Annotated in this window: 43 protein-coding genes (1 of these 43 running past the window's edge); 27 read left to right on the forward strand and 16 right to left on the reverse strand. The window is 63.2% G+C overall.

What is annotated here, in order from left to right:
• The 8 genes from F6X62_RS22720 to F6X62_RS22755 all read left to right on the forward strand — a co-directional run.
• Window positions 1-859: AI-2E family transporter (locus F6X62_RS22720; protein WP_153774773.1), on the forward strand; the 859-nt coding region annotated here is incomplete at its 5' end.
• A gap of 264 nt (window positions 860-1,123) precedes the next feature.
• Window positions 1,124-1,213 carry a K(+)-transporting ATPase subunit F gene (gene kdpF / locus F6X62_RS22725; RefSeq protein ID WP_082421007.1) on the forward strand — a complete coding sequence of 30 codons (90 nt, stop codon included), beginning with the start codon at window positions 1,124-1,126 and terminating at the stop codon, window positions 1,211-1,213.
• A 9-nt stretch (window positions 1,214-1,222) separates the two neighbouring features.
• Window positions 1,223-2,917 (forward strand): potassium-transporting ATPase subunit KdpA, encoded by a 1,695-nt coding sequence (gene kdpA, locus F6X62_RS22730; RefSeq protein WP_153774774.1) that lies wholly within the window; start codon window positions 1,223-1,225, stop codon window positions 2,915-2,917.
• Window positions 2,918-2,927: 10 nt separating this feature from the next.
• Window positions 2,928-4,979: a potassium-transporting ATPase subunit KdpB gene (gene kdpB / locus F6X62_RS22735; protein ID WP_153774775.1), complete on the forward strand. Its 2,052-nt coding sequence runs from the start codon at window positions 2,928-2,930 to the stop codon at window positions 4,977-4,979.
• 13 nt (window positions 4,980-4,992) lie between these two features.
• Window positions 4,993-5,556, forward strand: coding sequence for a potassium-transporting ATPase subunit KdpC (kdpC, locus tag F6X62_RS22740; protein WP_153774776.1), 564 nt, complete (start codon window positions 4,993-4,995; stop codon window positions 5,554-5,556).
• A gap of 143 nt (window positions 5,557-5,699) precedes the next feature.
• Window positions 5,700-8,354, forward strand: a complete 2,655-nt coding sequence (locus F6X62_RS22745; protein WP_153774777.1) for a sensor histidine kinase KdpD — start codon at window positions 5,700-5,702, stop codon at window positions 8,352-8,354.
• Entirely contained in the window at window positions 8,351-9,052 is a 702-nt protein-coding gene (locus F6X62_RS22750) for a response regulator (RefSeq protein ID WP_054894352.1), read from the forward strand. The genes F6X62_RS22745 and F6X62_RS22750 overlap by 4 nt, the downstream gene beginning before the upstream one ends.
• Window positions 9,053-9,191: 139 nt before the next feature.
• A complete protein-coding gene (locus F6X62_RS22755; RefSeq protein WP_153774778.1) occupies window positions 9,192-10,544 on the forward strand; it encodes an MFS transporter in 1,353 nt (450 codons plus the stop codon).
• Window positions 10,545-10,639: 95 nt separating this feature from the next.
• Here the strand turns inward: F6X62_RS22755 and F6X62_RS22760 are convergent, their stop codons facing one another.
• From F6X62_RS22760 to gloB, 7 genes are all read right to left on the reverse strand, one after another.
• A complete protein-coding gene (locus tag F6X62_RS22760; protein ID WP_151925663.1) occupies window positions 10,640-12,247 on the reverse strand; it encodes an ABC transporter ATP-binding protein in 1,608 nt (535 codons plus the stop codon).
• A gap of 1 nt (window position 12,248) precedes the next feature.
• On the reverse strand, window positions 12,249-13,268 hold the full coding sequence (locus F6X62_RS22765) for an ABC transporter permease (RefSeq protein WP_153774779.1): 1,020 nt from the start codon (window positions 13,266-13,268) through the stop codon (window positions 12,249-12,251).
• A 1-nt stretch (window position 13,269) separates the two neighbouring features.
• A complete protein-coding gene (locus tag F6X62_RS22770; RefSeq protein WP_054894348.1) occupies window positions 13,270-14,343 on the reverse strand; it encodes a microcin C ABC transporter permease YejB in 1,074 nt (357 codons plus the stop codon).
• Between the two features lies 1 nt (window position 14,344).
• Window positions 14,345-16,186, reverse strand: a complete 1,842-nt coding sequence (locus tag F6X62_RS22775) for an extracellular solute-binding protein (RefSeq protein ID WP_153774780.1) — start codon at window positions 16,184-16,186, stop codon at window positions 14,345-14,347.
• On the reverse strand, window positions 16,183-18,012 hold the full coding sequence (locus F6X62_RS22780; RefSeq protein WP_112898738.1) for an extracellular solute-binding protein: 1,830 nt from the start codon (window positions 18,010-18,012) through the stop codon (window positions 16,183-16,185). Before F6X62_RS22780 ends, F6X62_RS22775 begins: the two co-directional genes overlap by 4 nt.
• 171 nt (window positions 18,013-18,183) lie before the next feature.
• Entirely contained in the window at window positions 18,184-19,617 is a 1,434-nt protein-coding gene (locus F6X62_RS22785; RefSeq protein ID WP_054894346.1) for a lytic transglycosylase domain-containing protein, read from the reverse strand.
• 100 nt (window positions 19,618-19,717) lie between these two features.
• Window positions 19,718-20,497, reverse strand: a complete 780-nt coding sequence (gene gloB / locus F6X62_RS22790) for a hydroxyacylglutathione hydrolase (RefSeq protein WP_063545564.1) — start codon at window positions 20,495-20,497, stop codon at window positions 19,718-19,720.
• Window positions 20,498-20,583: 86 nt separating this feature from the next.
• On the opposite strand from gloB, the gene F6X62_RS22795 reads away from it, so the two are divergent.
• The 4 genes from F6X62_RS22795 (at window position 20,584) to F6X62_RS22810 (ending at window position 24,985) form a co-directional block, all read left to right on the forward strand.
• Window positions 20,584-21,342, forward strand: a complete 759-nt coding sequence (locus F6X62_RS22795; protein ID WP_153774781.1) for an SAM-dependent methyltransferase — start codon at window positions 20,584-20,586, stop codon at window positions 21,340-21,342.
• Between the two features lie 46 nt (window positions 21,343-21,388).
• Entirely contained in the window at window positions 21,389-21,835 is a 447-nt protein-coding gene (gene rnhA / locus F6X62_RS22800; protein ID WP_054894343.1) for a ribonuclease HI, read from the forward strand.
• Window positions 21,836-21,907: 72 nt separating this feature from the next.
• Window positions 21,908-22,660: a DNA polymerase III subunit epsilon gene (gene dnaQ, locus F6X62_RS22805; protein ID WP_256093694.1), complete on the forward strand. Its 753-nt coding sequence runs from the start codon at window positions 21,908-21,910 to the stop codon at window positions 22,658-22,660.
• Window positions 22,661-22,732: 72 nt separating this feature from the next.
• Window positions 22,733-24,985 carry an Orn/Lys/Arg decarboxylase N-terminal domain-containing protein gene (locus tag F6X62_RS22810; RefSeq protein WP_153774782.1) on the forward strand — a complete coding sequence of 751 codons (2,253 nt, stop codon included), beginning with the start codon at window positions 22,733-22,735 and terminating at the stop codon, window positions 24,983-24,985.
• Here F6X62_RS22810 and F6X62_RS22815 read toward each other — a convergent pair.
• On the reverse strand, window positions 24,969-25,187 hold the full coding sequence (locus tag F6X62_RS22815) for a hypothetical protein (protein WP_054894341.1): 219 nt from the start codon (window positions 25,185-25,187) through the stop codon (window positions 24,969-24,971). The genes F6X62_RS22810 and F6X62_RS22815 overlap by 17 nt on opposite strands.
• A gap of 156 nt (window positions 25,188-25,343) precedes the next feature.
• Here F6X62_RS22815 and F6X62_RS22820 point away from each other — a divergent pair, with 156 nt between their 5' ends.
• Window positions 25,344-25,904 carry an NADPH-dependent FMN reductase gene (locus F6X62_RS22820; RefSeq protein ID WP_153774783.1) on the forward strand — a complete coding sequence of 187 codons (561 nt, stop codon included), beginning with the start codon at window positions 25,344-25,346 and terminating at the stop codon, window positions 25,902-25,904.
• 81 nt (window positions 25,905-25,985) lie between these two features.
• Here the strand turns inward: F6X62_RS22820 and phnX are convergent, their stop codons facing one another.
• Window positions 25,986-26,813: a phosphonoacetaldehyde hydrolase gene (gene phnX / locus F6X62_RS22825; RefSeq protein ID WP_153774784.1), complete on the reverse strand. Its 828-nt coding sequence runs from the start codon at window positions 26,811-26,813 to the stop codon at window positions 25,986-25,988.
• 35 nt (window positions 26,814-26,848) lie between these two features.
• Window positions 26,849-27,955, reverse strand: a complete 1,107-nt coding sequence (locus tag F6X62_RS22830; RefSeq protein ID WP_153774785.1) for a 2-aminoethylphosphonate--pyruvate transaminase — start codon at window positions 27,953-27,955, stop codon at window positions 26,849-26,851.
• Window positions 27,956-28,065: 110 nt separating this feature from the next.
• Here F6X62_RS22830 and F6X62_RS22835 point away from each other — a divergent pair, with 110 nt between their 5' ends.
• The 10 genes from F6X62_RS22835 (at window position 28,066) to F6X62_RS22880 (ending at window position 49,353) form a co-directional block, all read left to right on the forward strand.
• Window positions 28,066-28,968 carry a LysR substrate-binding domain-containing protein gene (locus F6X62_RS22835; protein ID WP_153774786.1) on the forward strand — a complete coding sequence of 301 codons (903 nt, stop codon included), beginning with the start codon at window positions 28,066-28,068 and terminating at the stop codon, window positions 28,966-28,968.
• A gap of 39 nt (window positions 28,969-29,007) precedes the next feature.
• On the forward strand, window positions 29,008-33,459 hold the full coding sequence (locus F6X62_RS22840) for an NEL-type E3 ubiquitin ligase domain-containing protein (protein ID WP_153774787.1): 4,452 nt from the start codon (window positions 29,008-29,010) through the stop codon (window positions 33,457-33,459).
• A gap of 92 nt (window positions 33,460-33,551) precedes the next feature.
• On the forward strand, window positions 33,552-34,589 hold the full coding sequence (locus tag F6X62_RS22845; RefSeq protein WP_153774788.1) for an AraC family transcriptional regulator: 1,038 nt from the start codon (window positions 33,552-33,554) through the stop codon (window positions 34,587-34,589).
• A 53-nt stretch (window positions 34,590-34,642) separates the two neighbouring features.
• Window positions 34,643-39,103 (forward strand): NEL-type E3 ubiquitin ligase domain-containing protein, encoded by a 4,461-nt coding sequence (locus F6X62_RS22850; protein ID WP_153774789.1) that lies wholly within the window; start codon window positions 34,643-34,645, stop codon window positions 39,101-39,103.
• A gap of 100 nt (window positions 39,104-39,203) precedes the next feature.
• A complete protein-coding gene (locus F6X62_RS22855) occupies window positions 39,204-43,658 on the forward strand; it encodes an NEL-type E3 ubiquitin ligase domain-containing protein (RefSeq protein WP_178117586.1) in 4,455 nt (1,484 codons plus the stop codon).
• A gap of 139 nt (window positions 43,659-43,797) precedes the next feature.
• Window positions 43,798-45,444 carry an acyl-CoA synthetase gene (locus F6X62_RS22860; protein ID WP_153774791.1) on the forward strand — a complete coding sequence of 549 codons (1,647 nt, stop codon included), beginning with the start codon at window positions 43,798-43,800 and terminating at the stop codon, window positions 45,442-45,444.
• Between the two features lie 12 nt (window positions 45,445-45,456).
• The gene (locus F6X62_RS22865; protein ID WP_153774792.1) at window positions 45,457-46,224 is read left to right on the forward strand and encodes an SDR family NAD(P)-dependent oxidoreductase; all 768 of its coding nucleotides are present in this window, start codon (window positions 45,457-45,459) and stop codon (window positions 46,222-46,224) included.
• A gap of 12 nt (window positions 46,225-46,236) precedes the next feature.
• Entirely contained in the window at window positions 46,237-47,430 is a 1,194-nt protein-coding gene (locus tag F6X62_RS22870; RefSeq protein ID WP_153774793.1) for an acetyl-CoA C-acyltransferase, read from the forward strand.
• Between the two features lie 8 nt (window positions 47,431-47,438).
• Entirely contained in the window at window positions 47,439-48,566 is a 1,128-nt protein-coding gene (locus F6X62_RS22875) for an acyl-CoA dehydrogenase (protein ID WP_153774794.1), read from the forward strand.
• Window positions 48,567-48,579: 13 nt separating this feature from the next.
• Window positions 48,580-49,353 (forward strand): enoyl-CoA hydratase, encoded by a 774-nt coding sequence (locus F6X62_RS22880; protein WP_153774795.1) that lies wholly within the window; start codon window positions 48,580-48,582, stop codon window positions 49,351-49,353.
• A 36-nt stretch (window positions 49,354-49,389) separates the two neighbouring features.
• Here F6X62_RS22880 and F6X62_RS22885 read toward each other — a convergent pair whose 3' ends face one another.
• Window positions 49,390-53,916 (reverse strand): DUF6543 domain-containing protein, encoded by a 4,527-nt coding sequence (locus tag F6X62_RS22885; protein ID WP_153774796.1) that lies wholly within the window; start codon window positions 53,914-53,916, stop codon window positions 49,390-49,392.
• Between the two features lie 373 nt (window positions 53,917-54,289).
• Here F6X62_RS22885 and F6X62_RS22890 point away from each other — a divergent pair, with 373 nt between their 5' ends.
• Together F6X62_RS22890 and F6X62_RS25480 are read left to right on the forward strand one after the other, a co-directional pair.
• A complete protein-coding gene (locus F6X62_RS22890; RefSeq protein WP_054894328.1) occupies window positions 54,290-54,694 on the forward strand; it encodes a TraR/DksA C4-type zinc finger protein in 405 nt (134 codons plus the stop codon).
• Window positions 54,695-54,880: 186 nt separating this feature from the next.
• Window positions 54,881-55,066: a hypothetical protein gene (locus F6X62_RS25480; protein ID WP_153774797.1), complete on the forward strand. Its 186-nt coding sequence runs from the start codon at window positions 54,881-54,883 to the stop codon at window positions 55,064-55,066.
• Between the two features lie 5 nt (window positions 55,067-55,071).
• On the opposite strand, the gene F6X62_RS22900 is transcribed toward F6X62_RS25480, so the two are convergent.
• On the reverse strand, window positions 55,072-55,269 hold the full coding sequence (locus tag F6X62_RS22900) for a hypothetical protein (protein ID WP_063545549.1): 198 nt from the start codon (window positions 55,267-55,269) through the stop codon (window positions 55,072-55,074).
• A 315-nt stretch (window positions 55,270-55,584) separates the two neighbouring features.
• Between F6X62_RS22900 and F6X62_RS22905 the strand changes: the two genes are divergently transcribed.
• On the forward strand, window positions 55,585-56,055 hold the full coding sequence (locus tag F6X62_RS22905; RefSeq protein WP_153774798.1) for a hypothetical protein: 471 nt from the start codon (window positions 55,585-55,587) through the stop codon (window positions 56,053-56,055).
• Window positions 56,052-56,264, forward strand: a complete 213-nt coding sequence (locus tag F6X62_RS22910) for a hypothetical protein (RefSeq protein WP_153774799.1) — start codon at window positions 56,052-56,054, stop codon at window positions 56,262-56,264. The genes F6X62_RS22905 and F6X62_RS22910 overlap by 4 nt, the downstream gene beginning before the upstream one ends.
• 30 nt (window positions 56,265-56,294) lie before the next feature.
• Here the strand turns inward: F6X62_RS22910 and F6X62_RS22915 are convergent, their stop codons facing one another.
• The 4 genes in view from F6X62_RS22915 to F6X62_RS22930 are tightly spaced (each overlapping or abutting the next) and all read right to left on the reverse strand, a layout consistent with a single transcriptional unit that may run on beyond the window.
• On the reverse strand, window positions 56,295-56,660 hold the full coding sequence (locus tag F6X62_RS22915; protein ID WP_063545547.1) for a Na+/H+ antiporter subunit G: 366 nt from the start codon (window positions 56,658-56,660) through the stop codon (window positions 56,295-56,297).
• Window positions 56,657-56,935 carry a K+/H+ antiporter subunit F gene (locus tag F6X62_RS22920; RefSeq protein ID WP_054894322.1) on the reverse strand — a complete coding sequence of 93 codons (279 nt, stop codon included), beginning with the start codon at window positions 56,933-56,935 and terminating at the stop codon, window positions 56,657-56,659. Before F6X62_RS22920 ends, F6X62_RS22915 begins: the two co-directional genes overlap by 4 nt.
• The gene (locus tag F6X62_RS22925; RefSeq protein WP_054894321.1) at window positions 56,932-57,420 is read right to left on the reverse strand and encodes a Na+/H+ antiporter subunit E; all 489 of its coding nucleotides are present in this window, start codon (window positions 57,418-57,420) and stop codon (window positions 56,932-56,934) included. Before F6X62_RS22925 ends, F6X62_RS22920 begins: the two co-directional genes overlap by 4 nt.
• A protein-coding gene (locus F6X62_RS22930; protein WP_153774800.1) for a monovalent cation/H+ antiporter subunit D crosses the window boundary here: on the reverse strand, window positions 57,417-57,671 show its 3' portion. It continues 1,422 nt past the right edge of the window; 255 of the gene's 1,677 nt are visible here — the last part of the coding sequence; its start codon lies off the right edge, out of view; its stop codon occupies window positions 57,417-57,419. The genes F6X62_RS22925 and F6X62_RS22930 overlap by 4 nt, the downstream gene beginning before the upstream one ends.

The following is a 57,671-nucleotide window of genomic DNA, read 5'->3' on the forward strand; positions in this document are numbered from 1 at the left end:
CACGACGGTGTGGATCCTGGTGGTCGCGTTGCCGCTGGTGTGGCTGGGCTTCAACCTGGCCGATCATGTGCGTGACGCCACCAACTTCGTGCGTGACGTGCAGTTGGAGGGTTTGCCGGATGCGCCGGAGTGGGTGCGTGGTATTCCCTTCATCGGCGAGCGCCTGGTCAACTGGTGGGAGTCCCTCGACCAGCAGGGTGCGGCCCTGATTGCCTCGGCCAAACCGTACCTCGGCCAGGTCGGTAATTGGTTCCTGGCGCGTAGCGCCCAGATCGGCAGCGGCGTGCTGGAGCTTACGCTCAGTATCGTCTTCGTGTTCTTCTTCTACCGCGACGGCCCACGCCTGGCCGCGTTCGTGCAACGCTTGCTGCAGCGCCTGGTGGGCGAGCGCGCCGAGTACTACATCGACCTGGTGGCCGGTACCGTACAGCGCGTGGTCAACGGTGTGATCGGTACCGCCGCAGCGCAAGGGCTGCTGGCGTTGATCGGCTTCATGATCGCCGGCGTGCCCGGGGCAATCGTGCTGGGCCTGGTGACCTTCATGCTCAGCCTGATCCCGATGGGGCCGCCACTGGCCTGGATTCCTGCCACCGGCTGGCTAGTGTGGAAGGGCGAGTATGGGATGGCGGTGTTCCTCGGGATATGGGGCACCTTCATCATCAGCGGCGTGGATAACGTGCTCAAGCCGTATCTGATCAGCCGAGGCGGCAACCTGCCGCTGGTGATCGTGCTGCTCGGCGTGTTTGGCGGGTTGATCGCGTTTGGCTTCATCGGCCTGTTCATCGGGCCGACCCTGCTGGCCGTCGGCTACAGCCTGCTGCTGGACTGGAGCCGGCATTCGGGGCAGGTTCAGCGCTGACCTGCAGCGTTCTCTTCGCGGGCAAGCCCGCTCCTACAGGCACCGCGATCTGCTGTAGGAGATTCTGTCTTGCTCAAAATTTAAAGACCAGCCCAATCCCTGTGGGAGCGGGCTTGCCCGCGAAGAGGCCGGTATTGATGATCCAGAAGCTAAACTTTACGCATTCTTTATTCCCATCCCGCCCCCCCGATCTCGTCCCTTTACGCCCCCCGCCCCGACAATTTCCCCAAAGCGGCCGACGCCGCGAGACGGGGAGATCCACCGATGAACATGCTCGACGGAGTGTCACTGCTGCTGGCAGTGGCGTTGTCCATTTACCTGCTGGTGGCGCTGCTGCGCGCCGATCGCAGCTAGGGAGCGGCCATGCACAGCTACGACTTCGCATTGCTGCTGGCGTTTCTGGCCCTTGTGCTGCTACCAGCACCCTGGCTTGGGCGGTTCTACTACAAGGTCATGGAGGGTCAGCGTACCTGGCTGTCGCCGATCCTCGGCCCGGTAGAGCAGGGTTGTTACCGGTTGTCCGGGGTGTGCGCCGAGCAGGAGCAGAACTGGAAGCAATACACCCTGGCGCTGCTGGCCTTCAACCTGGTGGGCTTCCTGGTGCTGTTCGCCGTGCTCCTGCTGCAGGGCTCGCTGCCGCTCAACCCGCAGCACCTGCCGGGCCAGGAATGGTCGCTGGCATTCAACACTGCTGTCAGCTTCATGACCAACACCAACTGGCAGGCCTACAGCGGTGAGGCCTCGCTCAGCTACCTGAGCCAGATGATCGGCCTGACCGTGCAGAACTTCGTCAGCGCTGCCACCGGCCTTGCCGTGCTGGTCGCACTGTGCCGTGGTATCGGCCGGCGCTCCACCCACAGCCTGGGTAACTTCTGGGTCGACATGACCCGTGCCACCCTCTATGGCCTGCTGCCACTGTGCATTGTGCTGGCGCTGCTGCTGGTGTGGCAGGGAGTGCCACAGACCTTCGCCGACTACGCCCATGCCGTCACCCTGCAAGGTGCCGACCAGAGCATCCCGCTGGGCCCTGCCGCCAGCCAGATCGCGATCAAGCAACTGGGCACCAACGGCGGCGGCTTCTTCGGCGTCAACTCGGCGCATCCGTTCGAGAACCCGACAGCCTGGAGCAACCTGTTCGAGGTGGCTTCGATCATTCTGATTCCGGTGGCACTGGTGTTCACCTTCGGCCACTACGTCAAGGACCTGCGTCAGAGCCGGGCGATCCTGGCCTGCATGTTGGGCCTGTTCCTGATCGGCGGTGCGGTCGGCCTGTGGGCCGAGTACCAGCCCAACCCGGCCCTGGACAGCGCTCAGGTGCAGCAAAGCGCGCCGATGGAAGGCAAGGAAAGCCGCTTCGGCACCACCGCGAGCGTGTTGTGGGCCGTGACGACGACCTCCGCCTCCAACGGCTCGGTCAACGCCATGCACGACAGCCTCAATCCGCTGACTGGCATGGTGGCGATGGTCAACATGATGGTCGGCGAGGTGATCTTCGGCGGCGTCGGTGCAGGCCTCTACGGCATGCTGCTGTTCGTGCTGATCGCGGTATTCCTGGCCGGGTTGATGATCGGTCGCACGCCGGAATACCTGGGCAAGAAGTTGCAGGCCCGCGAAGTGCAATTGTTGGTGGCGACACTGCTGGTGATGCCGGTTGGCGTGCTGGTGCTCGGCGCCATCGCCGCCAGCCTGCCGGGGCCGGCAGGTGCGGTGAGCAATCCGGGGCCGCATGGTTTCAGCCAGTTGCTGTATGCCTACACCTCCGGCACCGCCAACAACGGCTCGGCTTTCGGCGGCTTTGGTGCCAACACGGTGTTCCACAACCTGATGATCGGCCTGGCCATGCTGATCGGGCGCTTCGGCTACATCCTGCCAGTGCTGGCCCTTGCAGGCAGCCTGGCCGCCAAGAAAAGCGCGCCGCAGGGCCAGAACAGCTTCCCCACCCATGGCCCGCTGTTCGCCGGCCTGCTGTTGGTGACCATCCTGCTGGTCGGCGGGCTGACCTTCCTGCCGACCCTGGCCCTGGGGCCGATCGCCGAACAGCTGAGCCTGGGTTTCTGAGGATCCGAACATGAACATGCCCATTTCTGAAGTGAAAGCTCCCCGCGCCGTCGACCAGACCCGCTTCGCCGCGCTCTGGCGCCCGGCCCTGGTGCAGGCCTTCGTCAAGCTCGATCCGCGCCAGCTCAAGCGCTCGCCGGTGATGCTGGTGGTCGCCCTGACGGCTGTGCTGACCACGGTCCTGTGCCTGGTGCCCGGCAGCGGTGTGAGCACCGGCGTGGCGGTGCAGATCGCCCTGTGGCTGTGGTTCACCGTACTCTTTGCCAACTTTGCCGAAGCCTTGGCGGAAGGCCGGGGCAAGGCCCGTGCCGATAGCCTCAAGGCCGGCAGCCAGGGCCTGACCGCTCAGCGCCGTCTGGCCAATGGCAGCTTCGAAACCGTCGCTGCCACCGCATTGCGCAAGGACGATGTGGTGCGCGTGGTGGCCGGTGAGCTGATCCCGGGTGATGGCGAGGTGCTCGAAGGCATCGCCGCCGTCAACGAGGCGGCGATCACCGGCGAGTCTGCGCCGGTGATCCGCGAATCCGGTGGTGATCGTTCGGCCGTGACCGGCAATACCCGGCTGGTTTCCGACTGGTTGCTGATACGCATCACCAGCAACCCCGGTGAGTCGACCCTGGACCGCATGATCGCCCTGGTCGAAGGCGCTAAGCGCCAGAAGACCCCCAACGAGATTGCCCTGGATATCCTGCTGATCGGCCTGACCCTGATTTTCCTGATCGTGGTGGTGACCTTGCAGCCGTTCGCCCATTTCGTGGGCGGCAGCCTGCCGCTGATCTTCCTCGCCGCGTTGCTGGTGACGCTGATCCCGACGACCATTGGTGGCCTGCTGTCGGCCATCGGTATCGCGGGTATGGATCGCCTGGTGCGCCTTAACGTCATCGCCCGCTCCGGGCGTGCGGTGGAGGCTGCGGGCGACGTGCACACGTTGATGCTCGACAAGACCGGCACCATCACCTTCGGCAACCGCCGCTGCAGTGCCCTGCACGCAGCGCCCGGTGTTACCCCCAAGGAGCTGGGGGAGGGCGCCTTGCTTGCCTCGCTGGCCGACGACACGGCCGAGGGCAAGTCCATCGTCGACTACCTGCGCCAGTTGCACGACTTCGACGAGCCGGCTGCCGCGCAGTACAGCGCCATCGCCTTCAGCGCCGAGACGCGCCTTTCGGGTATCGACTTCGGGCAGCGCCGCTACCGCAAGGGCGCGGTGGACGCGGTGCTGGCGTTCGTCGGCCTGCAACGCCTGGAAATGCCGGCTTCGTTGGCCCGTGAAGTCGAGCGCATCGCCCAGAGCGGCGGCACCCCCTTGCTGGTATGTGTCGACCGCCACCTGCTGGGGGTGATTCACCTCAAGGACGTGGTCAAGCCCGGCATCCGCGAGCGTTTCGCCGAGTTGCGCAAACTGGGTATCCGCACTGTGATGGTGACCGGCGACAACCCGCTGACCGCCGCGGCCATCGCCGCCGAGGCCGGTGTCGATGACGTGCTTGCCGAGGCCACCCCCGAGAAGAAGCTGGCGCGCATTCGCCAGGAGCAGAATGACGGGCGCCTGGTCGCCATGTGCGGTGACGGTGCCAACGATGCCCCGGCCTTGGCCCAGGCGGATGTCGGCATGGCCATGAACGACGGTACCCAGGCGGCGCGCGAGGCGGCCAACATGGTCGACCTGGACAGCGATCCGACCAAGCTGCTGGATGTGGTCCAGGTCGGCAAGGAACTGCTGGTGACCCGTGGTGCACTGACAACGTTCTCCATTGCCAACGACGTGGCCAAGTACTTCGCCATCCTGCCGGCGCTGTTCGCTTCGATCTACCCGCAACTGGGTGTGCTCAACCTGATGCGCCTGAGCAGCCCGCAAAGCGCGATCCTTTCGGCGATCGTCTTCAACGCGCTGATCATCATCGTGCTGATCCCCCTGGCCTTGCGCGGAGTGCGCGTGCAGGCGGCAAGTGCCGCGCACCTGCTGCGGCGCAACCTGCTGATCTACGGCGTGGGCGGCATCCTGGTGCCGTTCGCCGGGATCAAGCTGATCGACATGCTGCTCACTGCACTGCACCTGGTCTGAAGGAGAGACGAACATGAGCACCTACGTACGCCCGGCCGTGAGCCTGGTCCTGCTGATGACCCTGGTCACCGGCGCGTTGTACCCGCTGGCGGTGACCGGTATCGCCCAGGTCGCCTTCCCCGAGCAGGCCAATGGCAGCTTGGTGCGCGATGAGCAGGGGCAGGTTCGCGGCTCGGCGTTGATCGCCCAGGAATTCAAGGGCGACGGCTGGTTCCAGTCGCGCCCTTCGGCCGGCGCCTTCGCGACGGTATCCAGCAGCGCGAGCAACCTGGCACCGAGCAATCCGGTGCTGGCAGAGCGGGTCAGGAGTGATGCCGCCGCCCTGTACCAGCCTGAGCTTGGGCCGGTGCCGCAGGCCCTGTTGACCACCTCCGGCAGCGGGCTCGACCCGCAATTGCCGCCGGAGGCGATCTCCTACCAGTTGCCGCGCGTTGCGGCGGCGCGGCAGATCCCCATCGAGCGCTTGCAAGCGCTGGTAGATGAGGCCACTCTGCGGCCATTGGTCGGCCCGCCGGTGGTCAATGTGTTGGCGTTGAACCAGGCGTTGGAGCGGTTGGCGCCTGTTACTGATCGCTGATAATCCAGACCGTGTCGCGGCCATCGCGGGGCAAGCCCGCTCCCCCAGGTTCACCGGCGTTCACGAGAACGGCGCAGGACCTGTGGCTTGCCCCGTGATGGCCTGCGAAGCAGGCCCCTGGCCCCCTTACCAAAGGATCAAGCATGAGTGATTCCGCCCGCGCCGATGCGCTGTTGGCGAGCCTGCCCCGCAACGGTCGCGGCAGGCTTAAAGTATTTCTGGGCGCAGCTCCCGGCGTGGGCAAGACGTTCGCCATGCTCCAGGCCGCCCATGCCCAGCAGCGCCAGGGGGTAAAGGTGCTGGCGGCGGTGGTGGAGACCCATGGCCGGGCCGAAACCGAGGCGCTGCTCGGTGGCTTGGCGCAGCAGCCCTTGCTGCGCAGCGAGTACCGCGGCGTCATCCTCGAAGAAATGGACCTCGATGGCTTGCTCAAGGCTGCACCACCGCTGGCGCTGGTCGACGAGCTGGCTCATACCAACGCCCCCGGCAGCCGTCACGCCAAGCGCTGGCAGGATGTCCAGGAACTGCTCGCTGCTGGTATCGATGTGTATACCACGGTCAATGTCCAGCACCTGGAAAGCCTCAACGACAAGGTTCGCGACATCACGGGTGTTCAGGTGCGCGAAACCCTGCCCGACTGGGTGCTGCAGGAAGCCTTCGAGCTGGTGCTGATCGACCTGCCGCCACGTGAACTGCTCGAGCGCTTGCGCGAAGGCAAGGTCTACGTGCCTGAGCAGGCGAGGGCGGCGATCGATGCGTTCTTCTCCCAGACCAACCTCACTGCTTTGCGCGAACTGGCCATGCAGACCGCCGCGGCCCAGGTCGATGCCGACCTTGCCCATGGCTACCGCCAGCGTGGCGAGCAGGCGCCGACCTTGCGAGGGCGCCTGCTGGTCGGGGTCGATGGCGATGAGCAGGCCGAGCGTCTGGTGCGCCATGCCAGCCGCGTCGCCCAGCGTCGGCATTTGCCGTGGAGCCTGGTGCATGTCGACAACGGCAAGCTGCGTGACGAGGGCGCTCGTCAGCGCCTGCAGGCCGCGCAGCAACTGGCCGAGCGCCTGGGCGGCGAAGTCGTGGTACTCAGGGCCGGGGAGGTGGCGCGCACGCTCATCCAGCATGCGCTGGAACGACGGGCGAGCCTGGTGCTGGTCGGCCAGTCCCGCGACCGCCTGCGCCGCCGCGTGCTCGGTGCGGGCGTCGCTGCACGCTTGCTGCGCGACAGCCGGGGGTTGGAGATCAATGTGCTCGACCGCGACGCTCAACCTGTACCGACAGGGGCGGTCGTCAATCGTGTGTGGGTCTGGCGCCACTATTGGCTGGCGCTGCTGGCGACCATGCTGGCGGCAGGGCTGGCCTGGGCCGTGTCCAGTGTGCTGGCCTTGCCAAACATTTCGCTGGTGTTCCTCGCGGCGGTGCTGCTGGTCGCGGTGCGCAGCAGCCTGGGGCCTGCGCTGGCCTGTGCGGCGCTGTCGTTCCTGACCTACGACTTCCTGTTCATCCCGCCGAGCTTTTCGTTCAGCATCCAGCGCGAAGAGGACGTGCTGACCCTGGTGTTCTTCCTGCTCATGGCGGCCCTGACCGGCAATCTCGCCGCTCGTCAGCGCCGTCAGTTGCAGGCGCTGCGCGAAACCCAGGGCGAGACCCGGCAACTGCTCGACCTGTCGCGTCGCCTGACCGTGGCCACGGATCGCCAGGCGGTTTTCAGTGCCGCCGGGCAGCACCTGGACGATTGGCAGGGTATCCAGATCTGTCTGCTCGAGCGCGATGCCGAGGGCTTGTTGCAGGTCGCCAGCGGCGGGCCGCAGGTCTTTACCGACAATGAGCGCGCCGCTGCCGAATGGGCCTGGCAACATGGCCAGGCAGCAGGGCATGGCAGCGATACCTTGCCCCATGGTCGCTGGTGGTGGTGGCCGCTGGCGGTCGACGAGACTCCCTTGGCCTTGCTGGGGGTGCAGCCGGCCTCGGGCGAGCCGTTGAGCGCGCAGCGCCGTCGCTTGCTGACGGCGCTGGCCGAGCCGCTGGCCCAGGCCCTGGCCCGCGCGCACCTGGGCGAGCAGCTCGAAGCCGCGCGCCTGCATGGCGAAACCGAGCAGTTGCGCAGCGCCTTGCTTGCCTCGGTGTCCCATGATCTGCGCACCCCGCTGACCGCCATGCGCGGTAGCATCGACAGCTTGCTGGCACTGGGTGATGCGATCCCTCCGGACGATCGCCGTGAGCTGCTCGAAGGCACACGCAACGAAGCCGAGCGCCTGGATCGTTACATCCAGAACCTGCTCGACATGACCCGGCTGGGCCATGGCGGCTTGAAGCTTGCGCGTGACTGGGTGTCGCCCGGCGATATCGTTGGCAGCGCTCTGAACCGTCTGCGCGCGGTGCTGGCACCGTTGCGCGTAGACACCGAGGTACCTGCAGAGCTGCCCCTGCTGTTCGTGCATGCAGCGCTGATCGAGCAGGCGCTGGTCAACGTACTGGAGAATGCCGCACGTTTCTCGCCGGTCAATGGTCGCCTGGCGCTGCGGGTGGAGGTGCAGGACGAGCACCTGTGCTTCGCGGTCGCGGATCAGGGCCCGGGCATTCCGGTGGCCGAGCGCGAGAAGATCTTCGACATGTTCTACACCGCTGCCCGCGGCGACCGCGGCGGGCAGGGCACAGGCCTGGGGCTTGCGATCTGCCAGGGCATGATCGGCGCCCATGGCGGCAGCATACTGGTCGGCGAGGGCATCGATGGCCAGGGCACCTGCATCACTCTATGCTTGCCGTTGCCTCTTCAACCCGACAGCGACAGTGAAGCCCCATGAGCCAAGCCGCCACCCTTCTGGTCATCGACGACGAACCGCAGATCCGCAAGTTCCTGCGCATCAGCCTCGTGTCCCAGGGCTACAAGGTGATCGAGGCTGCGACCGGCGGCGAAGGCCTGGCTCAGGCGGCGCTGAGCAAGCCTGACCTGGTGGTGCTCGATCTCGGCTTGCCGGATATGGACGGCCAGCAGGTGTTGCGCGAACTGCGCGAGTGGAGCGCCGTGCCGGTGATGGTGCTCTCGGTGCGAGCCAGCGAGGTGCAGAAGGTCGACGCGCTGGATGGCGGTGCCAACGACTACGTGACCAAGCCGTTCGGTATCCAGGAGTTCCTTGCCCGGGTGCGCGCGCTGTTGCGGCACAAACCCCAGGCGGGCTCCGGGCAAGCGGCCAGCGCCAGCTTCGGTGCGCTGGTGGTCGACTTCGCCTATCGCAAGGTCACGCTCGACGGCGTCGAGGTGGCACTGACACGCAAGGAGTACGCGCTGCTGGCGCAACTGGCCGGGCATCCGGGGCGGGTGATCACCCAACAGCAACTGCTCAAGGATATCTGGGGCCCGACCCATGTCGACGACACCCACTACCTGCGCATCGTGGTGGGGCATCTGCGGCACAAGCTGGGCGACGATCCGACCGCGCCGCGGTACATCATCACCGAGGCGGGTGTGGGCTATCGGTTGGTGGCGCCGCCATCGGTTTGAATGCTGCGGGCGATCCGTCAGGCTGCAGCCCATCGCGCGATATAAGCCCGGTCAATGGTGGCAGACGTTTCGCACCTTACCCTCTAGATTTCGTCAGGCGTGCTGGAAGCCCTGAATAACGATAACGAGGGACCCGACCATGACCACCGCCCCCCAAGCGTCCAACGCCTGGCGCATCTTGTTCCTGCTGTTTCTGGCCAACCTGTTCAACTTCTTCGACCGCACCATCCCCGCGATCATCATCGAACCGATCCGCCTGGAGTGGCAACTGAGCGATTTCCAGATCGGCCTGATCGGCACCGCTTTTACCCTGGTATACGCCATCGCTGGCCTGCCGCTGGCGCGCATGGCCGATACCGGCTCGCGCGCCAAGCTGATGGGCTGGGGCCTGGCGGCCTGGAGCGGGCTGACGGCGGTCAACGGCATGGTCGGCAGCTTCTGGAGTTTTCTGCTGGTGCGCATGGGCGTGGGCATCGGTGAAGCCAGCTATGCGCCGGCCGCCAACTCGCTGATCGGCGACCTGTTCCCGGCCGAGCGACGGTCGCGGGCGATGGGCATCTTCATGCTCGGCCTGCCACTGGGCCTGTTGCTGGCGTTCTTCACCATCGGTGCCATGGTCCAGGCGTTCGGCAGCTGGCGTGCGCCGTTCTTCATCGCTGCTGTACCCGGCCTGGTGTTGGCGCTGTTCATCTTCCTGATCCGCGAACCTGCGCGGGGCGCTGCGGAAACCGTTGCCATCTCCCAGGCGCCGATCGATCGACCGCTGCGTCGGGTGCTGAGCGTACCCACGTTCGCCTGGCTGGTGCTGGCGGGACTGACCTTCAACTTCGCCTCGTACGCCTGCAACTCGTTCATGGTGCCGATGCTGCAGCGCTACTTCGCCTTGTCCTTGCACGATGCGGCCGTGGCAACGGGGATGATCGTCGGTCTGAGCGGCCTGGTGGGGCTCACGCTAGGGGGCTGGGTGGCCGACAAGGTGCACCAGCGTTTCGCCAATGGGCGTCTGTTGTTCGCCGCGCTGAGCATGTTGGTGGCCACTCTCGCCACCGCCTGGGCACTGCATGCAGGGCGTATCGAGCTGGGGCTGTTCGTCGCGGTGTTCGGCGTCGGCTGGCTGTTCTCGTACAACTTCTACACCTGCGTGTACACGGCGATTCAGGATGTGGTGCAGCCACGCCTGCGGGCTACCGCCATGGCGCTGTACTTCGCCGGGCTGTACCTGCTCGGCGGCGGCCTGGGGCCGGTGGTGGTCGGCGGGCTGTCGGATCATTTTGCCGTGTCGGCCATGGAGGCGGCGGGACAGCTGGTGATGAGCGAGGCGTTCAAGGCCCAGGGGCTGCATGACGCGATGTACCTGATCCCGGTGGCGCTGCTGCTGACCCTGGTGTTTCTGCTGGCGGCGTCGCGTTGCTTTGTGCGTGATGCGCAGAAGATGCGCGAGGGGATGGTGCTCGAAGGCGACGCAGTGACTGCCCGCGCCGCCGAAGCCTGACCTCTAGCCGACTTGAGCCTGCTCACTCCTACCAGGGCTGAGCGGGCTCTTGGGTTTTGAACGAGTTAGTCGCTCTTTGTCATTGCACAAAGGGATCAACCGTTTGCCGTCTCCAGAAACGCCGCCTCCAGCAACTGACGCGTATACGGATGCTGCGGCGCATGGAAGATCTCCTGCGCATCGCCTTGCTCCACCACGTGCCCGTGCTTGATCACCATCAATTGGTGACTCAACGCCTTGACCACCGCCAGGTCATGGCTGATGAACAGGTACGTCAGGTTGTACTTCAACTGCAGGTTGCGCAGCAGCTCCACGACCTGGCGCTGTACGGTGCGGTCCAGCGCCGAGGTCGGTTCGTCCAGCAGGATCAATGCCGGCTTCAAAACCAGTGCCCGGGCGATCGCGATCCGCTGGCGCTGCCCGCCAGAGAACTCGTGCGGATACCGGTGCCGTGTGCGCGGGTCCAGCCCCACTTCCTCCAGCGCCGCAATGATCGCGGCTTCCTGCTCGGCGGGGGTGCCGATCTTGTGAATCCGCAAGCCCTCGCCAACGATATCGGCCACGCACATGCGCGGGCTCAGGCTGCCGAACGGGTCCTGGAACACCACCTGCATTTCGCGGCGCAGCGGCCGCACTTCCTGCTGCTTCAGCCCTTCCAGCGACTGCCCGTGGAAGCGAATCCCACCCTGGCTTGCGATCAAGCGCAGGATCGCCAGCCCCAATGTCGATTTGCCGGATCCGCTCTCACCAACGATGCCCAGGGTTTGCCCCTGCGGGAGGCTGAAATTGATCCCGTCGACGGCTTTCACATGGTCGACAGTGCGGCGCAGCAGGCCCTTCTTGATCGGGAACCACACCTTCAGGTCGTTGACTTCCAGCAGCGGTTTGCCGATCGCGTTCGCCGCCGGGCCACCGCTGGGTTCGGCATTGATCAGCATCTGCGTATAGGGGTGCTGCGGGGCCTTGAACAGTGTCTCGCAGTCGGCCTGTTCGACGATCTTGCCGCACTGCATCACGCACACGCGGTGGGCGATACGCCGCACCAGGTTGAGGTCGTGGCTGATCAGCAGTAGCGCCATGCCCAGGCGCGCCTGCAGGGACTTGAGCAAATCGAGAATCTTGAGCTGCACGGTGACGTCGAGCGCGGTGGTGGGCTCGTCGGCGATCAGCAGTTCGGGTTCGTTGGCCAGGGCCATGGCGATCATCACGCGCTGGCGCTGGCCGCCGGAGAGCTCATGGGGCAGGGCCTTGAGGCGCTTCTTCGGGTCGGGGATGCCGACCAGTTCGAGCAGCTCCAGGGTGCGCGCGGTGGCCTGCTTGCCGGTGAGGCCTTTGTGCAGCAGGAGGATCTCGTTGATCTGCTTCTCGATGCAATGCAGTGGGTTCAGCGAGGTCATCGGCTCCTGGAAAATCATCGCGATGCGATTGCCGCGGATGCGCTGCATGGGCTTCTCGCCCAGGTGCAGGAGATCCTTGCCGTCGTAGTGGATGGTGCCGCTGGGGTGGCGTGCAAGCGGGTAGGGCAGCAGGCGCAGGATCGAGTGGGCGGTGACTGATTTGCCTGAGCCGCTCTCGCCGACCAGGGCGAGGGTCTCGCCCTTGCGGATGTCGAAACTGATGCCATCGACGACGCGGTTGACCTGTTCGCCGGTGACGAACTCCACCGCCAGGTCGCGCACTTCGATCAGGGTGTCTTGGCTCATGTCATTTCCTCGGGTCGAAGGCATCGCGGGCGGATTCGCCGATGAACACCAGCAGGCTCAGCATGACGGCCAGCACGGCGAAGGCGCTGATGCCCAGCCACGGCGCCTGCAGGTTGGACTTGCCCTGGGCGACCAGTTCGCCCAGCGACGGCGAGCCGGCGGGCAAGCCGAAGCCGAGGAAGTCGAGGGCGGTGAGGGTGCCGATGGCGCCGGTGAGGATGAATGGCATGAAGGTCATGGTCGAGATCATGGCGTTGGGCAGGATGTGGCGGAACATGATCGGGCCGTTGCGCATACCCAGGGCGCGGGCGGCGCGCACGTACTCGAGGTTGCGTCCGCGCAGGAACTCGGCGCGCACGACATCCACCAGGCTCATCCATGAGAACAGCAGCATGATGCCGAGCAACCACCAGAAGTTTGGCTGCACGAAGCTTGCGAGGATGATCAACAGGTAGAGCACCGGCAGGCCCGACCAGATTTCCAGGAAACGCTGGCCAGCAAGGTCCACCCAGCCGCCATAGAAGCCCTGCAGGGCACCGGCGATGACGCCGACGATGGAGCTGGCGATTGTCAGCGTCAGGGCGAACAGCACCGAGACGCGGAATCCGTAGATCACCCGGGCGAGCACGTCGCGCCCCTGGTCGTCGGTGCCGAGCAGGTTGTCGGCCGAAGGCGGCGCGGGGGCAGGGACCTTCAGGTCGTAGTTGATGCTCTGGTAGCTGAACGGGATCGGCGCCCACAGCACGAAGCTGTCCTTTTTTTCCAGCAGTTCGCGGATATAGGGGCTCTTGTAGTTGGCTTCCAGCGGGAATTCGCCGCCGAAGGTGGTTTCCGGGTAGCGCTTGAACGCCGGGAAGTACCACTCGCCGTCGTAGCGCACGGCGATGGGCTTGTCGTTGGCGATCAGCTCGGCACCCAGGCTCAGGCCGAACAGGATGAGGAACAGCCACAGCGACCACCAGCCGCGATGGTTGGCCTTGAAGCGCTCGAAGCGCCGGCGGTTCAGGGGAGAGAGGGCCATGTCAGTGCTCCCGGCTGGCGAAGTCGATGCGCGGATCGACCAGGGTGTAGGTGAGGTCGCCGATCAGTTTCACCACCAGCCCCAGCAGGGTGAAGATGAACAGGGTGCCGAACACCACCGGGTAGTCGCGGTTGATGGCCGCTTCGAAACTCATCAGGCCCAGGCCGTCGAGAGAGAAAATCACCTCGATCAGCAGGGAGCCGGTGAAGAAGATACCGATGAACGCCGACGGGAACCCTGCGATCACCAGCAGCATGGCGTTGCGGAATACATGGCCGTAGAGCACGCGGTTGCGGCTCAGGCCCTTGGCCTTGGCGGTGATCACGTACTGCTTGTTGATCTCGTCGAGGAAGCTGTTCTTGGTCAGCAGGGTCATGGTGGCGAAGTTGCCGATCACCAGCGCGGTGATCGGCAGCACCAGGTGCCAGAAGTAGTCCATCACCTTGCCGGTGGTGGACAGCTCGTCGAAGTTGTTGGAGGTCAGGCCCCGGAGCGGGAACCAGTCGAAATAGCTGCCACCGGCGAACAGCACGATCAGCAGGATGGCGAAGAGGAACGCGGGGATGGCGTAGCCGACGATGATCGCCGAGCTGGTCCAGACGTCGAAGTGGCTGCCATGGCGCACCGCCTTGGCAATCCCTAGCGGGATCGACACCAGGTACATGATCAGTGTGCTCCACAACCCCAGCGAGATCGACACGGGCATCTTCTCGGCGATCAGGTCGATGACCTTGGCATCGCGGAAGAAGCTGTCGCCGAAGTCGAGCTGGGCGTAGTTCTTGACCATGATCCACAACCGCTCTGGGGCTGACTTGTCGAAGCCGTACATGCGTTCGATTTCAGCGACCAGCGCCGGGTCCAGGCCTTGGGCGCCGCGGTAGTTGGAGCCGGCTACCGATACTTCGGCACCGCCGCCGGCAATGCGGCTGGTGGCGCCATCGAAGCCTTCGAGCTTGGCGATCATCTGCTCGACCGGGCCACCGGGGGCGGCCTGGACGATGATGAAGTTGATGATGAGGATGCCGAACAGGGTCGGGATGATCAGCAGCAGGCGGCGCAGAATGTAGGCAAGCATGTCAGTTCGCCTCGTCCACGAGTGGCACGCGCGCTTCGCTGACGGCCGGGGTCACGTCGGGCTTGATCCACCAGGTATCGATGCCGATATCGTATTTGGGTGACACCTTTGGATGGCCAAGGTGGTTCCAGTAGGCGACCCGCCAGGTCTTGATGTGCCAGTTGGGAATGACGTAGTAGCCCCACAGCAGTACACGGTCCAGCGCGCGGGTGTGGGCGACCAGGCTCTGGCGCGAGTCGGCATTGATCAGGTCTTCGACCAGTTGGTCGATGGCGGGGTCGCGCAGGCCGATGGTGTTGCGGCTGCCCGGGCGGTCGGCGGCGGCGCTGGTCCAGTACTCACGCTGTTCGTTGCCCGGCGAGTTGGATTGCGGGAAGCCGCCGACGATCATGTCGAAGTCGCGCGAGCGCAGGCGCGTGATGTATTGCGAGACGTCGACGCGGCGGATGGTCAGGTCGATGCCCAGGTCGGCGAGGTTGCGCTTGAACGGCAGCAGGATGCGTTCGAACTCGGTCTGTGCCAGGAGAAACTCGATCGACACCGGCTTGCCCTGGGCGTCGACCATCTTGTCGTTCTCGATCTTCCAACCGGCGTCCATCAACAACCGGTAAGCCTTGCGTTGCTGCTCGCGAATCATGCCGCTGCCGTCGGTGACGGGATTGTGGAACGCCTCGCTGAAGACCTGCTCGGGAATCTTGCCGCGCAGCGGCTCGAGAATCTTCAACTCGTCGGCGGAGGGCAGGCCCGTAGCGGCCATCTCGGAGTTTTCGAAGTAGCTGCCGGTGCGGGTATAGGCACCGTTGAACAGCTGCTTGTTGGTCCATTCGTAATCGAGCAGCAGGCTCAGGGCCTGGCGCACGCGGATGTCCTGGAACACGGGCTTGCGCAGGTTGAAGATGAAGCCCTGCATGCCGACCGGATTGCCGTTGGGCAACTCTTCCTTGATCAGACGCCCGTCGCGCACAGCGGGAACATTGTAGGCGGTGGCCCAGTTCTTCGCGCTGACTTCCAGGGCATAGTCGAACTGCCCGGCCTTGAGTGCTTCGAGGGCGACGGCAGTGTCGCGGTAGGAGTCGAAGGTCATGGCGTCGAAGTTGAACATGCCACGGTTGATCGGCAGGTCCTTGGCCCAGTAGTCCTTGACCCGCTCGTAACGGATCGAGCGTCCGGCCTTGACCTCGGCGACCTTGTACGGGCCGCTGCCCAGCGGGATCTCGAGGTTGCCGCGGGTGAAGTCGCGGGTCTCGTACCAATGCTTGGGCAGCACTGGCAACTGGCCCAGGATCAGCGGCAGCTCTCGGTTGTTGCTGTGCTTGAACTTGAACAAGACGCGCAGCGGGTCCTCGACGATCACCTCGGAGACATCACCGTAGTACTGGCGGTACAACGGCGCACCCTGCTGGGTGAGGGCGTTGAAGCTGAATACGACGTCTTCGGCGCGGATGGGGTGGCCGTCATGGAAGCGTGCTTCAGGTCGCAGGTAGAAGCGTACCCAGCTGTTGTCAGGGGCCTTTTCGATCTTGCCGGCGACCAGCCCGTACTCGGTGAAGGGCTCGTCCAGGCTCTGGCGCATCAGGGTGTCGTAGATGATGCTGATGTTGTCGGCCGATACACCCTTGTTGATGAAGGGGTTGAGGCTGTCGAAACCGCCGAAGCTGGACTGGCGAAAGGTCCCGCCCTTGGGGGCATCGGGATTGACGTAGTCGAAATGCTTGAAGTCGGCGGGATACTTGGGCGGTTCGTCGTAGAGCGTCAGGGCGTGTTGCGGGGCGGCCAGCGCGGGTAGGCTCAGGCAGGCGAGCAACAGGCTGCAGGCCAGGCGCAGGCGAGGCGTCGGCATCATTTGGCTTTCTCCGAAGTCTTGAGCCACCAGCTGTTCAGGCCCAGGGTGTAGGGCGGCGTGGTGACGAAGGCGAACCGGTTGCGGTAGGCCAGGCGATGGTTGTCCAGGTACCAGTTGGGAATCATGTAGTAGTGCCACGACAGCACCCGGTCCAGTGCGCGCGCAGCGGCGACCTGATCATCGCGGGTGCGGGCGGCCATGAGCGTGTCGAGCAGGTGATCGACCACAGGGTCCTTGATGCCCGCGTAGTTCTTGCTGCCCTTGACGGTGGCCTGGCTTGAGTGGAAGTACTGCCACTGCTCGAGGCCGGGGCTGAGGGTCTGGTTCAGGGTCATCAGGATCATGTCGAAGTCGAATTGGTCCAGCCGTTGTTTGTACTGGGCTCGGTCTACCGTGCGCAAGCGCGCGTCGATGCCGATGCTGGACAGATTTTCGACATAAGGTTGCAGGATGCGTTCCAGATTCGGGTTTACCAGCAGCAACTCCAGGCGCAACTGGCGGCCTTTGGCGTCGACCAGGCGCTGCCCGTCGAGCTTCCAGCCGGCTTCGCCGAGCAGGCCCAGGGCCGTGCGCAAGGTCTGGCGGTCGATGCCGCGCCCGTCGGTCTGGCTGACCTGGTAGGGCTCGGTGAAGAGCTTGGCGGGTAACTGTTCGCGAAACGGTGAGAGCAGCAGCCATTCCTTGCCGGTGGGCAGCCCGCTGGCGGTGAATTCACTGTTGGGGTAGTAACTGGTCGAGCGACGGTAGGCACTGCTGAACAGGGCACGGTTGGTCCACTCGAAATCGAGCATCAGCCCCAGCGCCTGGCGTACCTTGGGGTCGGCGAACGCGTCGCGGCGGGTGTTCATGAACAGACCCTGGGTCTGGGTCGGGATCCGGTGCGGGATCTGTGCCTTGATCACATCGCCACGGCGGATCGCCGGGAAGTTGTAGCCGTTGGCCCAGTTCTTGGCCTGGTGTTCGATGTAGATGTCGAACTCGCCAGCCTTGAACGCTTCGAAGGCCACGGTCGCGTCACGATAGAACTCGAACTCCACGCGGTTGAAGTTGTACTTGCCGCGGTTGACCGGCAAATCCTTGCCCCAGTAGTTCTTCACCCGGCTGAACACCAGTCGCCGACCGGGCTGCACCTCGGTGATGCGGTACGGACCGCTGCCCAGCGGAGGCTCGAAGGTGGTGGCCTTGAAATCACGATCTTGCCAGTAGTGCTTGGGCAGCACTGGCATTTCGCCCAGGCGCAGGATCAGCAGCGGGTTGCCGGCGCGCTTGAAGACGAAGCGGATACGCAACGGCCCCAGGATGTCGACGCGCTGCACTTCCTGCAGGTTGGTGCGGTACAGCGGATGACCTTCCTTGAGCAGGGTGCGGTAGGAGAACGCCACGTCGGCCGAGGTGATGGGGTGCCCGTCATGGAAACGCGCCTCGGGACGCAGGTTGAACACCACCCAACTGCGGTCTTCGCTGTACTCCACCGAGCGGGCGATCAGGCCGTAGCTGGAGGTCGGTTCGTCGCCGGAAGGGTCGTATTGGCCGGTGCCGACCATCAAGGTCTCGTTCAGCTCGTTGACGCCGTACTGCTGGAAATTTGGTGTCGAAACGGGGCTGGTGCCCTTGAAGGTGTAGGGGTTGAGCGTGTCGAAGGTACCGAATGCCATGGCCCGCAAGGTTCCGCCTTTAGGCGCCTGCGGATTGACCCAGTCGAAATGGGTGAACGTGGCCGGGTACTTGAGCGTGCCGAACTGCGCATACCCGTGGCTTTCGGTCACGGTCGCGACTGCGGGGAAGCTCAAGGCCAGGCTCAGTGACAGGAGGAGGGGTCTTATCAAGTCTGGAATCCGGTCAAGGCGGCGTTGGGCTTGGTCCGGCGTACAGTAACAGCTTGTCTGGAATGGAAAAAGGGTATGGCGGGGGCGGTTGTGGAAGCGGGCTGGCCCGCGAAAAGTACACCGCGGTGCATGGCGCCGGCTCGCCGCTCTGACAAGCCCGCGCCTACGCAGTCAGCGCGTCAGGTAGACGGTGAGTGTCTGGCCGGGCTTGAGTGCCTGGCCGCTGCGCGGGTTCCAGCGCTTGAGGTGTTTCATCTCGACATTGAACCGTTTGGCCACCAGATAGTACGAGTCGCCCTTGCGTACCTTGTACTGGGTGGAGCGCTGCTTGGCTGCCGCGACGCGGTTGGCTGAGGCGCTCGGCGCGTTACCGCCACGCAGGGCCAGAACCTGGCCGACTTTCAGGTTGCTGCCCGACAGGCGATTCCAGCGCTGGATGTCCTTGACCGACACACGGTTGGCCTTGGCGATGGCGCCCAGGTTGTCGCCGCGCTTGACTCGGTAACTGCTGGTTGCGGCCGGTGCCTTGGCCTCGGCGAGGGCGGCCTGGAACACGGCCTTGTTCGGTTGCAGGCTGACCAGTTGCTCAGGCTTGAGGTTGGACAGGCTGCTGGTCAGCAGTTGCGCCTTGGCGGTAGGAACGAGCAGTTGCTGCGGGCCATCGACCGTCATGCGTTTCTTGAACGCGGGGTTGAGCTGGATCAGTTCGTCTTCGTCGATATTGGCGAAGGCGGCGACGCGGGTCAGGTCGAGGCGCTCGTTGATGGCGACGGCTTCGAAGTAGGGCTCGTTGGCGATGGGGCTGAGGTTGACGCCATAGGCCTGTGGTGTCAGGACCACCTGCGACAGCGCCAGCAGCTTGGGCACGTAGTCGCGGGTCTCCTGAGGCAGCGGCAGGTTCCAGTAGTCGGTGGGCAGGCCGAGGCGCTCGTTGCGCTCGATCGCCCGGCTGACGGTGCCTTCACCAGCGTTGTAGGCGGCCAGGGCCAGCAGCCAGTCGCCATTGAACATGTCGTGCAGGCGGGTCAGGTAGTCCAGCGCGGCGTTGGTGGACGCGGTGATGTCGCGACGACCGTCGTAGAAGTTGGTCTGGCGCAGGTTGAAGTGGCGCCCGGTGGACGGGATGAATTGCCACATGCCTGCCGCATGGGCGCGGGAGTAGGCCATCGGGTTGTAGGCGCTTTCAATGGCCGGCAGCAGCGCCAGCTCAAGAGGCATGTCGCGTTCTTCGAGGCGCTCGACGATGTAGTGCAGGTAGAGGCTGCCACGCTCGCCGGCGTTCTCGAGGAAGCTCGGGTTGCTGGCGAACCACAGGCGCTGTTGCTCGATACGCGGGTTGACGTCGATGCTGTCTTGCAGGGCGAAGCCCTGGCGCATGCGCTCCCAGACATCCTCGGGCGCTTTTTGCTCGGCCGGCTTGATCATCAGCGGCGCTGGTTTGTGCTTGATCCGGGCCTGGTAGTTGTGTGCGCGAACGCTGTCGGATTCGTCGACCTGACGGGTGCTCTGGCAGCCCACGAGGGTGGCGGCCAAAGCGAGTGCGCTGACTTGGGCCAGGCGCGTCAGGGCGGCGGAATGAGCGGTGCGGCGGCTACGGGAAGACATCGGCGGACACGGTTTTCCGGGCAAAAAATTTCGGCGATTCTAGAAACCGCATCCAGTCGGGTCAACCTTGGATGTCATGCTGCGATATATCGTGAGGTTATCAGAAGCCGTCTTTCCAAGACCTCAAGGCAGCAAAAACAGCGGGTTGGGATTCGTTTGAATGTCCCTTCCATTCGTCTGCTTTTTGTTTAACGGATGTTTCAGTTGTGCGAAGAAACGGATTGGTCAAGCGCTCCAGCCCGATGGTCGAGGGCAGGGTGATGCGATTGTCGGCGCGCAGGCGGGTAACCGCTTCGAAGCGTTGGATAACATGCGGGTTATCCGGCTCCACAGCCTTGGCAAAGCGCAGGTTGCTCAGGGTGTATTCGTGGGCGCAGTAGACGGCGGTGGCTTCGGGTAGCGCGGCCAGGCGCTGCAGGGCCGGTTGCATCTGTTCGGGTGTGCCTTCGAACATTCGCCCGCAACCGGCGGCGAACAGGGTGTCGCCGCTGAACAGCAGCGGGGTCGGTGTTTTTGCACTGTAATAAGCAATATGGCCGAGGGTGTGGCCAGGTACGGCAAGCACCTCGAAGGTCACGCCCAGCGCCGTCACGGTGTCGCCGTCGTCCAGCGCCACGTCGCGGCTCGGAATGCGTTCGTTGGCCGGGCCGTAGACCTTGGCACCGGTCGCCTGCTTGAGTTGTTCCACACCGCCGACATGGTCGTTGTGGTGGTGGGTGATGAGGATGTCGGTGAGCGTCCAGTCGGTGTGTGCCTGCAGCCACTGCAGCACCGGTTTGGCGTCGCCGGGGTCGACCACCGCGCACTGGCGTTTGGCAGTATCCTGTAACAACCAGATGTAGTTGTCGGAGAAAGCGGGAAGGGCATCGATCTGTATCATGGCGCGGATCCGAATCATCTGGCGTGGGACATGAAGGCATCTTAGCTGTGATGGCGTGGCCGAAGAAACCTTCGAGGGAGAATGCAATGACCGACCAAGCCTTTGCCCAGGCCGACCCCGAGTGGGTGGAGCTGATCAGCCTGGCCCGTGACTGGTTCGCCGGGCCCATCGGGCAACTGATGCTCAAGGAGGAAGAAAAACTGCTCGAGGATGAGCTGGGCCGCTTCTTCGGCGGTTTTCTCGTGCACTATGGGCCGAGCGCCGATACACCGCCCAGCGCGCCGCAGGTGCAACGCACGGTGCGCCTCGGCGCGCCATTGCCGGGTGTGGAGGTCGTCTGCGAGGAACAGGCCTGGCCGTTGTCCGAGCATGCGGCTGATGTGGTGGTGCTGCAGCATGGCCTGGATTTCAGCCTCTCGCCCCACGGTCTGTTGCGCCAGGCTGCCAGCGCGGTGCGTCCGGGCGGGCACCTGTTGATCGTTGGCATCAATCCCTGGAGCGCCTGGGGGGCGCGGCACTTTTTCGGCCGCGGAGCGCTGCGCAAGGCGCGCTGCATCTCGCCATCGCGAGTCGGCGATTGGCTCAACCTGCTGGGCTTCGCGCTGGAGAAACGCCGCTTCGGGTGCTATCGTCCGCCGCTTTCCTCCCCGGTCTGGCAACAGCGCCTGGCGGGGTGGGAGCGGATGGCCGGGGGATGGCAGACCGCGGGCGGGGGTGTTTACCTGCTGGTGGCGCGCAAGATGGTGGTTGGCCTGCGACCGCTGCCCATGGAGCGCCGGGAGCCGATGGGCAAGCTTTTGCCCCTGCCGCTGGCCAAGGTCAATCGTCGTCACAGCGAGCCCTGACCGCGCCGTCCATGGTCGATAACCTGCAAGCGAACGAAGGCGGTACATGAGCGATAGCGTCGAGATCTACACCGATGGTGCCTGCAAGGGCAACCCTGGCCTGGGTGGCTGGGGCGCCCTGATCGTCTACAAGGGCGTCGAGAAGGAGCTGTGGGGCGGCGAGCGCGACACCACCAACAACCGCATGGAGCTCATGGCTGCGATCTGCGCGCTGATGGCGCTCAAGCGCGAATGCGAAGTGGTGCTGACCACCGACTCGCAATATGTGATGAAGGGCATCACCGAGTGGATGGCCAACTGGAAGAAACGCGGCTGGAAGACCGCTGCCAAAGAGCCGGTGAAGAATGCCGACCTCTGGCAGTTGCTCGATGAGCAGGTCAACCGGCACAAGGTGACCTGGAAGTGGGTGCGAGGACATATCGGCCATCCGGGTAACGAGCGGGCCGACATGCTGGCCAACCGCGGGGTGGATGAGCTTCGCGCCAAGCGTTGAGGCACCTGCAAAGCCAGTGGCCTGTTTGATGTATACTCGCCCCCTTTCCCAGAAGTCGCTTGGAGCCCCCGCGTGGAGCAGCAGAACACCCGACTGATCGTCCTCGATACCGAAACCACTGGTATGCCGGTCAGCGAAGGCCACCGGATCATCGAGATCGGTTGCGTCGAGGTCATCGGCCGGCGCCTGACCGGGCGCAACTTCCACGTCTACCTGCAGCCAGACCGCGAGAGTGACGAGGGCGCCATTGGCGTTCACGGCATCACCGACGCGTTCCTGGTCGGCAAGCCGCGTTTCGCCGATGTGGCCGAAGAGTTCTTCGAGTACATCCAGGGCGCGCAACTGGTCATCCACAACGCAGCGTTCGACGTTGGTTTCATCAACAACGAATTTGCCTTGATGGGCCGGCAAGACCGCGCCGACATCTCCCAGCACTGCACCATCCTCGACACTCTGATGATGGCGCGCTCGCGCCATCCGGGCCAGCGCAACAGCCTCGATGCGCTGTGCAAACGCTACGGCATCGACAACTCCGGCCGCGACCTGCACGGCGCGCTGCTCGACTCGGAACTGCTTGCCGACGTCTATCTGGCGATGACCGGTGGCCAGACCAGCCTGTCGCTGGCCGGGCAGGGCGCTGAAGACAACGAAGGGCAGGGTGGCAATGGTAGCGAGATCCGCCGTATCGTCGGGCGTCAGCCGGGGCGTGTGATCATGGCCAGCGAAGAGGAGCTCGAGGCACATGCCGAGCGTCTGGCGGCGATCGCCAAGTCGGCGGGGGCACCGGCAATGTGGCAGGCACTGACCGAAACGCCAGCAGGCTGACATCGCCCATACAGTTGCCCTGAGGCTCGACTACCCTGAAATGGACACGCGTCCTTCGGAGGTAGCGGCCTGATGTACAAGGACCTCAAGTTCCCCATCCTCATCGTCCACCGTGCGATCAAGGCCGACAGCGTCGCCGGTGAGCGCATACGGGGTATCGCCGAGGAGCTCAAGCAGGATGGCTTCGCCATCCTCGCCGCCGCCGACCATGCCGAAGCGCGTCTGGTCGCCGCCACTCACCACGGCCTGGCCTGCATGCTGATCGCCGCCGAAGGCGTCGGTGACAATATCCATCTGCTGCAGAACATGGCCGAACTGATCCACCTGGCGCGGCTGCGTGCACCGGCTCTGCCGATCTTTGCCCTGGGTGAGCAGGTTACCCTGGAAAATGCCCCTGCCGAGGCGATGAGCGAGCTGAACCAGTTGCGTGGCATCCTCTACCTGTTCGAAGACACTGTGCCCTTCCTGGCCCGGCAGGTGGCGAGGGCTGCGCACAATTATCTCGACGGCCTGCTGCCTCCCTTCTTCAAGGCGTTGGTGCAACACACTGCGCAATCGAACTATTCCTGGCACACGCCTGGCCACGGTGGTGGCGTGGCATATCGCAAGAGCCCGGTGGGTCAGGCCTTTCACCAGTTCTTCGGCGAAAACACCCTGCGCTCGGACCTCTCGGTCTCGGTGCCGGAGCTGGGGTCTTTGCTCGATCACACCGGGCCGCTGGCCGAGGCCGAGGCCAGGGCTGCGCGCAATTTTGGTGCCGATCATACGTTCTTCGTCATCAATGGCACCTCGACCGCCAACAAGATCGTCTGGCATGCCATGGTCGCGCGTGATGACCTGGTGCTGGTGGACCGCAACTGCCACAAGTCGGTGGTGCATGCGATCATCATGACCGGGGCCATCCCGTTGTACTTGTGTCCGGAGCGTAACGAACTGGGCATCATCGGGCCGATCCCGCTCGGCGAGTTCAGCCGCGAGTCGATCGAGGCCAAGATCCAGGCCAATCCCCTGACCCGTGGTCGCGAGCCGCGCATTCGCCTAGCGGTGGTGACCAACTCCACCTATGACGGTCTGTGCTACCACGCCGGCCAGATCAAGCAGGCCCTGGGCGCGAGTGTCGAGATACTGCATTTCGACGAGGCCTGGTTTGCCTACGCCGCGTTCCACGACTTCTTCAGTGGGCGTTATGCCATGGGCACCGCCCGCGAGGTCGACAGCCCGCTGTTGTTCAGCACTCACTCTACCCACAAGCTACTGGCTGCCTTCAGCCAGGCCTCGATGATCCATGTGAAGGATGGCGCCCTTCGCCAGCTTGATCGCGATCGCTTCAACGAGGCGTTCATGATGCATATATCGACCTCGCCTCAGTACAGCATCCTGGCATCGCTCGATGTTGCCTCGACCATGATGGAAGGCCCGGCCGGGCGATCACTGCTGCAGGAGATGTTCGACGAGGCCCTGAGCTTTCGTCGTGCGCTGGCCAACCTGCGTGCGCACATCGCGACCGATGACTGGTGGTTCACCATCTGGCAGCCACCGACGGCCGAAGGTATCCAGCGTCTGGCCGCGCAGGACTGGCTGCTGGAGCCCGGCGCCCAGTGGCACGGTTTTGGCGAGGTGGCGCACGACTACGTGCTGCTCGATCCGCTCAAGGTGACCCTGGTGATGCCGGGGCTGACCGCCGAGGGCGTGCTCGGCGAGCATGGGATTCCAGCGGCGGTGGTGAGCAAGTTCCTCTGGGAACGTGGATTGGTGGTAGAGAAGACCGGGCTGTACAGTTTCCTGGTGCTGTTCTCCATGGGGATCACCAAGGGCAAGTGGAGCACACTGCTGACCGAGTTGCTCGAGTTCAAGCGCCACTATGATGCCAATACCGTCCTGCAGCTGTGCCTGCCCAGCGTTGTGGCCGTCGCACCGTTGCGTTATCAGGGGCTGGGCCTGCGCGATCTGTGCGAGCAATTGCACGACTGCTACCGTGCCAACGCTACGGCCAAACAGCTCAAACGCCTGTTCACACGCTTGCCGGAAGTGGCCATGAGCCCAGGGCAGGCTTACGACCGAATGGTGAAGGGGGAGGTCGAGGCGGTGCCGATCGAGCAACTGCTCGGGCGTATCTCAGCGGTGATGCTGGTGCCTTACCCGCCAGGTATTCCGTTGATCATGCCGGGCGAACGCTTCACCGAGGCGACCCGTTCGATCCTCGACTACCTGGCCTTCGCTCGAGCCTTCGACAGGGGCTTTCCCGGTTTCGTTGCCGATGTCCATGGCCTGCAGCATGAAGGCGATGGGCCTTACACGGTGGATTGCGTCACGGAATGCGAATGATCTCGACGCCGCTCTGGGCCAGTTCGAAGCGGTCTTCACCCAGGTAATTGACCCGGTCGCCGATGGCCAGGCGATAGGTGGTGATCGGCGCGCCAAGGGTGCTGCCGTCCGCCTGCAAGGTCGACTCCTGGAACTCATGCACCGGATAGATGCGGCCTTCGGCGTCGCGGGCGTGGAATTGGCCGACCAGTACTGCTGCCATGTAGGTTGAAACCTCTGAAATATGGAGAAATATCTGCAGTCATAGACCAGCGAAGGGGGCGGGAAGTTTTCTTGTTACGGAAAAAAACCTCGAGGGTGAAGCAGGGTCATCTATAACTACACAGTTCCCCTTCCCCAGCAGAGGATGCAAATCGCCATGAGCCAGGTCTATTCGGTAGCGGTCGTTGTCGGCAGCTTGCGCAAGGACTCCTACAACCGCAAGGTGGCTCGCGCCCTTTCGGAGCTGGCGCCGTCCAGCCTTGCGTTGAAAATCATCGAGATCGGTGATCTGCCGTTGTACAACGAGGACGTCGAGGCCGCGGGTGTACCGGCGCCTTGGCAGCGTTTTCGCGACGAGATCCGCCGCAGCGATGCGGTGCTGTTCGTCACTCCGGAGTACAACCGCTCGGTACCGGGGGCATTGAAGAACGCCATCGATGTTGGCTCGCGACCTTACGGGCAGAGTGCCTGGGGCGGCAAGCCGACGGCGGTGGCCAGTGTCTCGCCGGGGGCGATCGGTGGCTTTGGTGCCAACCATGCGCTGCGCCAATCGCTGGTCTTTCTCGACATGCCCTGCATGCAGATGCCCGAAGCCTACATCGGAGGCGCGGCGACACTGTTCGACGAGTCGGGCAAGCTCAGTGACAAGACTCGGCCGTTCCTGCAGGCATTCATTGATCGGTTTGCCGCGTGGGTGAAACTCAATAGGGCGGTGTGATAGCGCTCGCTGTCCTTTTCGCGGGCAATTCGCAGCGGCTCGCCGCCGCGAATTGCCTGCCAATGAGTCACCGCCAGGCCATCAGACCCCCTGCGGCATCTCCCCCTTGGCCAGTCGCCGATTGATATCGGCAACCACCTCCGGCAGCTCATTGATGGTGTCGATCAAGTAATGCGGTCGCGAGCCCTCGAACAGCGCATGAATCCGCTTGCGTTCCTGCTCCAGTCTTTCGGTACCCAGCGCCTGGTATTGCTCCCAGGTCAGCCCCAGGGCATTGCCCGAGCACACCAGCGCCACGGTCCACATCCCGGCACGACGACCTTCCAGTATGCCCGGCACGGTGTCGTCCACCTTCACGCATGCGGCGACATCGTCGATTCCCAGGGCAATGACGTTGGCCAGGGCCTGGGCCGGCCATGGGCGACCATTGGGCGTTTCGTCGGTGGCCACCACGTGGTCGGCGACATAGCCATTGCGCGCAGCCAGCGCTACCACCTTGTCCATCACCACTTTCGGGTAGCCCGAGCACGAGCCGATCTTCAGGCCATCCTTGCGCAGCCCGGTGAGGGTCTCCAGTGCACCTGGAATCAACGCGGAATGCACGGCGATCTTCTCGATCTGCAACGGCATGAAGCGTTCGTAGATGGCCGTGACGTCGTTGTCGGTCGGGGTACGGCCAAACACCTTGCGGTACCGCTCGGCGATTTCCGGCACATCGCACAGGGTGCGGATATGGTCCCATTTGCCCATGCCCATCGGGCCGCGGGCCTCCTCGATGGACACCGCGACATCGAACTCGGCAAAAGCTTCGACGAAGATCTGGGTCGGGGCGAAGGAGCCGAAGTCGACGACGGTACCGGCCCAGTCGAGGATGGCGGCTTGCAGCTGGGTGGGGTTGCTGTAGTTCATGTGCGCGATTTCCATCAATGGGGTGGGCAAAGGGTTCAGATATCCAGCACTTCCATTTCCCGCAGCACCTGGGCCACGGCATCGACGGCGGCCTGCATGCCCGCCGAACCGACCACGCCGATGCAGCCGACGCGGAAGGTTTCGACCTGTGTCAGCTTGCCGGGATAGAGAATGAAACCCTTGGCCTTGACCCGCTCGTAGAAGTCCTTGAACTGGTAGCGGGCGTCCGTGGGGGCGTGGAAGGTGACGATGATCGGCGCCTGGATGTCGGTGGGTAGGAAGCTGCGCAGGCCGATTCTGGCCATGCCGTCGAGCAGGGTCCGGCAGTTGTTGGCGTAGCGTTGGTGCCGCGCTGGCAGACCGCCTTCTTCAGCGTACTGTTGCAGTGCTTCGTGCAGTGCCGCGACCACGTGGGTAGGCGGGGTGAAGCGCCACTGGCCAGTCTTGGCCATGTAGGTGTGCTGGTCGTGAAGGTCCATGGCCAGTGAGTGGGCGTTGCCTTCGGCAGCGGCCAGGGCATTTTTCTCGGCGAACACGAAGCCCATCCCAGGCACACCTTCCAGGCATTTGCCGGAGGCGGCGATCAGGGCTTCGAACGGCACCTCACGCGCATCGATGGGCAGGGCGCCGAACGAACTCATGGCATCGATGATCAAGCGCCTGCCGTGGTTCTTGACGACCTGGGCGATTTGGGTGAGCGGGTTGAGAATACCGGTGCTGGTTTCACAGTGGATCAGTGCGACGTGGGTCACGGCCGGGTCGGCGGCGAGCAGGCGGTCGACATCGGCGGCGGTGGTCGGTTGGTCCTCGGCGGTTTCGAAGGTGCTGTAATTACGGCCCAGCACCTTGCAGATCTTTGCCAGGCGCTGGCCGTACGCACCGTTGATCAGCACCAGGACCTTGCCATCACGCGGCACGAGGGTGCCGATGGCCGCTTCCACGGCGAAGGTGCCGCTGCCTTGCAGGGGCACGCAGTGGTGGCTGGCGCTGGCGTCGAGAATCGCCAGCAATTGTTCGCAGACGCTGGCGGTCAGCTGATTGAAGTCACGATCCCATGAGCCCCAGTCCACCAGCATGGCCTGGCGGGTGCGGATCGAAGTGGTCAGTGGGCCGGGGGTCAGCAGAATCGGGGCGCTGGTCATTGCGGGACTTCCTCGGGGGCAGTGGGCAGAAACGACGGGGCTAGGTTGCAATTCGCCCATTCATCAATCAAATTGTTTGTCGTTATGCCAGCCATAAGTCAGGCCGATAAATGAACCTCTTTCAACTCCGTGCCTTCGATGCCGTCGCCCGCGAGGGCAGCTTCACCCGTGCCGCGGCGCGCCTGTTCATCAGCCAGCCAGCAGTGACCGGACACGTCAAGGCGCTCGAGGAGCATTACCAGATCACCCTGCTGCGCCGCACTGCCCGGCGTGTCGAGCTGACCGAGGAGGGCACGCGCCTGGCGGCTATTACCCGGGCGATGTTCGGGCTGGCCGAAGAGGCCCAGGCGATGCTCGAAGCGAATCGTCAGCTGCTGACCGGGCGTCTGGAGGTCGCAGCAGACGGACCGCACCGGGTCATGCCGATGCTGGCGCTGCTGCGCGCGCGCTACCCTGGCATCACCGTCAACCTGCGCCTGGGCAATGCCCAGGAGACCCTGGCGGCGCTGCTGTCCGAGCACGCCGATGTGGCGGTGCTGACCGAGGTGGAACCGCGCAAGGGCCTGTATCTGCAGAGTTTGGGCGAGTCGCACCTGTGCGCCTTGTTGCCGGTCGGTCACCCGTGGGCCGCCGAGCCTGGGGAGCTGGCGCTGAGGGCTCTGGACAAGCAGGTCATGGTGCTGCGTGAGCCCAGCTCGATCACCCGGCAGACCTTCGACCGGGCCTGCGCTGCGGTCCATGTGCAACCCCGAGTGGTGTTGGAGCTGGACAGTCGCGAGGCGGTAACCGAAGCGGTGGCCGCGCAGCTTGGCATCGGGATCGTCTCTTCGGCGGAGGTAGCGCATGATCCACGGGTAGTGGCGCGCCCCATGGCGGGCGCAGGGCTGCTCAACCGGCACATGATCGGCTGCCTGGAGCGGCGTCGCCCGTTGCGCTTGATCCAGGCCTTCCTGGGGTTGGCCGGTATGTCCGAAGAGGACGGGAGCAGTTCCGGCTGTGCCTCGCTGGGGTGATTGGCAAGAGTAGTCCTGGTTATCTTCCAGGAGCCTCCTATGCCCACCCTCAGACTCGATCACACTGACAGCTTCATCGTGGACAACCTGCCTGTCTGGCTGCATGCCGCTTCGGCCGAGCAAATCACGAGCTTGCGACGCCGATTCGACGAGCACCGTGCGGTGGAAGCACGCCTTCAGGCCGCGTTCAAGGCCCTGAAGGCTCCCCAAGACTTCGCCGGCAGCCTCCTGAATACGGCAATGGAAAACACGCTGAAGGTCCGGTTGGACTTGCGTAATGGCTTGTGGCGCCAGCGGTGGGACAATTACAGCCTTTTAGGTGGAGAGACGCTGGTCAATCATTTCACCTTTGAACCTGCGATGAACCACCTGATGCAGAACTTCGTATCGGGGCTTAACTTTGACCACCGCACTGGTCTGATCAAGGCCGGACCCCATGCGTCTCTGACCAGCGAGAAGCTGCTCGTGGATACCGCCCGGTTGGCACAGGTGTGTCGCCAAGTTGATGCTGGCGCGCATTACCAAACGCATCTTGAGCAGGTACTGGATGATTCGGTCAGCGCATTGCTGGCCGAGGAGAAAGCCAGGCGCCTGGCGCTGGCGGCTCAGCTTGCGGTTGTGCAGGGTCGCATCGAGGCGGCCGAGCTGGCGGCGCTGGAGCCCCTCCTGGGAAGCGTGTCGACAGTGAATCCGACACTCCCGAGTGTGCAGGTCAAGCACCTTTATCTGCTGGGTCATGCGGTATTGGGCGCCTTGCTCATAGAGCTGTCGGAGCATGCGAATGCATCGGGACCTTCCGACAGCGCGGGCATATTGCTTTTTCTGCCTCATCGACCACTGCAGCGATTTGCCGACTTGAACGGCGTCGCTACTCATCTGGTCACGATGCTCGCGACCCCGCACGAGCATGAAGCCTTGCTCGCGCTGATTGCCCTCGACAGTCGCGTCGCTTTTCAGGCCATGTTGAAAAAGCGCCTGAGCGATGCGGCGCCTGACCTGGAGGTCCTCGGCAGGGTCTGCGGCAAAGCCCTGTTCGCCGAGCTCGCCGAGTTGCAGGTGAAGCAGATCAAGGATGATGCCCGTTATCTGCTGGTGCCAGTGGCGGACGTCGATGACAAGGTCAAGTGGCAACGGTTGCTGACACTGGAGTCCGTCGGCATGAATTTGCTACAGGCGGCATCGCTGTTTGTGCCAGGGCTGGGTCAGTTGTTTCTCGCGGCAACGGTGGTGCAGGTGCTTGACGAGGTCTACGAAGGCGCTGTCGACTGGTCACGCGGTCATCAACACGAAGCCTTGGAACACATGCTTGGCGTCGCCGAACTGGTTGCTGTCAATGCGTTGGGGGCTGCTGGTGGGGCGGCGGTAGCCCGAGGTTTCCAACGTAGCGGTTTCGTGCAGGAATTGGCTCCTGTCGAGCAACGGCCAGGCACAGGACGATTGTGGGCCCATGAGCTGGCACCTTACCGCGCCAGGAATGTGCCGCAGCACGCGCAACGTGGCCCCGATGGCCTGTACCGACATGGCGGCGAGCGTTGGTGGTTGCATCAAGGCCACCTTCACGGCGTTCGTCGTGATATCGCTGCAGCTCAATGGCGGCTGCAACGAGGCGACGGCAAGTCGGGCTTTGCTCCAGCGTTGCAATGGAACGGTGAATACGGTTGGCGCCTGGCCTGGCAGCGCCCGCAGGAATGGCAGGGCGAGTCGTCTTTGCTCGGACACTTGTGGCCGCTGGCCTCCGAACTCGATGAGCAGCGAATCAAGTCGATTTTGTCGATCGCCGATATTGACCACTCGACCTTGCGCCGCCTCGTCGCCGAGCAACGAGCGCTTCCTGCCGGGCTGCGTGACACCCTCAACCGGTTCGCCGCTGATGGAAGAATCGATCAGTTCTTTCTCGCGTTGCATCATAGCCCGCAAACTGCTGAGGTGGACTTGATGCGTTTTTGCAGCAATCGCCTCAAGCTTGAGCAAATGACGTCTCAGGCTCGTGTACAAGCCATGCTTGATGACGCTGCCGTGTTGCGTGAGGAGCTCATGGCACATTTGACCGAGCAGGCGGGCGGACGCACGGACACTGCCTTGATACAGCGTGATTTCCCCGGCTTGCCTGATGTGTATGCCGCCGATCTGCTTGACCGTGTAAGCCCCGTCCAGCAACAGCGCTTGCGAAGCAGCGGACGTTTGGACCTGGCATTGGCGGAACGCGCGCGGCTGGCGTTGCACGAGGCGTGGATTTGCCGATTGTTGCAAGGGTTGTACCTCAACAACGCCTACCACCAAGAGCTGCCGAGACTGATATTCGCGTTGCTGCGCAGGGAGCCGGCCTGGCCCCGCGAAATCAACTTCGAGGTACGCCAAGGCGCTGTCGACGGACGGCTCATCACAAGCCTGTACCCGGCTGATACAGGGGGCAAGCCCAAGGTACTGGTATGGCTCGCAGGGCAGATGCACGTGTTCGAGGATGGCACGCGTCTGCTCGTCGAAACCGAGGGCGCGGGTGGGCTGTTGGAGTGCTTGTGGCATTTTCTGCCCGAGGCAGACCGCCAGCGGCTGGGATGGACAGGCCAGGCAGCCATCGAAGCAATGCGTGCCGACCTCCGGCGCCGTCTACCCAACAGCCGGACCCAGGTACTCGAACTGCTGAATGTGCATCCGCCCAAGCCGACGTTCCGCCCACCGGTCCGTCTTCCGGACAGGCGTTTCGGCTATTTGATGAGTGGCCGTGGCGGGCGCGGCAGTCATGTGGCGGAACGCACGCTGGAGGATCGGGTGCGCAGCCTCTATCCAGGGTTCAGCGAAAGGCAGCTGGAGATCTATCTTCAGGTTCTCGATGAGCAGCCTGGATCTTCCTTCACAGCCTTGCTCGCGCAGGAGCAAATCTATGCGCAACTTGACCGTGACCTGCAGAGCTGGGCCGAGGATGAAGACGGTGCAGCGACGCGTCGACAGCGACGTCAGGTGGCCGATGAAATCCGTCGCTGCTGGCGTTTTCAAGGATTGGCAGGCAGGGCGCATAGCAACGGCGACCCTGGTATGGTGCTGGTACTGTCCGGTCTGGATGCGGCCGAGTTGCCGGATCTCTCCGGGCATGAGGGGTTCAGTCACGTCAGTGAGATGACCCTGTCGCACATGCAACTGGGCGATCTTCCCACGGGCTTTCTACAGCCATTTGGCAGTTTGCTGACCCTGAATCTGGACAGTAACAGGTTCACCGTAGTCCCCCAGGCGCTTTCTACATTGCCGCACCTACGCGAGCTGACGCTTTCGCGAAACGAGCTCCACATCGATGCTGCAGGCCTTGCCTTACTCGGGCAGATGCGCCAACTGTGTGTGCTGAACTTGAGCGAAAACCCGCTCGGGATGTTCGGGCTGGCGCTGGATCGGATGCCGCGTCTGCGCCAGTTGGGTCTGCGCAATGTTGGCCTGACCGAGGTCCCGCGACATCTGGAACTGGGGGTCTCCCTGGACTATGTCGATCTGCGCGACAACCGCATCACCGCCTTGCCGCTGAGCCTGCGCAACCGGACTAGGCAGTGGCGGCGAAGGCTCGCGCTGGTGGGGAATCCGCTACCCGAGCAGTACCGTGACCAGTGGATCGACCCGAGCTGGACGTCTGAGAGCGAGGCCGAGAGCGACGTACACAATGGCACGCGCTGGCTGGAGCGGCTCGACGATGCGTCCCGGGTCACCCGCGCCGCGCAATGGGACCGCCTGCAGGCGGAACCGGGAAGCGCCGATTTCTTTGGCTTGATTCACGCACTGGCGGACACCAGCGATTTTCGCTTGGCGCGGGCGCACCTGGAGGCCAGGGTATGGGCCATGTTCGACATGGTCGAACGGAATACGGCTGTGCGTGAACAGTTGTTTGCGCTTGCGAGTGAGCCACGCACCTGCGTGGACAGTGTGATTTCGACCTTCGGCCTGCTGGAAGTCAAGATGCTCAGTACTGCCGTCGAGAGCGGCTCAGCGGACGAGGTCGAGACGCAATTGCTGGACCTGGCACGGAGGTTCTTCCGTCTCGACCAAGTGGAAGCCTACGCCCGAGAGGACGTCAGGCAGCGCCGCGCCGGTGGGCGAGGCGTCGATGAGGTGGAGGTAAGCCTGGCCTACAGGGTAGGGTTGGCGCAACCCCTCGACTTGCCAGGCCAACCGCGTACGATGCAGTTCGAGACCATCGCCGGGGTGAGTCGGCAAGATCTGCAGGCGGCGCAGGCCGCCGTGCTCGAGGCAGAGGCCAGTGATGCGCTGGCGGTTGACATCAGCCAAAGAAGCTTTTGGCTTGATCGTTTGCAAAGATCGCACGAAGCAGCCTTCGGGTTGATACGCGAACCGTTCGTGACGCGAATGGAGGCTGTGTATGCTCGTCGTCACAGCCTCACGGATGCCGAGTACGACGCTCAGGGCAGAGCGATCGTTGCGGAGTGTGAGTCGGCAGTAGGTGCCAAGGCACTCGAGCTGACCCGCCAGGCACTGGCACGTCAGACCGAGTGAGGCTCAGCAGACCCGGTACATGAATTGTTCAGGAGCTGGCCTTTTTTCGTCATGGCCCTAAGATGGCCTGCATTGGGCAATCTGGATAGCCGATGAGCGAGAAAGATACGATTTCCATGCAATTGGTGCGCGAAGCGCTGCTGCAGACCTGCCCGCAGGGCAAGGCTGACGCAGCGCTGCTGCGGCGTGCGGGAATCGATGAACGCAGCTTCGAGCAAGCTGATGCGCGCGTTGGTGCCGATGCCTACGCGCGTCTCTGGCGCTTGCTGGCACGTCGATGTAACGACGAATTCTTCGCGATGGACCCGCGCGGTCTGCGTAGCGGCAGCCTCTCGTTCATGTGCCAGGCAAGCATGGCGCAGCCCACGCTTGGCGCAGGGTTGGAGACTGCGCTGGGGTTTCTCTCGTTGATGCTCGAAGACCTGCAACCCGGGCTGGTGCGCCAGCAGAGCCTGGCCGAGATCACTATCAACGAACCGCGCGATGAGCCCCGGCGTGCCTTCACCTATTTTACGTTCTGGATGATTGTCCATGGCGTTGCCTGCTGGCTGGCGGGCCGACGCATTCCCATCCTCGCCATTGACCTGCGTTGTGCCGAGCCGCCGTTTTGCGACGATTACCGTGTGATGTTCTCCGAGAACCTGCAGTTCGAGCGCCCGCGTACGCGCATGATCATCGCCGCCGATTGTCTTGACCTGCCCCTCAGGCGCACGCCCGAGGAGTTGCAGAAATTTCTCGCCGAGGCTCCGGGCAATATCCTGGTCAAATACCGAGATCCCGACAGCCTCGCCCGACGTGTGCGTCGCATCCTGGGGAAGCTCGACCCCGGCCAGTGGCCCGACGCCGAACGTCTGGCCCGCGACCTGTGCCTGTCGTTATCGACCTTGCGCCGTCGCTTGGCAGAGGAAGGGCAGACCTACCAGGGGCTCAAGGATAGCGTACGCCGACAGCTGGCGATCGACTGGCTGAGCGAGGGATCGCTGGCGATGAGCGATATCGCCGAACGCCTGGGGTTTGCCGACGCCAGTTCGTTCTATCGCGCGTTTCGTAAGTGGTTTGGCTGCAACCCAGGAGGGTATCGGGCCTTCGTACTGGGTGGCTCGCAGGTACAAGGCAAGAATTCCGGCTGAATGCCGAGTGGTGCCTGCACCAAGGTGGTGGTTCCCAACATGAGGTACCTTCGATGACCACCCCTCTGGCGGCACCCAAAGCAGACCTTGTTGATGAGTTCATTGGCGAAAACCTACCCGACTGGCTTAGCAAGGCGCAGCCGGCGCAGATCAAGGCGCTGCGAGACGGCTTCGCAGCTCATCGTCAAACCGAGCAGGGCTTGGCAACAGCCTTGCTGCGCCTGGTGCCTCTGCAAGCGTTTGCCCTGCCATTGCTGCAGCTGACACTGGAACGCGATCTGGGCCTGAAGATCGACCTGCTGTCGGTGTTGTGGCGTGAGCGCTGGACCAAGTTCTCGTTGCCGGGAAACCAGGCGTTCAATACCTACCAGTCTCATCATCCGGCGCTCTACCATCTGCTGCAGAACTTTCCTGACGATGCCGAGTTTGGCGAGGGCACTGGGTTCGTCGCCGAGCAGTCCGATGACCGCAATGCTCCGGCGTTGTTCACTGACGCCAAGGGAGTGGCTAGGGCTTGTAACCGCTTGGATATCGGCAAACGCTATCAGGCCCACCTGGCGGAGGTGTTCGACTCGTCCACCGTTGCGCTGTTGGCCGAAGACAAGCGTCAGCGCTTCGACCTCGCCATCGAAATTGCCGCGTTGAAAAAGTCATTGGTGCGAGCCGACCTTGATCTGCTACGCCTGGTCAGTGCCGGCAAGCCCGCGGTTCACGCCAGCTACGACATCGTCAGGGTGCGGCAATTGGCATTGCTCGGCCACCCGTTGGAGGGGGCCTTGACCGTCGAATTGGCCAACGTCTGGCCGCGTGGGGTGCGGGCGAGCCTGCGCGTCCAGGCAGTCCTGCTGTACCTGCCAGACCAGCCGCTATGCCGATTCGACTCTTGGCATGCATTGCAGGATGCGTTGGTGAAGCGCCTGCAGAACCCCGCGAACCAGGCGAAGCTCATCGAACGCATGGCTCTCAAGGATCGGGCGAGCTGTCTGCAACGGTTGAGTGTCCGCCTGAAAGATGCCAAACCCGATCTGGAGCCGGAGGGCGAAGTACTGGCAGGCAATGTCTTCGTCGCCCTGGCCGACGGGCAGGTAAATAGGCTGCGTAGTGATGCGCGCTATCTTGCGGTTCCCACCCAGGACGCCAATACCGAGCGCAAATGGGCCAAGCTCCGTGCCCTGGAGAGTGTGGGTGAAACATTCGTGCAGTTGGGGGGATTATTAGTCCCGGCACTTAATGCGATGTTGATCGGCGCACAGGTGGTACAAGTACTGGGGGAGGTATTCGAAGGCGTCGATGACTGGGCACGCGGTCACCAGCATGAGGCACTGGAGCACCTGCTCGGAGTGGTCGAAAGCGTCGCGGTCAATGCTGCACTGGCAGGTGCGGGGCATTACGTCGCACGGGCCTTCAGCCGTAGCGCTTTTGTCGATGAGCTGGTGCCGGTGTCTACCCAGCCTGGCACCCACCGCCTCTGGCATGAAGACCTTTCACCTTTTCGCGAGCAGGCCTTGCCCAGCGGGGCGGTGCTGGACGAAAACGGCTTGTACAGCGATGGCGTGAATCACTGGTGGCAGCAGGAGGGGTACTTCCATTCTGTGCATCAGCCCGACAATTCCGATGAATGGCAACTGCGCCGTACCGATGGTCGTGCGGGCTTTGGGCCCATGCTGTTCGGCAATGGCGAGGGCGCCTGGCACCTGGTTTGGCAACGGCCAGGAGAGTGGCAGGGCGCGCGCACCCTGCTGACGCACTTGTGGCCGCGTGCGGCCGAGCTCGACGACCTGGGTATCACTCAGGTTCTACGAATCAGTAGCATGGACGAGGCCGCTTTGCGGGAGCTCGCCGTGGAGCGGCGTCCCCTGCCCGCAGTGCTTCGCGATACGTTGCTGCGCTTCATGGCCAGCGCACGCATCGATAGGTTCTTCAACGCCCTTGAGCAAGACATCACCCATGGCGCGGACTCGTCGTTGTTCGACTACTGCCTGGAGCAACTGGTGGACCCGGCGTTGGACGGAAGTGAACTTGCCGGACAGATTAGCGACGATGCGCCGCGACTACGCCATGCGCTGATGGCGCATTTTTCTACGCCAGAAGTGCCGGAGGGTGTAGACCTGAGTTTGATTCAACGTGACTTTCCCGGATTGCCCGAGGCCTATGCGCTCGACCTGCTGTCCCAGGAGAACGCCGCGCTCGTTGAGCAAATGAACAGCCGTAACCGCATCCCGCTGGCACTCGCCGAGCAGGCGCGCGAAGCCTTGCAGTCGGCACGGATTGCCCGGGCGATCGAGGCACTGGTGCTTGGCAACACTTACAGCAATGATCTGCCTGAACTGGTGTTTGGCCTGCTGCGTCGCCATGCTGGATGGCCTATGCGGATCAACTTCGAGGTGCGTGAGGGCAGTGCTTTCGGTCGTTTGACCAGTCGCCTGTTCCCCTCTTCTACGGCGGGTGAGCTGTGGACACTGGTCTGGGCAGAAGGAGGGGTGCGTGTATACCAGGATGGCCTCGAGGCAGTTGATGCACCTGAGTCGCCCCGCGATCTGTTTGCAAGCCTGCTGGCCTACCTGCCGGGCGAGCACCTTGATCGCCTGGGCTGGTCGGGTGAGGCGGGAGCGACGGCGATGCGCCGGGATCTGCTCAGCTGGTTGCCCGCCGGGCGTGACAAAGTGATCAGTTTGCTGGGGATGAGCGAGATCCGTCCCAGCTTGCGCCCAGGCAGGCGCATGCCTGATGGTCGCTACGGTTACTCCCTCAGCGGTCGTGCCAGTTCCGGCTCCTCGGCGGCGCGGACCTTGCGCGACCGCGTGCGGGCGTTGTATCCGGGGTTCAGCGATGGGCAGGTCGAGACCTATGTCGAACTGCTCGGGAATTCGCCGGGTTCGGCGTTCACCAACCTGCTCAGTGAGGAGCTGGAATTTCGCAGCTTGAATCGCGCCTTGCGAACCTGGGTTCAGGACCCCCCGCTCGCCTCGGCGAGAAGTGCGCGTCAATTGCTGGCCGATGAGTTGTTGCGCAGCTGGCGTATCGAAGGTCCAATCGTACGGGGTGGCAACAACGAGCCAGGCATGCGCCTGAGCTTAATTGGTGTGCCGGTTGGTGCACTGCCGGTCCTGCCAGCAGGCACCAATTTTCGGCATGTCCTGGAGCTGAACCTGATCAATCTGGGGCTTTCGGCATTGCCTGCTGGGTTCCTCAGAAACTTTGGCCATCTGCGCAGCCTCAACCTCAGCAACAATATGTTGTCCGAACTGCCTGGCGAGATGCACCTGCTGACCAGCCTGCGCACACTCAATCTGTCGCGCAACCAACTGCAGATGGATGCCACAGCCTACTCGGCGCTGGAGGGGCTGCAGCGCTTACGTATCCTGAATCTCAGTCGCAATCCGTTGCAGACGTTCAGCTTGTCGTTGCGACCGCTTCAACGTCTTTACGAGCTCGAGCTGCGTATGACTCAATTGAGCGTGTTTCCTGCGGACCTGGTACAGGCCGAACTGCTGGAGTACATCGATCTGCGCGACAACGGTATCAGCGAACTCCCTGACGCGCTGTTGCAAGCGCCTCTCTCTGTGCTTCAGGCGTTGCGACTGGAGGGCAACCCCTTGGCTGGCGATTATGCTGAGCGACTGTCGGGCCATGTGCCTAGCCAGGCCGTGCCTTCGTCCTTCAATGCTCGGGAGTCCTGGCTAGAGCACCTTGAAGAGGGCGAGCGTGAGCGGCGAGCAGCGCAATGGGATCGGCTTTCTGAGGAAGAGGGCAGCGAGGAGCTGTTCGCGTTGCTCGGACGACTGGTGCAGAGCAGCGATTTCCGTCTGGCCCGCACAGATCTCGAGCAGCGTGTCTGGGCGCTGCTGGACGGCATAGAGCTTGATACGCGGTTGCGTGAAGACATCTTCAACTTTGCGGCAAACCCTACCACCTGCGTCGACAGCGTGGCTTCTTGCTTCAGCGCTCTTCAGGTGCGGGCGTTCATTGCCAACGGTTTGCGCGATGTGCCCGCAGCGCAAGCCCAAAGTACCCGACTGATGCTAGGGCGCAGGCTGTTTCGTCTCGACAGGGTCGAGCAGTACGCTCGGGACGATATGGTGCAGCGGGTCGAGAATGGGGCCGGGGTCGATGAGGTCGAGGTGAGCCTGGCCTATCGGGTGGGGTTGGCCCGTGAACTTGACCTTCCAGGCCAGGCACGGAGCCTGCAGTTCGAGACGATTGCTGGCGTGACCCGTGCTGATCTCGACGCCGTGGTGGCACGCGTTCGTGAAGCGGAGGCAGGTGATGAGCTGGCGCAGTTCATCAGCAAACGCGACTTCTGGCTCGACTACTTGCGAGAAACCGAGCCCGCACAGTTTGCGGCCATCGAAGCGCCCTCGGACGAGCAGATGTCGGCACTCGACGAACGAAGGGACGAGCTCGCCGATCTGGAGTACGTGACCGAGGCCAAAGCGTTGAAGCAGTCGCGTGAGGCCGACTTGCAGGCATTGGCGTTGCGCTTGACCCGCGATGCACTGGACGCAGGTCGCTAGGCCGATCAGCCGCAGGCCATGACCGGAGCTCATTCCTCCTGCCATGGCCCGGACGGTCCAGCGAAAGTGCATGACGCGATTTGCGAAAGGAGCCTCTCCCATGACATCTATCCCTCCCTTGACCGTCGGTAAGCCCAGTGTTGCCGATGCAGTCGATGACTTTATCCGCACCGGGTTGCCCGAATGGCTCAAGCGTGCCTCACCTGCCCAGATCAACCGTCTGCGCGATCGCTTCAAGAGCAGCCGGGTCAGCCAGGACAAGGTGCGTGCGGCAACGCTCGACCTGATCCCGCTGCACACCTTCGTACTTGAGCAATTCACAGCTCTGCTCGGCGACCGGTTGCCCAAGGACTGTAAGCTCGATCAGTTGCAGTGGCTGGATGTCAGGCGCGAGTTCGGCCTGGTTCCGGGAGTGCATTGGCCGTTCTATCGACCGGGTTACGTGCGACAGCCAGGGTTGCTGCGACTGATGCAGAACTTTCACGCCGACGACGCCGCGCTCGAGGGCAGTGGGCTTGTGCATCCGGGGGCTGATGTTGTGTTGTCAGGTCCGGCGAACGATCTGGCACGCGACTGCCGCAAGAAAAATGTCGGCAGCCTTTACCAGGCTCAGCTAGCGCAGGTTTTCAGTGCATCGAACTGCGCGCTGCTGGCCGAGGACAAGCGCTCGAGCCTGAGCCTTGTGATCGAGATCGCAGCGCTCAAGGGAGAGATATCGGCGCTTGAGCAGATTGCTTTGCAGGATATCGCCCAAGGTGTGCCCGAGCAGCATGAGACGCTGCTGCGAGGTTATTCCGGCATGCTGACGGTGCTGGGTTGCATTATCACTGATGGCCTGACCATCGCACTGCGGGACGCTGCAGGTGTGAGCAAGGGTGTCATGCTGTACCTGCCCAGTGACCCGCAGCTTGCTCTGCGGCGTTATGACTCGTGGGAAGACCTGAGTGCGGCTATGGTCACCGCGCTCGAGGACAAGGCTTACCTTGAGTTCTTCAGTGGTCTGGTTGCGTTTGAACAGCGGCCGACGTTCCTGCAGACACTGGGCAAACGTCTGGCCGATGCCAGCCCGGATCTACAGATCGAAGGCAGGACAGTGCAGGGCGAGTTGTTCGCGGAGCTGGTGGCGCAGCAGGTGCAGCGGGTGAAGTCCGACGCACGGTACGTGCTGGTCCCGACCGCTGACGCGGATCATGCTGCGACCCAGTCACGCCTGCAGGCGTGGCAGTCGATCGGGCTTGGCTTGGCCAATCTGGCAGGGCTGTTCATTCCTGCGATCGGTGCGATTTTGTTTGGCCAGTTGGTGGAGCAGACGCTCTCGCAGGTGTTCGAAGGGACTGCGGACTGGACCCGTGGTCATCAACATGAAGCCCTTGAACATCTGCTCGGTGTGGCCGAGACCGTTGCGGTCACGGCGGCGCTGGCTGGGGGGGCTGCGGTGGTTGCACGGGGGTTCGCCCGCAGCAGCTATGTTGATGGTCTGAAGCCTGTCGACGTGCAAGGCGTCGGCACGCGTCTTTGGTCAAGCGCGCTGGATACTTATGTTAACGAGCCGCTACAGCCGCGCTTGCAGGATGACGGGCTCTATCGCACTGCCGACTCGCGCTGGTTGCGGGTTGGCAAGCGTTTCTTTGCCGTGCACCAACCGTCGGCTCAAGGTGGCTGGCGCGTGCGTCACCCGCGTCGTGTGGCTGCCTACGGTCCTGCGCTGGAAACCGTCGGCGAGCGTGGCTGGCGGCTGCGCCTGGAGCGACCGCTGGAGTGGTCGGACGAGGCTCGGATGCTGCAGAGCCTATGGCCCCTGGACCCGGCGTTGACCCGCACCGATGCCTTGGCCGTTCTCGACATGGCGGACATCGATGTCGAAGAGTTGCGTGGCTTGCTGGTGGATAGCCGTGAGGTTCCGGCCAACCTGCGCGAGACGTTGCGGCGCTTCGATGCGGACCGACAGGTATCGGCGTTCTTCAAGGCGTTGGCCGAGGACCAGCTACCTGTGGACGATGCACGTATCGAGGCGTGGTGCCTGGCGTTGCCAGGCTTGCACAAGGCGGACAGTGCCGGGCTGCGTGTTGCCTTGCTGGCGCAGGAGCCGGTGCTGCGCCGCGATCTTTTCCAGTATCTGGTTACCGAAAACCCGCCTGCAGACCCGCTGTGTGCGCTGTTGCAGCGTGACTTTCCCGGGTTGCCTGCACGGTATGCCGTGCAGGCAACCGCCCAGGTGTCGAGCCGTCTGCGCACGATCGCCGAGGTTGAATCACGCGTACCGCTGGCAGTGGCGAACGACGCCCGGTCACTGCTGCAACTGGCTCGCTTGAGCCGCGCCTGCGAGTCGCTTTACCTGGATAATGTATACAGCGACGAGGGTGCCGAACTGGTTCTGGCGCTGGCAGCACGGCTACCCGGATGGCCGCAGACGTTGCGCCTGGTGCTGCGTGAAGGAACCCTTGATGGACGGGTGGTCAAGGCCGTCGGACCTGTTGCCGACACTGGTTCGCAAGTCACACTGGTGCATAAAGATTGCCAGTTCCAACGCTATGACCATGGCGGTCTGAAGCAGGGTGAGCCCGCGTTTTCTATGGCACAGGCGCTGGTCGACGCGCTACCGGTCGAGGTACGGACCTCACAGGGGCTCACAGGTACGAATGCAGGTCTGCTGCTGCGTGCGGCGTTGCGTGCGCAACTACCGAGCACACGCAGTGAGCGTGTAAGTCTGCTGGGCTGGACCCCACGTAAATCCTGGTTCAACCCTGGACGGCGCATGGCTGATGGGCGTGTTGGGTATCCGCTCAGTGGACGCGGGCAGCCTGGCTCCTCCTGGCAGCCGCTACTGGACCGTCTGCGCGCGATCTATCCTGATCTTTTACCCGCGCAACTTGAGGCGCGACTGAGTCAGATGCAGCAAGCGCCTGGGTCCCTTTACCGGCGGCTGGCCGAGCTTGAAGGCGATTATGAGCGACTGGAGAGGGCACTCTCGGGTTGGCTCAGCGCCGGGCTTGGCGGCCTTAGCCACGCTGCCCGCGTCCAGGCTGCCGAGCGCATGCGCCAGGCCTGGCGCCTTCAGGACGGGCAGCAGACCCTGGTGATCAGTGGCGTACAACTGCAGACCTTGCCCGAGTTCGTCCACCCGACGACGTTCGCCAACGTTACCACGCTGGTCATCAGCGACACCTCGCTCACTCATGTGCCGACCGACTTCCTGCATTGCTTCAGCGCTTTGAGGGAGCTGAACCTGAGCGGCAATCATCTGCTGGCCTTGCCACGAGGTATCGTTCACCTGGTTGAGCTGCGTCGTCTGCGACTGGCGCGTAACGACATTCGCCTCGATGAAGCAGGTGTCCAGGTGCTGACGGGCCTGCAACATCTGAACGAGCTGGACCTGAGCCACAATCCGTTAGGGGCGTTGATCTTGCGCTTCAATCACCTTCCGCAACTGCGCGAAATCAGTGTGCGCCATTGCCGATTGGGTGCCTGGCCGGACGGTTTGGAGCAGTGCGGATTTCTTGAGCGCGCCGACCTGCGCGACAACCAGATTCCTGTCGTGCCAGCGGCCATCCTGCAGATGCCGAATGTCTTCCGCCGCGGTTTCATGGTCGAAGGCAATCTTTTGTCGAGCGTTGAGCTGCGAGGGCTCTATGCTCTCGACGCGATCCAGGAGCATCTGCACCTACCAGAGCGACTGACCCGGCAGAATGTCGACGTGGTGCGCGCTTCGTGGTTGGACAGCGGCGATTCGGCCTTGTACAACGCGCAGCTGTTCCAATGGGACACGCTGCAGGCGATGCCGGACAGCGATGGGTTCTTCCAGTTGCTGGGGTGGCTGACGCTCACGCAGGACCATGCTCAGGTGCCAGCGGTGCTGTCGACGCGTGTTTGGTCTCTGCTCAATGCCATCAACGCCGACACTGACCTGCGCAACCATCTTTACGCGCTGGCCGACGACAACCTGACCTGCCTGAATGCGGTCAGTGACCGTTTCAGTGATTTGCAGCGCTGCGCCGCGATTGCGCGTGCCGATGCCAACACCTTGCATGAGCGGGGCAGTGAGCTGATCACACTCGGTCAGGGGCTGTTTCGCCTGGACCAGTTGGACGCGTTCGCTCGTGCCGACATCCGTCGCCGGATCGAAGCCGGCGATAGTGTCGACCAGCTTGCAGTGCGCTTGTACTACCGAGTGAGCCTGAGGGAGCGCCTGAGCCTACCGTTCACTTCGCGGTTCATGGACTATGCCTCGGCGGCCGAGGTGACTGACAGCCAGCTTCAGGATGCGCTGGTGGCGGTGAGGGCAGCGGAGTCGATCGAAGCCCTGGGTGAAAGCCTGAGTCGGCAGGCGTTCTGGCGGCGCTATATGCTTGAGCGCCATGATGCGGTCTTCGAGCGCGTCGAAACAGACCATCAGATGCGGTTGGCGGCGCTTCGGGCCAGGGCCGACCAGATTTCGGCCGAGAATCTGGCCCTGGAGATCGAGGCGCTGGAGAGTCGGCGGGACGTCGAGGAACTCGAGATGATACGTGAACTGACCCGGCAAATGCTGATTGGCCGGGAGCGGGGGCTTGGCTGAACGCTCAGGGCGCTGAGGCTACAGTGGCCAAACCGATCATGCCTGATGAGCGCTTTTGCCATTGTCCACAAGCGCTGGCGGCGCGACTATCGTCGGACCTAGGGTTCAACTCCAACAACAAGAAACCAGGAGTCCGACGATGCGTGATTACGCCGAGGCCGCGCGAGCATTCGAATATGACGGGGTTGCCGCAAACGCCTTGCAGGGCAACCTGCAGGCACTCAACGCCTGTGTCGAGTGCTGCGACCGGCATGTCGGCCGCAACCTGCCTGCGCTGATCTGTGAAGACCAGGAAGGTAACGGCGCGCGCTACAGTTTCGAGCAGCTGCAGGCCATGTCGGCTCGCATGGGCAATGTCCTGAAGGATCAGGGCGTGGGGCCTGGGGACCGGGTCGCCGGCCTGATGCCACGTACCGTCGAACTGCTGGTGACGATTCTCGCCACCTGGCGACTGGGGGCGGTATACCAGCCGTTGTTCACCGCGTTCGGCCCCAAGGCCATCGAGCACCGTCTGGAGCAGTCCCAGGCCCGGGTGGTAGTCACTGATCGCAACAACCGCGCCAAGCTGGACGATGTCAGCGGCTGCCCGACGATCATCACGGTCGGTGCTGCGGCGCACGAGCTGGATTTCCAGCAGGCGTTGGAGGCGGCAAGCGATCACTGCGAGCCGGTAATGCGTAGCGGCGACGACCCCTTCCTGTTGATGTTCACGTCCGGCACCACAGGGCCGGCAAAACCCCTCGAGGTCCCGCTGCGTGCGATCGTCGCCTTCCAGGGCTACATGCGCGATGCCATCGACCTGCGCCCTGACGATAGCTTCTGGAACCTGGCCGATCCGGGCTGGGCCTATGGCCTGTACTACGCGGTTACCGGCCCCCTGGCGCTGGGGCACGCCACCACGTTCTACGATGGTCCGTTCAGCGTCGAGAGCTGTGCACGGATCATCGACAAGCTGGGCATCAGCAACCTGGCCGGCTCGCCCACCGCCTATCGCTTGCTGATCGCAGCCGGTGAGGCGTTCTCGGCACCGATCAAGGGGCGTCTGCGGGTGGTCAGCAGCGCCGGTGAGCCGCTCAATCCCGAAGTGATCCGCTGGTTCGCCGACGCCTTGAACGTGACCATCCACGACCACTATGGCCAGACCGAGCTGGGCATGGTGCTGTGCAACCACCATGGCCTGGCGCACCCGGTAAACCTGGGGTCGGCGGGCTTCGCCATCCCCGGGCATCGCATCGTGGTGCTGGACGAAGCTGGCAACGAGCTGCCTGCCGGTCAGCCGGGGATACTGGCAGTCGACCGCGAGCAGTCGCCGCTGTGCTGGTTCGGCGGCTACCACGGCGTTCCCACCAAGGCGTTCATCGGCAAATACTACCTTTCCGGCGACACCGTCGAGCTCAACACCGATGGCAGCATCAGCTTCGTCGGCCGCAGCGACGATGTGATCACCACCTCCGGCTACCGCGTCGGTCCGTTCGATGTGGAGAGCGCGCTGATCGAACACCCGGCGGTGATCGAGGCGGCGGTGGTGGGCAAGCCTGACCCCCAGCGTACCGAGCTGATCAAGGCTTTCGTGGTGCTGGCCGCAGGGCATAGCGCCAGCCCTGAACTGGAAGAGGCCTTGCGCCAACATGTGCGCCAGCGCCTGTACGCCCACGCTTACCCGCGTGAAATCGAATTCGTCGGCGAGCTGCCCAAGACCCCGAGCGGCAAGCTGCAACGCTTCATCCTGCGCAATCAGGAAATTGCCAAGCAACGCGCTGCGCAGGCCACCCCTGCTGGCGCCTGAAGGAAGACCTCAATGAACGTTCAACGCAAAAGTTTCATCGTCACCGGCGCCGCCTCCGGGCTGGGCGCCGCTACCGCGCAAATGCTGGTCGAGGCTGGCGCCCGTGTGATGCTGGTCGACCTCAACGCCGAGGCGGTCGAAGCCAAGGCGCGGGAGCTGGGTGACAACGCCCGCTTCGCAGTGGCCGACATCAGCAGCGAGCCGGCCGCCCAGGCAGCGGTCGAGGCGGCCGTCAGCGCCTTCGGTGGCCTGCACGGGTTGGTCAATTGCGCGGGGATCGTCGGCGCCGAGAAGGTCCTGGGCAAACAGGGGCCGCATGGCCTGGCAAGCTTTGCCAAGGTGATCAATGTCAACCTGATTGGCAGCTTCAACATGCTGCGCCTGGCCGCAGCGGCCATGGCCGAAGGCCCTGCGGACGAGTGCGGTGAGCGGGGTGTGATCATCAATACCGCCTCCATCGCCGCCTATGACGGGCAGATCGGCCAGGCGGCCTATGCCGCCTCCAAGGGCGCGATTGCCAGCCTGACACTGCCGACCGCCCGTGAACTGGCGCGCTTCGGTATCCGCGTGATGACTATCGCTCCCGGCATTTTCGAGACGCCGATGATGGCCGGGATGACCCAGGAAGTGCGTGATTCGCTCGCCGCCGGGGTGCCATTCCCACCACGTCTCGGCCGCCCGCAGGAATACGCGGCACTGGCCCGCCACATCATCGAGAACAGCATGCTCAACGGCGAGGTGATCCGCCTCGACGGTGCACTGCGCATGGCTGCCAAGTAAGGAGAAGAGCTCATGAGCCTCGTCAATGATCCGATCGTCATCGTCAGTGCCGTGCGCACGCCCATGGGTGGCCTGCAGGGCGACCTGAAAAGCCTCACTGCACCGCAGCTGGGCAGCGCAGCGATCCGCGCCGCAGTCGAGCGTGCAGGCATCGATGCCGCCAGCGTCGAGCAGGTGTTGTTCGGTTGCGTATTGCCCGCCGGGCTTGGCCAGGCGCCGGCGCGCCAGGCCGCACTCGGGGCGGGCCTGGGCAAGCACACCACCTGTACCACCCTGAACAAGATGTGCGGCTCTGGCATGCAGGCTGCGATCATGGCCCATGACCTGTTGTTGGCCGGCAGTGCCGATGTGGTGGTGGCGGGTGGCATGGAGAGCATGACCAACGCTCCGTATCTGCTGGACAAGGCCCGCGGCGGCTATCGCATGGGGCATGGCAGGATCATCGACCACATGTTCATGGATGGCCTCGAGGATGCCTACGACAAAGGTCGCCTGATGGGCACCTTCGCTGAAGATTGCGCCCAGGCCGGGGCCTTCAGCCGCGAGGCCCAGGATAACTTCGCCATTGCGTCGCTGACCCGTGCCCAGGACGCGATCAAGAATGGCCGCTTCAGCGCCGAGATCGTGCCGGTGGAGGTCATCGAGGGCAAGGAGAAACGGCTCGTCAAGGACGACGAGCAGCCGCCCAAGGCGCGGTTGGACAAGATCCCCCAGCTCAAGCCGGCATTCCGCGAGGGCGGCACGGTGACGGCCGCCAACTCCAGCTCTATCTCCGACGGCGCTGCGGCCCTGGTACTGATGCGCCGCAGTGAAGCCGACAAGCGTCGCCTCAAGCCGCTGGCGGTGATCCACGGTCATGCAGCCTTCGCCGATACGCCGGCGCTGTTCCCGACCGCACCGATCGGCGCCATCGACAAGCTGATCAAACGTACTGGCTGGGATCTTGCCCAGGTGGACCTGTTCGAGATCAACGAAGCCTTTGCCGTCGTCACCCTGGCCGCCATGAAGCACCTGGACCTGCCCCATGACAAGGTCAACATTCATGGCGGCGCCTGTGCCCTGGGCCACCCGATTGGTGCCTCCGGTGCGCGTATCCTGGTGACGCTGCTTTCGGCGCTGCGCCAGAACAACCTGCGCCGCGGTATCGCGGCCATCTGCATCGGCGGCGGCGAAGCCACGGCGATCGCGGTCGAATGCCTGTACTGAGGTGAACCATGCTGGTAACTGACGAGCAACAACAGATCGCCGATGCGGTAAAGGACTTCGCTCAGGAGCGCCTCAAACCTTTCGCCGAGCAGTGGGACAAGGAGCATCGCTTCCCGCGTGAAGCCATCGACGAGATGGCCGGGCTTGGCCTGTTCGGGATGCTGGTGCCAGAGCAGTATGGTGGCAGCGACACCGGTTATGTCGCCTACGCCATGGCCCTGGAAGAAATCGCCGCCGGCGACGGCGCCTGTTCGACCATCATGAGCGTGCATAACTCGGTGGGCTGCGTGCCGATCCTGAAGTTCGGAACCGAGCAGCAGAAACAGCGTTACCTGGTGCCGCTGGCCAGCGGTGCGATGATCGGCGCCTTCGCCCTCACCGAGCCCCAGGCGGGCTCCGACGCCAGCAGCCTGAAAACGCGTGCGCGTCTGGATGGCGATCACTATGTGCTAAACGGCAGCAAGCAGTTCATCACTTCCGGTCAGAACGCCGGCGTGGTGATCGTCTTCGCTGTCACCGATCCTGAAGCGGGCAAGCGTGGGATCAGTGCGTTCATCGTGCCCACCGACTCGCCGGGCTATCAGGTGGTGCGGGTTGAAGAAAAGCTTGGGCAGCACGCCTCCGACACCTGCCAGATCGTTTTCGATGACGTGCGGGTGCCGGTGGACAATCGCCTGGGCGACGAGGGGCAGGGTTACAAGATCGCTCTGGCCAACCTCGAAGGCGGACGTATCGGCATCGCTTCGCAGGCCGTCGGCATGGCCCGTGCGGCGTTCGAGGTCGCGCGCGACTACGCCAAGGAGCGCCAGAGCTTCGGCAAGGTGCTGGTCGAGCACCAGGCTGTGGCTTTCCGTCTGGCCGACATGGCCACGCGCATCGCCGTGGCCAGGCAGATGGTGCTGCATGCCGCCGCCCTGCGCGATGCCGGGCGCCCGGCGCTGGTGGAGGCGTCGATGGCCAAGCTTTTCGCCTCGGAAATGGCCGAAAAGGTCTGTTCGGATGCCTTGCAGACGCTCGGCGGATATGGCTATCTGAAGGACTTCCCGCTGGAGCGCATCTATCGCGATGTGCGGGTTTGCCAGATCTACGAAGGCACCAGTGACATTCAGCGCATGGTCATTGCGCGCAATCTTTGAAGGAGCAGCTTGCATGGCATTCGAAACAATCCTGCTGGACATCCACGGCAAGGTCGGCCTGATCACCCTCAACCGTCCCCAGGCGCTCAATGCCCTGAACGCGCAGATCGTGGCCGAGATCAATCAGGCCCTGGACCAGCTCGAGCGTGATCCGAACATCGGTTGCGTGGTCCTGACTGGCTCTGCCAAGGCCTTCGCCGCAGGTGCCGACATCAAGGAGATGGCCGAGCTCAAGTATCCGCAGATCTACGTTGACGACCTGTTCAGCGACGCCGACCGCATCGCCAATCGGCGCAAACCGATCATCGCCGCGGTGTCGGGGTTCGCCCTGGGCGGCGGCTGCGAACTGGCGATGATGTGCGACTTCATTCTCGCCGCTGACAACGCCAGGTTCGGCCAGCCGGAAATCAACCTCGGCGTGCCGCCGGGTATGGGCGGCACCCAGCGCCTGACCCGTGCCGTGGGCAAGGCCAAGGCCATGGAACTGTGCCTGACTGGCCGCCTGATGGGCGCAGAGGAGGCCGAGCGGGCAGGGCTGGTGGCACGCGTGGTGCCCCAGGCCGAGCTGCTGGAAGAGGCGCTGAAGGTGGCGGCGACCATCGCCAGCAAGTCGATTCCGGTGAGCATGATGGTCAAGGAAAGCGTCAATCGTGCTTTCGAGGTGAGCCTGAGCGAGGGTGTGCGTTTCGAACGTCGCGTGTTCCACGCGGCTTTTTCCACGGAAGATCAGAAGGAAGGCATGGCAGCGTTCATCGCCAAGCGCGAGGCGCAGTTCAAGGACTGTTGAGGTTGAGGGGTAGCGCCAGGGCGCTGCCCCGCTGTTTCAGTCAGTGAAGAAGTACTGTTTTGCGTCGGCCAATGAGATCGGGCTGCGGTACACCTCTTCTTGATTCGGCGAGTGCGGGTTGGTGACCATCTTGCCCTGGGCAAAGCGTTGACTGGCCAGTTTCAGATGGCCGGCAACGAAATCTTCCCTGGTGGCGGTGCTTGAGCGATAGTGGAAGTGGGCATACCAGATCGCCTGCCCGTCGTGCTGCACGACATATTCGTCCAGGAAATCGGCAGGCCTGCCCTTGACCTTGGTCAAGGCTTTGCGCGTGCCGACAGGCTTGATCGTTATGTTGGTCTGCTCGATCAGAAATTGCAGCTCACCCATGCGCGGTTTTTGCTTGAGTGCCGCTTTGGTGCGCAGCCTGATGCTTTCGGTCGTGAGCTGTGCCGTCAGGTCCTCGATCTCCTTGATGACGATCGCCGCGTCGCCGCCTGCACTCGCCTCATCGGTGGCATTGTCCGCAGTGAGGCGGCGTTCTATGGACTCGCGGGCACTGTCGAGACGGCCGCGATGGTCCTTGAGAATTTCCTCTATCTCCACCGGCAGGTAGTCGTTCGAGTACGACTTGCTCAGGCGCGCCAGCTCCTTGCGCGCCGCAGTCATGCACGACCTGCCGTTCTTGAGCAGGCGCTTGAGCTTGGGCGGTTGTGCGGCAACAGGCGCCTCAGGTACAGCGGCTTCGAGCTCGACCCAGCGATCGTCCTTGAGTGTGTAGCTGCGAGTGGGTGTTTCACTGGCGGGGGTGGGGATGTCGACGATGCTCGGTTCGCCTTCACGTACCGTACCCAGCAGGATGCCATGCTCCTGTGTCTCTATCAGCCCGGGCAGTTGTGCGCGCAGTTGCTGGACTGTGCTGACCGGGATGAACTCAGGCAGCTCGTCGGTCTCCCTGGCGACATCGTCGGCGAACGCGTCGAAATCCTGCTCCATGCGCTTGAATTCATCACGGCTGCGCTCGGGATCCATATGTCTGATCAGATTGTTCAGCTGTCGCCGAGCTGTTCTGAGCTGGCCAGTGATACTGCTCAGGACCCTGGCAGTCACTTCCTCTCCCGGGCTCTTCAATCTGGCCAGTTGCAGGTGCTGCGTGATGCTCATCTGCAGGTTGTTCCAGGCGCGCTGAATCCAGAAGGAGCTTTCCTCATCCAGTTGCTGGAGCATGGTCATGCGGTTGATGCAGGCCTCGATGCGCATCCAGCGCAGTACCAGGTTCGAGGAGGGCTTGATGCCACCTTTGTCCACCACCTCGATGTAGCCGCTATTCTCGGTCTGGTGCTCGCTACGCAGCTTTTCGAGTTGTGCCCTTTGCTCGGTGAGCAGGGGGCCGTGCTCCAACATCTGGTCCAGTAGCAGCAGTATCTTCTCGATGCATTCGGCAAGGGTGGTGGCCTCTGCAGGGGTTATCTCATGACCACTGTTCTGTCGATCGTATATTTCGAGCATCTGAGCGCGCAGTGGGTCATGCAAGCGATTCAGAGCACGAAAGACTTCCTGTTCGCAGCGCACTTGCTGGCATAGGGCAAAGGCACGGCGCACCTTGTACTTCTCCAGTACCGCGCGCTCGTTGCGTTGCCTTAGGTGCTCGAGGTGCTGTGCCCAGAACGTCGAGCACTCCTTGGCGGTGCTCAGGTATTTATGCAGCGAGGCTTCATCTTCCTTGCCCTCGGCGTCCTTCAGTGCATCGATCAGCATCTGCTGGCGGCTTTGAGACTGTGCTCGTTCCTCGATGATTGTTGCATTCAGCGTTGTCAGGGCCTTTGCGTTCTCGGCCTTGAGTTGTGCGATTCGCTTGCCCAGGAGCATGCCGCCCTTGAGATGCAGGCGCAGATCCAGCTCCCAGCGGCCACTCTCTTCATGGCGTAGCCAGGGGCCCGGCTTGTCCGGGTTGGCGGCGTCGATGATACGCTGACGTTGTGCTATCGGATCCAGCTGCACCTCGTAAACACCGCTGTCCAGTGAGACCCAGGTGCGTGCGTCATGCAGGAAAAGGCCCTGCAACGCACCGTGAGATATCGGAGGCCCCAGTTCAGCGACCTTATAGGGCGCACGCAGCGCCAGCAGCGATTGACGCTGGGCGCTGTCAAGCTTGAACAAGGGATTGCTCCAGGAAAAATCGAACAGTGGATCGGGGGCGCTGCTCACCAGTGTCGGCAACTGATCGACGGTTGGGGTGGCCAGCGGGTCGACGGTGGGGGCTTCCAGCGGTCGTTGCAGGTCGATCCTGCGACGGGCGTGGGCGAACAGCAGCGTGGCGAGGTTGAGTAGCAGCTCTACCAGGGTGGCAGCGCGATCACTGGTGTTCTGTGGCCGGTCGCTGGTTGCCTGGAGAAAAGAGCTCTCCATCTGAATGATCCAGCCCGCGGTGGCCACGGACTCGGGGGCGAAAGGCAGTACCGTATTGAGTAACAGCCAACCCAGTGTCTGCCAGCGTGCCCAGCGTGTCTGTTCGCTGCTTTGTGCATGGCTGCTGAATTGGGTAATGGTTTCCTCCACGCAGGCCTTGTACAGCGCTGATGCGGGGTCTAGGCAGGGCGGTTCGATCGACAGCGATGCCGGGGCGGGTTTGCCGAACGGCACTGCCCAGTCGTCCTCTCCTGGATGGAACAGGTGCGGTTCGCGAAAACCACCGTAGGCGTATACCTTGCGCGCCTGCTCCGGGAGCCGTTGCAGGATGTCATCCTGCAGGTCGCCAGGTGTGGCAAGCGCCTCGAACAGTGCTATACGGTCCTGGAAGTAAGATAGGGGCGTGGCCAGCAGTGGGCGATAGAGCAGGCATGGGCCGTCATTGCCGGCACTCTTCTCGATCAGCCAGGTATTGCTCACATGATCAGGGCTGGCATCGAGGCTAGACTGCAACGCGAATGGCCGAAGGTACCACTCGACCGACTGGGGCTGCGGGTTGGTAAACAGTTGGCCAATCTCTTTGGAGAGGTCAGGGCCCGACGTCAGGCCCCGCAGGTTCAGGTCCATGACCAGCAGCGGCAACTGGCTGCGCAACTGCTTGCGCAACAATGCTGTGCGACGCTGTGCTGCTTGCGGGTCGTCGAGCAGCTTGGCGCGCAGCATTTGCGGATAGTGCTTGGCGATGTCTGCCTGGGTGATCAGTGCGCGCAGGTAGGTTTCGTCGAACCATGGCGGCACGCCACTGCCATCGACAGATTCGACCACCACCTTGCCAGGCTGCAGCAGCCCTAGGTTGGCAATGGCCAACTGCGCGAGATCGAATCGTTCGACATGAATGCTGCCACTGGTCTCCAGCGCACCTGCCCCGGGTATTGCGACGGCTGTGACCTGATGGTTCGCGGCACGCAGTTGCTTGAGGTCAAGGTCGAAATCGGGATGATCCTTGAGTATCCACTCGTAGAGCTTGGCATAGGCAAATGTCTGTGCGTCGAGGATTCCGTCCAGCCAGCCCTTCTTGCCGGCGCCCTCGTAGGTCTGGGCGATATCCGTGAGTACCAGGGCATAGCGCTGCAGTTGCCCTGGTTGCGCATTGCGCAACCACTCCGGCAACTCGGCGGCCAGGCGATCATGGGCCGCAGTGTCGTCGATGCCACACAGGCTCAACATCGAGGTGGTGCGGTCGAGCGCGAGCGCCAGTTCGTTGGGTCTCTGGAGTTGATCGGGTATCGAGCTGACAATGAGTGAGCCATGCAACTGTTGCTGCAACAGACCGCTGGCCTGATTGTCGAATGGCCGCCCGGGGATTCTGATCAGGCGCATCACTGTCTTTGCAGGCGGCAATGAGGCGGGCAGTCGTCGCCTGCCCCTGGCCAGCATCGCGTTACGGCTTTGATACTGCAGTAACCGACCACTGGTGGTGAACAGCAAGGTTACGGCCTCCTTACCCTCAGAGGCCGGGCTTTCGATCAACAAGGCACTGGCAAGGTCCGGGTCGAGTTGCCAATTAATCAGCATGTCCAGGCGCACGTTGTGCAGAACGAGACCCGGGTTATCCGAGGTGTTGTCCAGCAGTTGTTGGGCAACCGCCAGCGTTCTGTCATCCATGGATTGCTCTTTGCGATGGCCGTCCAGCGCGGTTTTGTAGCGCTCGCGCAGGTACTGGCTGCACCATTGCCACGGCGACTTGCCGTGATGCTTGTCTGCATCCGTCCAATAGTCGGTCAGCGCCTGACAATATTCCTTGAGCAGAAACGGCGCGGTTTCGTCGATCAGGGTCTCGATCGGGTGGAGTGAGGAGTCCAGGGTCTTGTCGGCGAGGCTTGGCTGGGTTTGGATCAGTATGTCTTGCAATGGTGTGAGGTTGAGGGTCGTCTTGAAGATGTAGCGCTGTATCAGCAAGCTGACCAGCGAGCGCTGGTAGGGCTCCGTACCGGGCTTGCCTGTGCTGCGAATGAATAGGGTCGCCGGATCGAGTGAGGGATCCAGCATGCGGGCCAACCATTGCTGCTTGAGCATGCGACTGGCCACATCTTTAAGCGAGGGGCGCGTCTGGAAGTGTTTGGCAATCTCGCAGTCCAGATCACCGACCTGTGGGCGGGGGGTAGAAAGGCTCATGATTGAGGTTCCTTTACGAAGGGGAACCCCCAGATGATCATCGTCGACAGGTGGCGTAGAGGTAGCCTGTCACTACCCCGAGCCAGAGCGTTCGGTATTGTAGCTGCAGGCTGACAGCAGGGCGGCTGTTGTTGCATATTAATGGGGCTGCGCCGCTGTCCGTGATGGTGTTCATCCCCGAGTATGGTCCCGGGGCAATCCGTCCGATTCGGCAGATTCCTCTGTCATTTCTGTTGCCCCACGGGGCCGGGCACCTTAGACTGCCGCCCCCTGTAAAAGAGTGCCGGTTGGCGCTTGAAGAATTCCGCTGCCTGCGAGCCATCGCCGGCGGCACCCGAATCGCCCAAATGCACATTTTTTCATAGAGAAATCGATGACCAAGGAACAGTTGCTGGCCATGTCGGCCGATGACTACATGAATGCCGATCAGCTCGGGTTCTTCACCGCGCTGCTGCAAGCGATGAAAGTCGAGACCCATGAGCGCATCGAGCTGAGCCGCGCCACCATCGAAAGCCTGGATACGCCCTCTGACCCGGCCGATGTGGCTTCGGTCGAGGAAGAGCGTCATTGGCTGGTCAACGCCATCGAGCGCGACCAGCGCCTGCTGCCGCAGCTGGAGATGGCCCTGGGCCGTATCGCTGACGAGAGCTTTGGCTGGTGCGACGACAGCGGCGAGCCGATCGGTCTGCAGCGCTTGCTGATCAGCCCGACCACCAAATACTGCATCGAAGCCCAGGAGCGTCACGAGCAGCTCGACCGCCATCAGCGGCAGATCTGACCGGACACACTCGGCGCAAGGCCCTGCGGAGCAATCCGTGGGGCCTTTCGCGTTTCCGCAGTAGCAGAAAGCATTTCGATTTGTTGCGATTGATGCAATACAGCTCTACGGGCAAGCGCTTTTTCCCGGCCTTGGCGGGTCGTATTCTAACCATGTAGTTAGCTTGCTAATTAAGTGGAGAGGGTCATGCAATCCCGGGTGAATGTGGCAGTGATGATAGGCTCTGGTGTACCTGCGATGCTGCAGGCACAGGGACAGCGGGCATGCTGGGTAGTGTTGGTCGATGGCGAGCGTCGCGGTACGGCCTTCGCCAGCCGGGCTGAAGCGCTGGAGTGTCAGGCTGCCTGGCTGCAGCAACTGGCGAAGGGATAGGCGGCTTAGATATCCAGGCTTAGCGCCAGTTCGCAGGCTGCCAGGTGGCTGCGGCGAAAGCCCATGACTCGGCCAGTGGCACGCTCGGTGATGTGGAAGAACGCGACGCCGGCGGGAATGACCACGAAACGCGCGATGTTGCGCACAGGTCGGATGTAAGAAATGTTCGAGACCTCTCGACGGATTTCGGTGTTTTCGTGCATATTCTTTCCCCTGTAAATGCATGGATGAATACCGGACCCATTCTGCCGAGGGGCCTGGCTTTATCTATTGCATCTTTTCTGGCGGCATTGTTGTCAGACAATATTGTTCCCCCTGTGGGATCTATGCTGAGCGTTCTCTTGGGGTTTTGGCTGGCGTGCGAGGGTGAAAGATCCTGCCTGCCGTATCGACGAGCCCCGCAGACGTTTCACGCATCATGTCACTAACCTTTCAGACTTCGCTTTGAAATGGCCGCCGCGTCACGCTTTCACGACTTCGTGTGGCGGCGGGAAACAACCGGTTCGAGGATCACTTCATTGGCAGTCAGTACTCTGGATACCCACGCCCTGTTCGCCCTGGGCGACTTGCGGGCCAAGTTGGTCAAGCTCTTTCAGGGCCGTTTCATCTACGTCACCGAGCAGAACCCCGATGGCCTGTACATGGCCGAGATCGATACCGACAACGCGATGGTCGTCGATGACAAGCAACGTCTGGAACTGAAGGTCGGGGATCACTTCCGGGCCGCGGTCCTGCCCAGTCGCGAGGGTGGCAAGCTCGAGCTGCGCTTTCGCGACATAAAGTTCAACATATATGGCGTGGGTGACTATGCGTTCGTCTCGGTACCCGAGGGCGATGGCATTGTTTTCCGTGACGGGCAGGGCGTGATGCTCGTGTTCGCTGCCCAGTCCCAGGTGGCGGAAGGCCTGGGCAAACTGCTCAAGGCGGTGACCGGCAAGGTCGCCAAATGGCGCAAGGGCGAGCTGACCACCTTCAAGGCCAGTGAATGAGTGGCGACGATGAGCTGCCTGCGGGGCGCGCCGAGTTTCACCAGCGCCACAAGGCGCAAGCAATCCTGGACGCCGAGCGCCTGATTGCCCATCGATCACAGTTGAGGGATGGTTGGCTGGCCTGGGTGGCGGGGGAGCTCTATCGGCTCGGCCCGCCTCCTTATGTGGCCATGGTTCGGCGCGAGCTGCAGCGCCTTACCCAGCACTGACAGCGTTTTCCAGGCGGCTTCAGCGGGCGCTCAGTTGCCCCGATCGCCACCGCTGCTGACCTCATCCGGCACCTGTTCTCCCGACATGCGTTTGCGGAACAAGGCGGCCCGCGCGAGCAGAAGCGTCGTGACCGGTACGGTAATCGACAGCAGGATCGGTATCAGCCAGGCATGCAGCACCGGCCCCTGCTTGAGACCGGAAAAGTACAGGATCGAGGCGAGGCTGACGCACCACGCGCCAATAGTCGAGGCCAGTGCAGGCGGATGCATGCGCTGGAAGTAGTCCTTCAGGCGCACCAGGCCGATTGCACCGATCAAGGCGAACAGGCTGCCTATCAGCAGCAGCGCGGCCGTGGCCAGCTCCAGCCAGAACGGAAGTTCGACGGTCTGCATCATTCGATCACCTCCCCACGCAGCAGGAACTTGGCCAGGGCAAAGGAGCCGACGAAGCCGAACAGGGCGATCAGCATCGCGCCTTCGAAGTAGGTATCACTGGCATAGCGGATGCCTAGCACCAGCATCATCAGCATGGCCAGGATGTACAAGTAGTCCAGCGCCAGGACCCGGTCCTGCGCCGAAGGGCCGCGGAACACCCTGACCAGCGCCAGGGCCATGGCGATGATGAAGATGAACAGGCTGGCGAGAATGGCGTTGGCGAGCAGGCCAGTCATTCGAAGATCTCCATCAGCGGGCGTTCGTAGGTGTGCTTGAAGTGTTCGATGAAGGTGGCTTCGTCGTCCAGGTCGAACACATGCAGCAGCAGGATGCTGCGATCCAGGGCCAGCTCCGACCAGACCGTGCCGGGTACCACCGTGGTGATCATCGACAGGGCGGCCAGGCCATGGGCGTCGCGCAGTGACAGGGGGATGTGCACGAAGGCAGAGCGCGGTGGATGGCCGCCGGCTCGTAGCACGCCCCGGGCAACTTGCAGGTTCGAAAGAATAACATCCAGCCCCACACGGCCGATCAAGCGAGCAATCACCAGCGGGCGGCGGATATGGGCATGCTGCGGGCGCAACGGCGCCATGAGCACGGGTGCGAGGATGCCGAGGGCGGCGCCAAGCAGCAGATTGCCTGGGCTGACGGAAAGGTTCAGCACCAGCCACAGCACGAACAGCGCCAGCGACAGCAGCGGGGCGGGGAACAGCCGGTTCATGGTTGCACCTGCGTCATGGTGGTCGGCCCAGGCACGGGGCGGGTTGACAGGACCGCCTGGATATAGGCATCGGGTGCCTGCAGGCCGGCGGCGGTGTCCTGGGTGTAGCGCAGCAGCGGTTCGGCCTGGATGCTGAGGACGATACACAGCCCCAGCAGTACCACGATCGGTATGCATTCATAGCGACGCAGCAATGGCGAGGGCCGCTCCTCAGGCTTCCAGAAGCGCTGGATGCCCACTCGGCCAAAGGC

Origin of the sequence: Pseudomonas sp. MNR3A (assembly GCF_009650575.1) — a bacterium.
Classification (GTDB): Bacteria; Pseudomonadota; Gammaproteobacteria; order Pseudomonadales; family Pseudomonadaceae; genus Aquipseudomonas; species Aquipseudomonas machongensis.

Coding starts and splice junctions, on each gene's coding strand:
- kdpF (WP_082421007.1), top strand. CDS start 1,124: ATGAACATGCTCGACGGAGTGTCACTGCTGCTGGCAGTGGCGTTGTCC.
- kdpA (WP_153774774.1), top strand. CDS start 1,223: ATGCACAGCTACGACTTCGCATTGCTGCTGGCGTTTCTGGCCCTTGTG.
- kdpB (WP_153774775.1), top strand. CDS start 2,928: ATGAACATGCCCATTTCTGAAGTGAAAGCTCCCCGCGCCGTCGACCAG.
- kdpC (WP_153774776.1), top strand. CDS start 4,993: ATGAGCACCTACGTACGCCCGGCCGTGAGCCTGGTCCTGCTGATGACC.
- F6X62_RS22745 (WP_153774777.1), top strand. CDS start 5,700: ATGAGTGATTCCGCCCGCGCCGATGCGCTGTTGGCGAGCCTGCCCCGC.
- F6X62_RS22750 (WP_054894352.1), top strand. CDS start 8,351: ATGAGCCAAGCCGCCACCCTTCTGGTCATCGACGACGAACCGCAGATC.
- F6X62_RS22755 (WP_153774778.1), top strand. CDS start 9,192: ATGACCACCGCCCCCCAAGCGTCCAACGCCTGGCGCATCTTGTTCCTG.
- F6X62_RS22760 (WP_151925663.1), bottom strand. CDS start 12,247: ATGAGCCAAGACACCCTGATCGAAGTGCGCGACCTGGCGGTGGAGTTC.
- F6X62_RS22765 (WP_153774779.1), bottom strand. CDS start 13,268: ATGGCCCTCTCTCCCCTGAACCGCCGGCGCTTCGAGCGCTTCAAGGCC.
- F6X62_RS22770 (WP_054894348.1), bottom strand. CDS start 14,343: ATGCTTGCCTACATTCTGCGCCGCCTGCTGCTGATCATCCCGACCCTG.
- F6X62_RS22775 (WP_153774780.1), bottom strand. CDS start 16,186: ATGATGCCGACGCCTCGCCTGCGCCTGGCCTGCAGCCTGTTGCTCGCC.
- F6X62_RS22785 (WP_054894346.1), bottom strand. CDS start 19,617: ATGTCTTCCCGTAGCCGCCGCACCGCTCATTCCGCCGCCCTGACGCGC.
- gloB (WP_063545564.1), bottom strand. CDS start 20,497: ATGATACAGATCGATGCCCTTCCCGCTTTCTCCGACAACTACATCTGG.
- F6X62_RS22795 (WP_153774781.1), top strand. CDS start 20,584: ATGACCGACCAAGCCTTTGCCCAGGCCGACCCCGAGTGGGTGGAGCTG.
- rnhA (WP_054894343.1), top strand. CDS start 21,389: ATGAGCGATAGCGTCGAGATCTACACCGATGGTGCCTGCAAGGGCAAC.
- F6X62_RS22810 (WP_153774782.1), top strand. CDS start 22,733: ATGTACAAGGACCTCAAGTTCCCCATCCTCATCGTCCACCGTGCGATC.
- F6X62_RS22815 (WP_054894341.1), bottom strand. CDS start 25,187: ATGGCAGCAGTACTGGTCGGCCAATTCCACGCCCGCGACGCCGAAGGC.
- F6X62_RS22820 (WP_153774783.1), top strand. CDS start 25,344: ATGAGCCAGGTCTATTCGGTAGCGGTCGTTGTCGGCAGCTTGCGCAAG.
- phnX (WP_153774784.1), bottom strand. CDS start 26,813: ATGAACTACAGCAACCCCACCCAGCTGCAAGCCGCCATCCTCGACTGG.
- F6X62_RS22830 (WP_153774785.1), bottom strand. CDS start 27,955: ATGACCAGCGCCCCGATTCTGCTGACCCCCGGCCCACTGACCACTTCG.
- F6X62_RS22835 (WP_153774786.1), top strand. CDS start 28,066: ATGAACCTCTTTCAACTCCGTGCCTTCGATGCCGTCGCCCGCGAGGGC.
- F6X62_RS22840 (WP_153774787.1), top strand. CDS start 29,008: ATGCCCACCCTCAGACTCGATCACACTGACAGCTTCATCGTGGACAAC.
- F6X62_RS22845 (WP_153774788.1), top strand. CDS start 33,552: ATGAGCGAGAAAGATACGATTTCCATGCAATTGGTGCGCGAAGCGCTG.
- F6X62_RS22850 (WP_153774789.1), top strand. CDS start 34,643: ATGACCACCCCTCTGGCGGCACCCAAAGCAGACCTTGTTGATGAGTTC.
- F6X62_RS22855 (WP_178117586.1), top strand. CDS start 39,204: ATGACATCTATCCCTCCCTTGACCGTCGGTAAGCCCAGTGTTGCCGAT.
- F6X62_RS22860 (WP_153774791.1), top strand. CDS start 43,798: ATGCGTGATTACGCCGAGGCCGCGCGAGCATTCGAATATGACGGGGTT.
- F6X62_RS22865 (WP_153774792.1), top strand. CDS start 45,457: ATGAACGTTCAACGCAAAAGTTTCATCGTCACCGGCGCCGCCTCCGGG.
- F6X62_RS22870 (WP_153774793.1), top strand. CDS start 46,237: ATGAGCCTCGTCAATGATCCGATCGTCATCGTCAGTGCCGTGCGCACG.
- F6X62_RS22875 (WP_153774794.1), top strand. CDS start 47,439: ATGCTGGTAACTGACGAGCAACAACAGATCGCCGATGCGGTAAAGGAC.
- F6X62_RS22880 (WP_153774795.1), top strand. CDS start 48,580: ATGGCATTCGAAACAATCCTGCTGGACATCCACGGCAAGGTCGGCCTG.
- F6X62_RS22885 (WP_153774796.1), bottom strand. CDS start 53,916: ATGAGCCTTTCTACCCCCCGCCCACAGGTCGGTGATCTGGACTGCGAG.
- F6X62_RS22890 (WP_054894328.1), top strand. CDS start 54,290: ATGACCAAGGAACAGTTGCTGGCCATGTCGGCCGATGACTACATGAAT.
- F6X62_RS25480 (WP_153774797.1), top strand. CDS start 54,881: ATGCAATCCCGGGTGAATGTGGCAGTGATGATAGGCTCTGGTGTACCT.
- F6X62_RS22900 (WP_063545549.1), bottom strand. CDS start 55,269: ATGCACGAAAACACCGAAATCCGTCGAGAGGTCTCGAACATTTCTTAC.
- F6X62_RS22910 (WP_153774799.1), top strand. CDS start 56,052: ATGAGTGGCGACGATGAGCTGCCTGCGGGGCGCGCCGAGTTTCACCAG.
- F6X62_RS22915 (WP_063545547.1), bottom strand. CDS start 56,660: ATGATGCAGACCGTCGAACTTCCGTTCTGGCTGGAGCTGGCCACGGCC.
- F6X62_RS22920 (WP_054894322.1), bottom strand. CDS start 56,935: ATGACTGGCCTGCTCGCCAACGCCATTCTCGCCAGCCTGTTCATCTTC.
- F6X62_RS22925 (WP_054894321.1), bottom strand. CDS start 57,420: ATGAACCGGCTGTTCCCCGCCCCGCTGCTGTCGCTGGCGCTGTTCGTG.